Origin of the sequence: Streptomyces sp. NPDC002133, from assembly GCF_040296405.1 — a bacterium.
Classification (GTDB): Bacteria; Actinomycetota; Actinomycetes; order Streptomycetales; family Streptomycetaceae; genus Streptomyces.
This window is the reverse complement of record NZ_JBEOXF010000041.1, coordinates 1-57,671: the sequence shown is the minus strand read 5'-3', so window position 1 is coordinate 57,671 and position 57,671 is coordinate 1. Positions and strand designations below refer to the sequence as shown.

Annotated in this window: 45 protein-coding genes and 5 pseudogenes (1 of these 50 running past the window's edge); 37 read left to right on the top strand and 13 right to left on the bottom strand. The window is 71.1% G+C overall.

The annotated features are described in order from the left end of the window. Nucleotides 1–903, top strand: the 3' portion of a protein-coding gene (locus ABT078_RS29740) for a glycosyltransferase family 4 protein (RefSeq protein WP_351233055.1). It extends 189 nt beyond the left edge of the window; only the last 903 of its 1,092 coding nucleotides appear in the window; its start codon lies beyond the left edge, outside the window; its stop codon occupies nucleotides 901–903. Here ABT078_RS29740 and ABT078_RS29735 read toward each other — a convergent pair. From ABT078_RS29735 to ABT078_RS29725, 3 genes are all read right to left on the bottom strand, one after another. Further along, on the bottom strand, nucleotides 900–2,528 hold the full coding sequence (locus ABT078_RS29735) for a PucR family transcriptional regulator (protein WP_351233053.1): 1,629 nt from the start codon (nucleotides 2,526–2,528) through the stop codon (nucleotides 900–902). The genes ABT078_RS29740 and ABT078_RS29735 overlap by 4 nt on opposite strands. A 40-nt stretch (nucleotides 2,529–2,568) precedes the next feature. Next, the gene (locus tag ABT078_RS29730) at nucleotides 2,569–3,951 is read right to left on the bottom strand and encodes an FAD-binding oxidoreductase (protein WP_351233051.1); all 1,383 of its coding nucleotides are present in this window, start codon (nucleotides 3,949–3,951) and stop codon (nucleotides 2,569–2,571) included. 92 nt (nucleotides 3,952–4,043) lie between these two features. Next, nucleotides 4,044–5,846: a glycoside hydrolase family 15 protein gene (locus tag ABT078_RS29725; protein ID WP_351233093.1), complete on the bottom strand. Its 1,803-nt coding sequence runs from the start codon at nucleotides 5,844–5,846 to the stop codon at nucleotides 4,044–4,046. 444 nt (nucleotides 5,847–6,290) lie between these two features. On the opposite strand from ABT078_RS29725, the gene pyrG reads away from it, so the two are divergent. From pyrG to ABT078_RS29655, 14 genes and pseudogenes are all read left to right on the top strand, one after another. After that, nucleotides 6,291–7,940 carry a CTP synthase gene (gene pyrG / locus ABT078_RS29720; protein ID WP_351233050.1) on the top strand — a complete coding sequence of 550 codons (1,650 nt, stop codon included), beginning with the start codon at nucleotides 6,291–6,293 and terminating at the stop codon, nucleotides 7,938–7,940. Between the two features lie 87 nt (nucleotides 7,941–8,027). After that, nucleotides 8,028–8,654 carry an NUDIX domain-containing protein gene (locus ABT078_RS29715; protein WP_351233047.1) on the top strand — a complete coding sequence of 209 codons (627 nt, stop codon included), beginning with the start codon at nucleotides 8,028–8,030 and terminating at the stop codon, nucleotides 8,652–8,654. A 778-nt stretch (nucleotides 8,655–9,432) separates the two neighbouring features. Continuing rightward, nucleotides 9,433–11,539, top strand: a pseudogene (locus tag ABT078_RS29710) (tetratricopeptide repeat protein); the annotation flags it as partial. Between the two features lie 147 nt (nucleotides 11,540–11,686). Further along, nucleotides 11,687–12,802 (top strand): alanine dehydrogenase, encoded by a 1,116-nt coding sequence (gene ald / locus ABT078_RS29705; protein WP_351233091.1) that lies wholly within the window; start codon nucleotides 11,687–11,689, stop codon nucleotides 12,800–12,802. Between the two features lie 442 nt (nucleotides 12,803–13,244). Continuing rightward, nucleotides 13,245–14,369: a ParA family protein gene (locus ABT078_RS29700; RefSeq protein WP_351233089.1), complete on the top strand. Its 1,125-nt coding sequence runs from the start codon at nucleotides 13,245–13,247 to the stop codon at nucleotides 14,367–14,369. After that, nucleotides 14,354–14,929 (top strand): hypothetical protein, encoded by a 576-nt coding sequence (locus tag ABT078_RS29695; protein WP_351233045.1) that lies wholly within the window; start codon nucleotides 14,354–14,356, stop codon nucleotides 14,927–14,929. Before ABT078_RS29700 ends, ABT078_RS29695 begins: the two co-directional genes overlap by 16 nt. Nucleotides 14,930–15,119: 190 nt before the next feature. Beyond that, entirely contained in the window at nucleotides 15,120–16,838 is a 1,719-nt protein-coding gene (locus ABT078_RS29690) for a segregation and condensation protein A (protein ID WP_502981384.1), read from the top strand. 41 nt (nucleotides 16,839–16,879) lie between these two features. Continuing rightward, nucleotides 16,880–17,452, top strand: coding sequence for an SMC-Scp complex subunit ScpB (scpB, locus tag ABT078_RS29685; protein WP_351233085.1), 573 nt, complete (start codon nucleotides 16,880–16,882; stop codon nucleotides 17,450–17,452). Next, on the top strand, nucleotides 17,452–18,498 hold the full coding sequence (locus ABT078_RS29680) for a pseudouridine synthase (RefSeq protein WP_351233043.1): 1,047 nt from the start codon (nucleotides 17,452–17,454) through the stop codon (nucleotides 18,496–18,498). The genes scpB and ABT078_RS29680 overlap by 1 nt, the downstream gene beginning before the upstream one ends. Before the next feature lie 117 nt (nucleotides 18,499–18,615). Next, complete coding sequence (pnuC, locus tag ABT078_RS29675; RefSeq protein ID WP_351233041.1) at nucleotides 18,616–19,296, top strand: nicotinamide riboside transporter PnuC; 681 nt, start codon at nucleotides 18,616–18,618, stop codon at nucleotides 19,294–19,296. Beyond that, complete coding sequence (locus tag ABT078_RS29670; RefSeq protein WP_351233039.1) at nucleotides 19,293–20,372, top strand: AAA family ATPase; 1,080 nt, start codon at nucleotides 19,293–19,295, stop codon at nucleotides 20,370–20,372. Before pnuC ends, ABT078_RS29670 begins: the two co-directional genes overlap by 4 nt. 5 nt (nucleotides 20,373–20,377) lie before the next feature. Next, a complete protein-coding gene (locus tag ABT078_RS29665; RefSeq protein WP_502981386.1) occupies nucleotides 20,378–21,202 on the top strand; it encodes an NUDIX hydrolase in 825 nt (274 codons plus the stop codon). Nucleotides 21,203–21,213: 11 nt separating this feature from the next. After that, nucleotides 21,214–22,236 carry an ADP-ribosylglycohydrolase family protein gene (locus ABT078_RS29660; protein WP_351233083.1) on the top strand — a complete coding sequence of 341 codons (1,023 nt, stop codon included), beginning with the start codon at nucleotides 21,214–21,216 and terminating at the stop codon, nucleotides 22,234–22,236. 89 nt (nucleotides 22,237–22,325) lie between these two features. Next, nucleotides 22,326–23,084 (top strand): nucleotidyltransferase domain-containing protein, encoded by a 759-nt coding sequence (locus ABT078_RS29655; RefSeq protein ID WP_351233035.1) that lies wholly within the window; start codon nucleotides 22,326–22,328, stop codon nucleotides 23,082–23,084. 50 nt (nucleotides 23,085–23,134) lie between these two features. Here the strand turns inward: ABT078_RS29655 and ABT078_RS29650 are convergent, their stop codons facing one another. The 4 genes from ABT078_RS29650 to ABT078_RS29635 are packed head-to-tail and all read right to left on the bottom strand — an operon-like array spanning nucleotide 23,135 to nucleotide 25,662. Beyond that, entirely contained in the window at nucleotides 23,135–23,830 is a 696-nt protein-coding gene (locus ABT078_RS29650; protein WP_351233033.1) for a nucleotidyltransferase domain-containing protein, read from the bottom strand. Nucleotides 23,831–23,840: 10 nt separating this feature from the next. Then, nucleotides 23,841–24,302, bottom strand: coding sequence for a Rieske (2Fe-2S) protein (locus tag ABT078_RS29645; RefSeq protein ID WP_351233031.1), 462 nt, complete (start codon nucleotides 24,300–24,302; stop codon nucleotides 23,841–23,843). Beyond that, the gene (locus tag ABT078_RS29640; protein ID WP_351233029.1) at nucleotides 24,299–24,961 is read right to left on the bottom strand and encodes a DUF6529 family protein; all 663 of its coding nucleotides are present in this window, start codon (nucleotides 24,959–24,961) and stop codon (nucleotides 24,299–24,301) included. The genes ABT078_RS29645 and ABT078_RS29640 overlap by 4 nt, the downstream gene beginning before the upstream one ends. Nucleotides 24,962–24,978: 17 nt before the next feature. Beyond that, nucleotides 24,979–25,662 (bottom strand): hypothetical protein, encoded by a 684-nt coding sequence (locus ABT078_RS29635; protein ID WP_351233027.1) that lies wholly within the window; start codon nucleotides 25,660–25,662, stop codon nucleotides 24,979–24,981. A gap of 163 nt (nucleotides 25,663–25,825) precedes the next feature. Between ABT078_RS29635 and ABT078_RS29630 the strand changes: the two genes are divergently transcribed. The 6 genes from ABT078_RS29630 (at nucleotide 25,826) to der (ending at nucleotide 31,010) form a co-directional block, all read left to right on the top strand. Then, nucleotides 25,826–26,266, top strand: coding sequence for a YidB family protein (locus ABT078_RS29630; RefSeq protein ID WP_351233025.1), 441 nt, complete (start codon nucleotides 25,826–25,828; stop codon nucleotides 26,264–26,266). A gap of 129 nt (nucleotides 26,267–26,395) precedes the next feature. Continuing rightward, nucleotides 26,396–26,758, top strand: coding sequence for a chorismate mutase (aroH, locus tag ABT078_RS29625; RefSeq protein WP_351233023.1), 363 nt, complete (start codon nucleotides 26,396–26,398; stop codon nucleotides 26,756–26,758). Next, the gene (locus ABT078_RS29620; RefSeq protein ID WP_351233021.1) at nucleotides 26,755–27,840 is read left to right on the top strand and encodes a prephenate dehydrogenase; all 1,086 of its coding nucleotides are present in this window, start codon (nucleotides 26,755–26,757) and stop codon (nucleotides 27,838–27,840) included. The genes aroH and ABT078_RS29620 overlap by 4 nt, the downstream gene beginning before the upstream one ends. A 298-nt stretch (nucleotides 27,841–28,138) precedes the next feature. Next, nucleotides 28,139–28,819, top strand: a complete 681-nt coding sequence (cmk, locus tag ABT078_RS29615) for a (d)CMP kinase (RefSeq protein WP_351233019.1) — start codon at nucleotides 28,139–28,141, stop codon at nucleotides 28,817–28,819. 38 nt (nucleotides 28,820–28,857) lie between these two features. Beyond that, nucleotides 28,858–29,484, top strand: a complete 627-nt coding sequence (locus ABT078_RS29610) for a lysophospholipid acyltransferase family protein (protein WP_351233081.1) — start codon at nucleotides 28,858–28,860, stop codon at nucleotides 29,482–29,484. Between the two features lie 77 nt (nucleotides 29,485–29,561). Continuing rightward, the gene (der, locus tag ABT078_RS29605) at nucleotides 29,562–31,010 is read left to right on the top strand and encodes a ribosome biogenesis GTPase Der (protein WP_351233017.1); all 1,449 of its coding nucleotides are present in this window, start codon (nucleotides 29,562–29,564) and stop codon (nucleotides 31,008–31,010) included. A gap of 115 nt (nucleotides 31,011–31,125) precedes the next feature. Here the strand turns inward: der and ABT078_RS29600 are convergent, their stop codons facing one another. Together ABT078_RS29600 and ABT078_RS29595 are read right to left on the bottom strand one after the other, a co-directional pair. Next, a complete protein-coding gene (locus ABT078_RS29600; RefSeq protein ID WP_351233015.1) occupies nucleotides 31,126–31,398 on the bottom strand; it encodes a hypothetical protein in 273 nt (90 codons plus the stop codon). Between the two features lie 113 nt (nucleotides 31,399–31,511). Further along, nucleotides 31,512–32,330, bottom strand: coding sequence for a DUF8842 C-terminal domain-containing protein (locus ABT078_RS29595; protein WP_351233013.1), 819 nt, complete (start codon nucleotides 32,328–32,330; stop codon nucleotides 31,512–31,514). 304 nt (nucleotides 32,331–32,634) lie between these two features. On the opposite strand from ABT078_RS29595, the gene ABT078_RS29590 reads away from it, so the two are divergent. The 3 genes and pseudogenes from ABT078_RS29590 to ABT078_RS29580 form a co-directional block, all read left to right on the top strand. Further along, the gene (locus ABT078_RS29590; protein WP_351233011.1) at nucleotides 32,635–33,918 is read left to right on the top strand and encodes a glycosyltransferase family 4 protein; all 1,284 of its coding nucleotides are present in this window, start codon (nucleotides 32,635–32,637) and stop codon (nucleotides 33,916–33,918) included. Then, the gene (locus ABT078_RS29585; RefSeq protein WP_351233009.1) at nucleotides 33,915–34,694 is read left to right on the top strand and encodes a hypothetical protein; all 780 of its coding nucleotides are present in this window, start codon (nucleotides 33,915–33,917) and stop codon (nucleotides 34,692–34,694) included. The genes ABT078_RS29590 and ABT078_RS29585 overlap by 4 nt, the downstream gene beginning before the upstream one ends. Before the next feature lie 110 nt (nucleotides 34,695–34,804). After that, a pseudogene (locus tag ABT078_RS29580) lies at nucleotides 34,805–35,767 on the top strand (helix-turn-helix transcriptional regulator); the annotation flags it as partial. Here the strand turns inward: ABT078_RS29580 and ctaD are convergent. Beyond that, nucleotides 35,721–37,444, bottom strand: a pseudogene (ctaD, locus tag ABT078_RS29575) (aa3-type cytochrome oxidase subunit I). The pseudogenes ABT078_RS29580 and ctaD sit on opposite strands and share 47 nt — an antisense overlap. Before the next feature lie 456 nt (nucleotides 37,445–37,900). Between ctaD and ABT078_RS29570 the strand changes: the two are divergent. Next, nucleotides 37,901–38,116 (top strand): I78 family peptidase inhibitor, encoded by a 216-nt coding sequence (locus ABT078_RS29570; RefSeq protein ID WP_351233005.1) that lies wholly within the window; start codon nucleotides 37,901–37,903, stop codon nucleotides 38,114–38,116. 125 nt (nucleotides 38,117–38,241) lie between these two features. On the opposite strand, the gene ABT078_RS29565 is transcribed toward ABT078_RS29570, so the two are convergent. Next, entirely contained in the window at nucleotides 38,242–39,312 is a 1,071-nt protein-coding gene (locus ABT078_RS29565) for a phosphatase PAP2 family protein (RefSeq protein ID WP_351233003.1), read from the bottom strand. Nucleotides 39,313–39,738: 426 nt separating this feature from the next. On the opposite strand from ABT078_RS29565, the gene ABT078_RS29560 reads away from it, so the two are divergent. Next, entirely contained in the window at nucleotides 39,739–41,493 is a 1,755-nt protein-coding gene (locus ABT078_RS29560) for an MFS transporter (RefSeq protein WP_351233001.1), read from the top strand. A gap of 77 nt (nucleotides 41,494–41,570) precedes the next feature. Continuing rightward, the gene (locus tag ABT078_RS29555) at nucleotides 41,571–42,761 is read left to right on the top strand and encodes an acyl-CoA dehydrogenase family protein (protein ID WP_351232999.1); all 1,191 of its coding nucleotides are present in this window, start codon (nucleotides 41,571–41,573) and stop codon (nucleotides 42,759–42,761) included. A gap of 47 nt (nucleotides 42,762–42,808) precedes the next feature. On the opposite strand, the gene ABT078_RS29550 is transcribed toward ABT078_RS29555, so the two are convergent. Next, nucleotides 42,809–43,243, bottom strand: coding sequence for a cell division protein SepF (locus ABT078_RS29550; RefSeq protein WP_351232996.1), 435 nt, complete (start codon nucleotides 43,241–43,243; stop codon nucleotides 42,809–42,811). Between the two features lie 297 nt (nucleotides 43,244–43,540). Here ABT078_RS29550 and ABT078_RS29545 point away from each other — a divergent pair, with 297 nt between their 5' ends. The 5 genes and pseudogenes from ABT078_RS29545 to ABT078_RS29525 all read left to right on the top strand — a co-directional run bounded on the left by ABT078_RS29545 (nucleotide 43,541) and on the right by ABT078_RS29525 (nucleotide 47,831). Beyond that, on the top strand, nucleotides 43,541–44,767 hold the full coding sequence (locus ABT078_RS29545) for a DUF5685 family protein (protein WP_351232994.1): 1,227 nt from the start codon (nucleotides 43,541–43,543) through the stop codon (nucleotides 44,765–44,767). A 144-nt stretch (nucleotides 44,768–44,911) separates the two neighbouring features. Then, a pseudogene (locus tag ABT078_RS29540) lies at nucleotides 44,912–45,191 on the top strand (F420-dependent methylene-tetrahydromethanopterin reductase); the annotation flags it as partial. Between the two features lie 5 nt (nucleotides 45,192–45,196). Beyond that, nucleotides 45,197–46,007, top strand: a pseudogene (locus ABT078_RS29535) (DUF1684 domain-containing protein). Nucleotides 46,008–46,260: 253 nt separating this feature from the next. Beyond that, nucleotides 46,261–47,166, top strand: coding sequence for a S1 family peptidase (locus ABT078_RS29530; RefSeq protein ID WP_351232992.1), 906 nt, complete (start codon nucleotides 46,261–46,263; stop codon nucleotides 47,164–47,166). Nucleotides 47,167–47,351: 185 nt separating this feature from the next. Continuing rightward, nucleotides 47,352–47,831, top strand: a complete 480-nt coding sequence (locus ABT078_RS29525) for a hypothetical protein (RefSeq protein WP_351232990.1) — start codon at nucleotides 47,352–47,354, stop codon at nucleotides 47,829–47,831. Nucleotides 47,832–47,838: 7 nt separating this feature from the next. Here ABT078_RS29525 and ABT078_RS29520 read toward each other — a convergent pair whose 3' ends face one another. Beyond that, entirely contained in the window at nucleotides 47,839–48,741 is a 903-nt protein-coding gene (locus tag ABT078_RS29520) for a DUF4231 domain-containing protein (protein WP_351232988.1), read from the bottom strand. Between the two features lie 229 nt (nucleotides 48,742–48,970). On the opposite strand from ABT078_RS29520, the gene ABT078_RS29515 reads away from it, so the two are divergent. The 5 genes from ABT078_RS29515 to fxsT all read left to right on the top strand — a co-directional run bounded on the left by ABT078_RS29515 (nucleotide 48,971) and on the right by fxsT (nucleotide 57,542). Beyond that, nucleotides 48,971–49,135: an FxSxx-COOH-like cyclophane-containing RiPP peptide gene (locus ABT078_RS29515; protein ID WP_351232986.1), complete on the top strand. Its 165-nt coding sequence runs from the start codon at nucleotides 48,971–48,973 to the stop codon at nucleotides 49,133–49,135. A 40-nt stretch (nucleotides 49,136–49,175) separates the two neighbouring features. Next, nucleotides 49,176–51,401: a radical SAM/SPASM protein FxsBH, inactivated beta-hydroxylase extension form gene (fxsBH, locus tag ABT078_RS29510; protein WP_351232984.1), complete on the top strand. Its 2,226-nt coding sequence runs from the start codon at nucleotides 49,176–49,178 to the stop codon at nucleotides 51,399–51,401. Further along, entirely contained in the window at nucleotides 51,391–52,167 is a 777-nt protein-coding gene (locus ABT078_RS29505) for an AAC(3) family N-acetyltransferase (RefSeq protein WP_351232982.1), read from the top strand. The genes fxsBH and ABT078_RS29505 overlap by 11 nt, the downstream gene beginning before the upstream one ends. Nucleotides 52,168–52,240: 73 nt before the next feature. Beyond that, nucleotides 52,241–53,629: an FxsC protein gene (gene fsxC / locus ABT078_RS29500; RefSeq protein WP_502981382.1), complete on the top strand. Its 1,389-nt coding sequence runs from the start codon at nucleotides 52,241–52,243 to the stop codon at nucleotides 53,627–53,629. Next, the gene (gene fxsT, locus ABT078_RS29495; protein ID WP_351232978.1) at nucleotides 53,613–57,542 is read left to right on the top strand and encodes an FxSxx-COOH system tetratricopeptide repeat protein; all 3,930 of its coding nucleotides are present in this window, start codon (nucleotides 53,613–53,615) and stop codon (nucleotides 57,540–57,542) included. The genes fsxC and fxsT overlap by 17 nt, the downstream gene beginning before the upstream one ends. The last annotated feature ends 129 nt before the right edge of the window (nucleotides 57,543–57,671 follow it).

Genomic DNA, 57,671 nt, shown 5'->3' with positions numbered 1-57,671 from the left:
GACCCCGCTGCCCTCACGGTGCTGCGGGCGGTGTCCGCCGCGGCGGACGTCGTGCACGCGCACGGACTGCACGCCGCGGTCCGCACCGGGCTCGCCCTGGGCCGGCAGCGCCGGGTGCCGCTCGTCGTCACCTGGCACACCCGGGCACTCGCCGACGGCGCGCGGGGCCAGGTGCAGCGGCTGCTGGAGCGCAGGGCGGTGCGGACGGCGGCGGTGGTGCTCGGCACGTCGTCCGAGCTCGTCGACCGGGCCCGTGACCGGGGCGCACGGGACGCCCGGCTCTCGCCGGTGGCGGTGCCGGGGCCGCGGCGCGCGACGGGTTCGTACGAGAACAAGGCGCGGGCCGAACTGGGCGCCGTCGACCGGCCGTTGCTCATGGCGGTCGGACGCCTCGAACCCGACCGCGGGTACGCCACCCTCCTCGACGCGGCCCGCGACTGGCGCAGGCTCGACCCCGCGCCCCTGGTCGCGATCGCGGGGGAGGGACGCGAACGGGAGCCCTTGCAGCGGCGCATCGACACCGAGGGCCTCCCGGTGCGGCTGATCGGTCGCCGCGACGACGTCACGGACCTGCTCGCATCGGCGGACCTGGCGCTGCTCCCCAGCCGCTGGGAGGCCCGCTCCCTCCTCGCCCAGGAGGCACTGCGTCTGGGTGTCCCGCTCGTCGCGACCCGTGTCGGCGGCATCCCCGAACTCGTCGGGGACGCCGCGGAACTGGTGCCCTACGGCGACGCGGCCGCGCTCGCCAGGGCGGTCACCGGCCTGCTGGCCGACCCGGACCGCCGCATGCGCCTGTCCTCGGCCGGCCCCGCCCAGGCGGCCACATGGCCGACGGAGGACGAGACCATCGCGCAGGTGCTGTGCGTCTACGACGAACTCACCCAGGCCCGCACGGGCATCTAGGACGTGTGCCGCCGGGCCCGCAGGGCCAGGGACAGGGCCAGGACCGTCTGAGGGTCGTCCAGGTCCGTGCCCAGCAGCTCGGAGATGCGAGCCAGACGGTTGTAGAGGGTCTGGCGGTTGAGGTGGAGTTCACGGGCCGTTTCCGCCTTGCGGCCCGCGTGCGCCAGGTACGTCTCGAGCGTGGGAAGCAGGGACGGGCGGGAGGTGCGGTCGTGATCGCGCAGCGGACCGATCGCCCGGTCGACGAAGGCCGCCAGGTCCGGGTGGTCGCGCAGCCGCCACAGCAGCAGGTCGATGTCGAGGCGGCGCGCGTCGTACCAGGGGTGCTCGGCGAGGCCCTGCGCCGCCGTCGCCGTCTCGGCCGCGTGCCGCAGGCTTGCCGAGGCGGCGGCCCAGCCGCCCGCGACGCCGACCACGACCACCGGCGGGTGGGCTCCGGCCCGCTTGAGGCCCGCGCGCTCGAGACCGGCGCGCAGGGCGGCGGCAACCCGGTCCGCGACCGCCGTACGCTCCGACTCCGAGCGAAGGCCGAGCAGGAGCGGCACGCGGCCCTCCACGGGGCGTACGCCCAGCAGGACCGGGACGCCGACCGACGACAGCTCCTCGAGGACCGCGCGGGCCAGCAGCGACCAGTTGCCCGAAGGGGACAGCTCGGGAGCCAGCCGCATCACCACCGGCAGCAGCGGTCCGTCGCCCGGCCGGAAGCCGAGCACCCGGGCCTGCTCGGGTGCGTCCTCCGCCGTGATGCGGCCCTCGGCGAGGTCGGTCAGGAAGTCGCCGCGACCGCGCGCCGCCAACTCCTCCTCCTGGCGGGCCTGCATGAGGACCACCGCGAGGACCGCCGCCGCCCGCTCGGCCGCCATCCGGTGCACCGGGAGCAAGGGCGAGGACACGGCGAGAAGGACGAGGCGGGCCCGTACCGCAGCGGCCCCGTGCCCCCCGCCAGGCACGTCCACCAGCACTGCCCCCGTCGGCGGACCGGCCTCGCGCGCCGCACGCTGACCGCGCAGCCCTTCCCACACCTGCAGCGGGTCGGCGGCGGCAGGCCCCGACTCGGTGTCGGCGGCGTACAGCAGCTGGCCGTCGGCGGTCTCCAGGAACACCGGATTGGCCGTGAAGTCCGCGAGGATCCGCAGCACTTGAGGGATCCCGCCACCACCGAGCAGAGCCACCGTGCACCGGTGCGCCACCTCCTCGGCCCGCTGCAGCAGCGCGTAGTGGTGGTTGACGATCTCGGTGTGGATCTCCTCCGTCACCGAGACGAACGGCACCTCGCGGTGCAACTGGATCAGCGGCAGACCGGCCGACCTGGCCGCCTCGATGATGGTCGCGGGCAGCCGGGTGAACCGTGGGCCGAGTTCCACGACCAGTGCCGCGATACCGCGCTCAGCGAGCCGCCGTACGAAGGCGCGCTGCTCGGCGGGACGGGTGCCGAGGCCGAGGCCGGTGGTGAGGAGGAGCTCGCCGCCCTTCAGCAGCGACGCGATGTTCGGCACCTCGCCGGCGTGCACCCAGCGCACGGTGTGGTTCAGCCGGTCGGCACCCGCCACGACCTCCGGGAGCCCGCTGCGGAGTCCGGGCAGCTCGAGCGCCCGCTGCACGGTGATCCCGCCCTGTGTTTCCATTGCCGGGACGCTACCTGGGCGAAAGTTCGAAGGACAACTGTCAGCTGGGCTTGATGTTGTGGTTGAGCCTGAACACATTGTCGGGGTCGTACTGTGCCTTCACCGCGGCGAGGCGCCGGTAGTTCTCGGCTCCGAAACCGGCCACGACCCGCTGCTCGCCCTCATCGCCGATGAAGTTGAGGTACACCTGCCCGATGGACCACGGCATGACATCGGTCCGCGCGTCCCGCACCCACTGCCTGCCCTGCTCGTCGTCGGCCGGGTTCTCCCAGATGCCGAAGGGGTGGGACACCCACCGGGCGGTCCGCCAGGGTACCGGGTAGGCGGAGTCGCCGCGGGCCATCGCCCCGCCCATCGGGAAGAGGATGTGCTGAGAGTTCGACGGCACGATCATGCTGTCCGCGCGGGCGCAGAAGACGTCCACCGCCTCCGCCGGAAGGGCCCGGAGATACTCCGCCGACCAGTAGTTCCGCAGCCCCGGCGGGTCGTCGATCATGCACTGCAGCTCGGCGTACGGGAGCTCGGTGATGACCTCCGCCTCGTGTCCCTGTCCGAGCAGCGGCCCGGCCGTCCGGCGCAGTTCGGGCTCGGTGCCCGCGTACGTGATCAGCACCAGGCACACGGCCTTCCCCACCAGGTGCTCGGGCATGAAGTCCTCGGGCGGGCCGGTCAGATAGATGAAGCCTCCGCCGGCCTCGTCCGGTGCGGACTCCAAGACGTCGCGGTAGACCGGCAGCACGTCGCCTCCCCTGGCCGCCGGGAAGAACAGGAACGCGACGGACATGGCGGGCAGCGGATGCAGCCCCAGCGTCATCGACGTGGCCACCCCGAAGTTGCCGCCGCCGCCGTGCAGCGCCCAGAACAGCTCCGGGTTCTCGTCCTTGTCGGTGTGGACCTCGTTGCCGTCGGCCGTCACCAGATCGACGGAGACGAGACTGTCGCAGAGGAGTCCGAACTTCCGCTCCAGCCAGCCCGATCCGCCGCCCAGGGCGAAGCCGCCCACGCCGGTCGTCGAGGCACGGCCGCCGGTGACCGCCAGGGCGTACGGCTGTGTGGCCCGGTCGAGATGGCTCATCGTCGCCCCGCCGCCGACGCGCGCCGTGCGGGCGTCAGGTTCGACCGTGACCGCGTGCATCCGGCGCAGATCGACGACGAGTCCGCCGTCGGTGACCGAGAGCCCCGAGACACTGTGGCCGCCGCCGCGGACGGCCAGCTCCAGATCGTGCTCCCGGGCGAAGCCGATCGCCGCCGCCACATCCGCCGCCGACTCGCACTGGACGATCACGGACGGGTGCCGGTCGATCATCCCGTTGAAGATCGTGCGGGCCTCGTCGTACCCCGGGTCGCCCCGGGTGATGACATCGCCGGTGAGGGCTCCGCGCAGTCCTTTCAGGGCCGCTTCCACGAGGGGCCGGGGCGCCATGATGGCCCCCTTCCGGGGCGCGAGCAGGACCTTTTCATCGTAGGTACGAGCGGTCCTGCCCCGCACATCCGGGCAAGGGGCCGGGGCCCGGCTCAGCCGCCGTACGCGCCGGAGGCGGTGAGCCGCAGGGCCGTGTCGATCAGCGGAACATGGCTGAACGCCTGCGGGAAGTTCCCCACCTGACGCTGCAGCCGCGGGTCCCACTCCTCGGCGAGCAGCCCCAGGTCGTTGCGCAGCGACAGCAGCTTCTCGAAGAGCCGCCGCGCCTCGTCGACACGCCCGATCATCGCCAGATCGTCCGCGAGCCAGAACGAGCAGGCGAGGAACGCGCCCTCGTCGCCCTCCAGACCGTCCACGCCCGCCTCGTCACCGGCTGTCGGGTAGCGCAGCACGAAACCGTCCGGCGTGGACAGCTCCCGCTGGATGGCCTCGATCGTCCCGATGACGCGCTTGTCGTCCGGCGGCAGAAAGCCCATCTGCGGGATCAGCAGCAGGGAGGCGTCGAGCTCCTTCGAGCCGTACGACTGCGTGAAGGTGTTCCGCTCCTTGTCGTAGCCCTTCTCGCACACATCGCGGTGGATGTCGTCGCGCAGCTCGCGCCAGCGCTCCAGCGGCCCGTCGGCGTCGCCCGACTCGATCAGCTTGATCGTGCGGTCGACGGCGACCCAGGCCATGACCTTGGAGTGGACGAAGTGGCGGCGCGGTCCGCGGACCTCCCAGATGCCCTCGTCGGGCTGGTCCCAGTGGTCCTCCAGGTAACGGATCAGCTTGAGCTGGAGCAGCGAGGCGTAGTCGTTGCGCGACAGACCGGTCATGTGCGCGAGGTGCAGGGCCTCGGTGACCTCGCCGTAGACGTCGAGCTGGAGCTGGTTGGCGGCGCCGTTGCCGACCCGCACCGGGGCGGAGTTCTCGTACCCGGGCAGCCAGTCCAGCTCCGCCTCGCCGAGCTCGCGCTCGCCGGCGATGCCGTACATGATCTGCAGGTTCTCCGGGTCGCCCGCGACGGCGCGCAGCAGCCACTCACGCCAGGCCCTGGCCTCTTCCCGGTAGCCGGTGCGCAGCAGCGAGGAGAGGGTGATCGCCGCGTCGCGCAGCCAGGTGTAGCGGTAGTCCCAGTTCCGTACACCGCCGATCTCCTCCGGCAGGGAGGTGGTCGGCGCGGCGACGATCCCGCCGGTCGGGGCGTACGTGAGGGCCTTCAGCGTGATCAGCGAGCGGACCACCGACTCACGGTAGGGCCCGTGGTACGTGCAGTGCTCCACCCACTCGCGCCAGAAGTCCTCGGTCGCCTCCAGCGATCCCTCGGGGTCGGGCAGCGCGGGCGGCTCCCGGTGCGAGGGCTGCCAGCTGATGGTGAAGGCCAGCCGGTCGCCGGGGGAGACGGTGAAGTCGGAGTACGTCGTCAGGTCCTTGCCGTACGTCTCCGTCGGGGTGTCCAGCCACACCGAGTCGGGCCCGGCGACCGCGACCGTACGGTTCTCGAACTTGTGCACCCACGGCACCACGCGTCCGTAGCTGAACCGCATCCGCAGCGCGGACCGCATCGGCACACGGCCGCTCACGCCCTCCACGACCCGGATGAGCTGCGGTGCCCCGTCGCGAGGCGGCATGAAATCCGTCACACGGACCGTGCCGCGCGGCGTGTCCCACTCGGACTCCAGGATCAGCGAGTCCCCCCGGTACCTGCGGCGGTCCGCGGCGGGCGGCTCGGCATGGCCCGGATATGCGGGCCCGAGCCGCCAGAAACCGTGTTCTTCGGTGCCGAGCAGTCCGGCGAAGATCGCATGTGAGTCGAAGCGGGGCAGGCACAGCCAGTCGACCGTGCCGTCCCGGCAGACCAGGGCAGCGGTCTGCATGTCTCCGATGAGTGCGTAGTCCTCGATGCGCCCGGCCACGTGGATCTCCAGTCGAACGGCCACGTCCGCCCTGCGTGGCGCTTACTGCGGTCAAGGGTGTCAATCGGTCAATCGGTCATTGACGAGCTCTTGTTCCGGTTGAAGGGCGGGGGTGGTGCCGATCGCCGGCCTGGCTCGGCAGCGAGATCTCCGAATCAAGTGTCCGAGCAGGATACGACGCACCCGGGTGATCCGCGCGACGCTCCCGGCAATGCGGCGCCGCCGAACGGGTGAGCGGCGGGTGAACCCGTGGAAGCCCGTGACCATGATGCCCCGTGTGGCCGGAAGCAGTCTCCCTTCGGCGCTGATACCCTGGTAGCCCGTGGACCGGTGGGCGCAGACCCCCGAACCGCAGCGACGGCACCCCAGGAAATCTCCGGATCTCCGCCGCGGGATCGCCGGTACGCACGACCGCCTCGCGACCACGGGAGCCCCCTCTTGGCCATGCCGCCCAAATCCACGACGACCAAGCACATCTTCGTCACCGGGGGTGTCGCCTCCTCCCTCGGCAAGGGCCTGACCGCCTCCAGCCTGGGTGCGCTCCTCAAGGCGCGGGGTCTGCGGGTCACGATGCAGAAGCTCGACCCGTATCTGAACGTCGATCCGGGCACGATGAACCCGTTCCAGCACGGTGAGGTGTTCGTCACCAACGACGGCGCCGAGACCGACCTGGACATCGGCCACTACGAGCGGTTCCTCGACGTCGACCTCGACGGCTCCGCGAACGTCACCACCGGCCAGGTGTACTCGACCGTCATCGCCAAGGAGCGGCGCGGTGAGTACCTGGGCGACACGGTCCAGGTCATCCCGCACATCACCAACGAGATCAAGCACCGCATCCGCCGCATGGCCACGGACGACGTGGATGTCGTGATCACCGAGGTGGGCGGCACGGTCGGCGACATCGAGTCGCAGCCGTTCCTGGAGACCGTTCGCCAGGTCCGCCACGAGGTCGGCCGGGACAACGTCTTTGTGGTGCACATCTCACTGCTGCCGTACATCGGTCCGTCGGGCGAGCTGAAGACCAAGCCGACGCAGCACTCGGTCGCCGCGCTGCGCAGCATCGGTATCCAGCCGGACGCGATCGTGCTGCGCGCCGACCGTGACGTACCGACCGCGATCAAGCGCAAGATCTCGCTGATGTGCGACGTCGACGAGGCGGCCGTGGTCGCGGCGATCGACGCCAAGTCGATCTACGACATCCCGAAGGTGCTGCACACCGAGGGTCTGGACGCCTACGTCGTGCGCAAGCTGGACCTGCCCTTCCGCGACGTCGACTGGACGACGTGGGACGACCTGCTGGACCGCGTCCACAACCCCGACCACGAGGTCAGTGTCGCGCTCGTCGGCAAGTACATCGACCTGCCCGACGCCTACCTGTCGGTGACGGAGGCGCTGCGCGCCGGCGGCTTCGCGAACCGGGCGCGCGTCAAGATCAAGTGGGTCACGTCGGACGACTGCAAGACTCCGGCGGACGCGGCGAAGCAGCTCTCCGACGTGGACGCGATCTGCATCCCCGGCGGCTTCGGCGACCGCGGTGTGAGCGGCAAGGTCGGCGCGATCCAGTACGCCCGCGAGAACAAGGTGCCGCTGCTCGGCCTGTGCCTGGGTCTCCAGTGCATCGTGATCGAGGCCGCGCGCAACCTGGCCGAGATCCCCGAGGCGAACTCGACGGAGTTCGACTCCGCCACCGCCCACCCCGTCATCTCGACGATGGAGGAGCAGCTGGCGTACGTGGAGGGCGCGGGCGACCTGGGCGGAACGATGCGCCTCGGCCTCTACCCCGCGAAGCTCGCCGAGGGCTCGATCGTCCGCGAGGTCTACGACGACCAGCCGTACGTCGAGGAGCGCCACCGTCACCGCTACGAAGTGAACAACGCGTACCGCGCGGAGCTGGAGAAGAAGGCGGGCATCGTCTTCTCGGGCACCTCCCCCGACAACAGGCTCGTGGAGTACGTCGAGTACCCGCGCGAGGTGCACCCGTACCTGGTCGCGACCCAGGCCCACCCGGAGCTGCGCTCCCGTCCGACCCGCCCGCACCCGCTGTTCGCGGGCCTGGTGAAGGCGGCCGTCGAGCGCAAGACGGGCAACTGAGGCAAGGCACCACAAGGCGTTACGGTGGACCGGGGTACGGACTGGGAGAGATTCCGTTCCCCGGTTCCGGCGTTTGGGAGGACGTTCATGACCATCAAGGACACCCCTGAGGAGTGGCAGGTCACCGCGACCGCCACCCCCTTCAAGGGCAACAAGACGAGTGTCCGCACCGACGACGTGGTCATGCCCGACGGCACGGTCGCGCGCCGCGACTACCAGGTCCATCCGGGATCGGTCGCGGTCCTCGCCCTCGACGAGTCCGGACGCGTCCTCGTGCTCCGCCAGTACCGGCACCCCGTGCGCCAGAAGCTCTGGGAGATCCCGGCCGGCCTGCTCGATGTGCCCGGTGAGAACCCGCTGACGGCGGCTCAGCGCGAGCTGTACGAGGAGGCGCACGTCAAGGCGGTCGACTGGCGGGTGCTGGCGGACGTGTACACGACGCCGGGCGGTTGCGACGAGGCCGTACGGATCTTCCTGGCCCGCGACGTGTCCGAGGCGGAGGGCGAGCGCTTCCAGGTCGCCGATGAGGAGGCGGACATGGAGCTGGCCCGGGTGCCGCTGGACGAGCTGGTGCGGGGCGCACTGGCGGGGGAGCTGCACAACAACTGCCTGGTGGTGGGGGTGCTCTCGCTCACGGCAGCGCTGAAGGGCGACGGCGTGGAGTCCCTCCGCCCGGCCGAGGCGCCCTGGCCGGCCCGGCCGTTCGCAGCGTAGCCCTCGGGGCGCGGACGGGACGGGACCTGCCCCAGGCCCGCGGCGCGCCCGCGACCGATGGGGCGGCCCGTGTGCCCGTCGTCGAGCGAAGCCCCGGCGCCGGTGGGTGAGGCCCGCGTGTCCGTCCTCAAGCGCCGGACGGGCTCGGTGTGTGCCGGTGCCGGTGGGTGGGCTGGGGTGTGCGTCCTGGGTGGTCGGACGGGCTGGGTCTGTCTCCGGTATCGGGCGGTGGGTCTGCGTGTCCGTCCTCACTGTCGGGCGGGTCGGGTATGGGCCGGTACCGGTGGGCTGGGGTGTGCGTCCTGGGTGGTCGGACGGGCTGGGTATGTCCTGGGTGACGGTGGGTGGGCCGTGTGTCCGTCCTTGACTGTCGGGCGGGTCGGGTGTGTGCCTGGCGCCGGCAGTTGGGCCGGGCGTCCGTCCTACGTGCCGGGCAGGCTGAGAGTGCCTGGGTGTCTGTCCCCGTGTGCGGGGCGAGCTCCCGGAAGGAGCCCCGCCGCGGATCGAGGCAGGGCACCGTCCCCCACGCCCGCCAGGGTGCAGGGGCAGCGGGTCCGGGGCGGAGCCCTGAAGGGGGTCTGGGGCGAAGTCCCCGGTTCGGCCCGCAGGCACCCCCGCCCCCCGGTGGGACCATCGGCTGATCCGATCGGGGGAAACGGGCGCCGCGCGTCGTCGCGGTGTGTCGGGTTCGCCGAGATGACTGAATTACGCTGCGGAGCGCCCGCACGGAAACCCCGGTGGGTTCGGCTCGTTCGGCGGCGGACTGGGAGCGTGGCCCGTGAGGGAGCAGGCGGTGGAGTGGAACGGCCCCTCGCCCCAGGGCCGTCCGTCGCCGGCCGGGCCGGGGTCGGGGCCGGAGCCCGGCTCCGCGGAGCCGGCCGGACGTGGCACCGTAAGCAGTGTGGTTGGGCAATTCTTCGGGCGCCAGCGTGAATTGAAGGCGCTGCGGTCCGACATCGAGCGGGCCGGTCTGGACACCCTTGCCGGGCGCAAGGCGCCCCGCGCCAGAGTGCTCCTCGTCGCCGGGCGGCCCGGATCCGGGCGCAGCGCACTCGCCGGTGAGCTGGCGCGGCGGCTCGCCGACGAGTATCCCGACGGCGTGCTGCGGGCCCGGCTCACGGACCCGGGCGGCGCCCCCGTCCCCACCGATCGCACCGCGCGCGAGCTGCTCGACGTCCTCGGGATCGACGCCCCGGCCGGCGGCGGCGAGGACGAGCTCACCGAGATGGTCCGCGAGGCCCTCGCCGTACGCCGCTGTCTGCTCCTCCTCGACGACGCGGACGACGCCGAGCAGGTCGACCCGCTGCTCCCCGACAACCCCGACTGCCTGGTCGTCGCCGTCGCCAAGGGCCCGCTCACCGGTATCCCCGACGTCCGGCCGTGCACGCTCGGCGGCATGGACCCGAAGTCCGCCATCGAACTGCTGAGCCGATACGCGGGCGAGGTCCGGATCACGGTCGACCCGCAGGCCGCCGAGTCGCTCGTGGAGGAGTGCGGCGGCCAGCCCGCCGCGATGGTCCTGGCGGGTGGCTGGCTCGCGGCTCGCCCCAAGTCCTCGGTCGCCGACGCGGCCAAGCAGCTGCGCGCTATGCCGGACGACCCCGAGCAGCCCGCCGGCGCCCGGCCGCTGGCTCGCGCCTTCCGGCTCGCGTACGAGTCCCTGCCGCAGCCCGCCGCCCGGATACTGCGACTGCTCGCTCTCGCGCCCGCCGGGCTCGTCGACGCGCACACTGCGTCGGCGCTGGCCGGCTGCTCCGTCTCGGCGGCGCGGTCGACGCTGGAGGACTTCGTCGCCCTGGGCCTGCTGCGGGCGGGCGAGCCCGGTGAGACGTACGAGGTGCCCGGCTGCCTGGCCCCGTTCCTGTACGACCGGATGACGACGCACGACCGGCCCCCCGAGATCCAGCTCGCCCGCGCCCGGATGCTGGAGCGGACCGTACGGCTGCTGCATTCCTGCCGGGCCGTCACCGAGCCCGACGGCTCCCCGGCCCGCCGCAAGGTCGGCGGGCTGCCCAGGGCCCTGCGCTTCCCGAACCCGCAGGCCGCGCAGGCGTGGCTGCTGGATCGCCGCCCCGCGCTCCTCGCCGCGGCGCGCCTCGCGGTCGCCGACGGAGAGCTGGACACCCTGGCCCGTCGGCTGATCGCCGCACTCGTACGCGCCCTGGTCGCCCACCGTGGCACCGGGGCGGCCGCGCCCGATCTGTACGGGCTGCACCAGCTCGTCCTCGATGTGTCCGAGCGCCGCGAGCTCCACCGCGAGCAGGCCGCGGCACTGCTGAACCTCGCCGATCTGGATGCCGGGACCGGTCGCACCGAGGACGCACTGGTCCGATATCGGGCGGCACTGGATGCCGGACGCAGGGCACACGATCCGTACGCGACGGGTCGCGCGATGGAATCCGTAGGCGGTGCGTACCAGGAGCTGGGGGACTGGCAGCGGGCCGCGGACTGGTTCGGCCGCGCCCTGTCGCAGCGTCTCGCCCGCGGGGAGCGCGCCGACGAGGCGCGGCTCTACGGCCGCCTCGGCGCCGTGCACACGTATGACGGCCGTTACGGCGAGGCCCTGCGCAGCTGGCGGGCGGCCGCCGCCGCACACCGCAGGGCGGGCGATCTGGCCGGATACGCACGGGCGTTGAGCGAGGCGGCCCGGGTCCAGGAGTACGCCGGGCGCCCCCAGGAGTGCCTGCGCACGTGTGCGGACGCCGTGGCCTGGGCGCGGCAGGCCGGAGACGTGCGGCTGCAGGGGGCGCTGCAGCTCAGGCTGGCCGACACGCTGGACCGGCTCGGAGATCCGGCAGCGGCCCGGTTGCACCGTGCTGCTGCCGAGCAACTGCTTGGAGGCGCCGCATCCGGCCTGCGAAATCCGTAGTGCCTTCGTTGAGGAATTTTGCTTTGCAAGGCTAGACAGCGAGAAGTCCTTCATTAGACTGGCTCTGCCGGGTGTCGACCCGGTCTCTCCCGTTGCGCCTGGCGTATCCGGGTAACTATGGAAGTGCACCAGAAATCCCCCTGAGCCAAGGACCGTGATCGACGTGAAGGTCGGCATCCCCCGCGAGGTCAAGAACAACGAGTTCCGGGTGGCGATCACCCCTGCCGGAGTGCACGAGCTCGTGCGCAACGGTCACCAGGTCTTCATCGAGGCCAATGCCGGTGTCGGCTCCTCGATCACGGACGAGGAGTTCACCGCCGCCGGTGCGCAGATCCTGCCCACCGCCGACGAGGTCTGGGCCACCGCCGACCTGCTGCTGAAGGTCAAGGAGCCCATCGCCGAGGAGTACCACCGCCTCCGCAAGGACCAGACCCTCTTCACGTACCTGCACCTCGCCGCCTCCCGTGAGTGCACGGACGCCCTGCTCGATTCCGGCACCACCGCCATCGCGTACGAGACCGTGGAGCTCCCGAACCGCGCCCTGCCGCTGCTCGCTCCGATGTCCGAGGTCGCGGGCCGGCTGGCCCCGCAGGTCGGTGCGTACCACCTGATGCGCTCGGTCGGCGGCCGTGGCGTGCTGCCGGGCGGTGTCCCGGGCACCGCCGCCGGTGAGTGTGTCGTCATCGGTGGTGGCGTCTCCGGCTGGAACGCCACCCAGATCGCCGTCGGCCTGGGCTTCCACGTGACCCTGCTCGACCGTGACATCAACAAGCTCCGCGAGGCCGACAAGGTCTTCGGCACCAAGGTGAAGACCGTCGTCTCCAACGCCTACGAGCTGGAGAAGGCCGTCGTCGAGGCCGACCTCGTCATCGGCGCCGTCCTCATCCCGGGCGCCAAGGCCCCGAAGCTGGTCACCAACGAGCTCGTCGCCAAGATGAAGCCCGGAAGTGTCCTTGTCGACATTGCGATCGACCAGGGTGGCTGCTTCGAGGACTCCCGTCCGACCACCCACGCCGAGCCGACCTTCATGGTCCACAACTCGGTCTTCTACTGCGTCGCCAACATGCCGGGCGCGGTGCCCAACACCTCCACGTACGCGCTGACCAACGCCACGCTGCCGTACATCGTGTCGCTGGCCAACAACGGCTGGGTCGAGGCGCTGCGCCGTGACCCCGCGCTGGCCAAGGGGCTCAACACCCATGACGGCCAGGTCGTCTACAAGGAGGTCGCCGAGGCGCACGGCCTCGATTCGGTCGAGCTGAGCGCGCTGCTCGGCTGAGGCGACCCCGACTGACAAGCGACCGATCCGTCGAACACGGATCGTCAACAACACGCAACCGGCCGGGCCTTGTCGAGCAAGGTCCGGCCGGATGTGTGTCCGGACACTTCGTGGTACCGGCCCAACTCGCCTCGAACGTAGCCCTTTAACCCTTTCGCACACCCGTGAAACGCGCCGACCGGCTGCTGCGCACCCTTGACAGCGGGGTGTTCGGTTGCCGACACATCGGGCCGGGTCCGGTGGATTGTGTTGCTGCGGACCGGTGACACGCCATAGAGTCGCCAACCGTCGGCATGGTGCCACGCTGACCTATCGATAAATTTTCCTGGTCACGTCCAAGGAGGTAAGACGACTTGTGAATGAGTCGACATTTTCTCCCGGGGGTGGTCATGCGGGAACTCCCCCCCGACGCCCTGAGAGCGTGGGGGCGGTGCCCCCAGCGATGCGGGGGCAGGGTCCTGCGTCCGGGCTCGAAGCTGTCGGCTCCGTCGCTGTCCGAACCTTCGCGACCCACCAGCTCCTGCCGACGACAGCCCACACGATGAAGATGATGGACGGCCAACACGTGAACGCCATGGCCGGCAACGAGAGTGGCCGAGAGTCCACCCACTTCGCCGACTACGACGAAGTGCCCGAGGGGCACTTCTACGACCCAGACGCCGAGTACGAGCCGGACCCGGAGTACGCGGCCACGCTCGCGCCCGACGCGGCCCGCCAGCGCCGGGAGCGGATCGGCCCCACCGGACGGCCGCTGCCCTACTTCCCGATCCCCGGCCCGCTGACCTCCCACGGCCCCGCGAAGATCATCGCGATGTGCAACCAGAAGGGCGGCGTCGGCAAGACGACGTCGACCATCAATCTGGGCGCCGCGCTCGCGGAGTACGGACGACGCGTCCTGCTCGTCGACTTCGACCCCCAGGGGGCTCTGTCGGTGGGGCTGGGCGTGAACCCGATGGAGCTCGACCTGACGGTCTACAACCTGCTCATGGAGCGGGGCATGTCCGCCGACGAGGTCCTGCTGAAGACCGCCGTGCCCAACATGGACCTGCTGCCGAGCAACATCGACCTCTCGGCCGCGGAAGTGCAGTTGGTGAGCGAGGTCGCGCGCGAGTCGACCCTGCAGCGCGCGCTGAAGCCGCTGATGCAGGACTACGACTACATCGTGATCGACTGTCAGCCGTCGCTCGGTCTGCTGACGGTGAACGCGCTGACGGCGGCTCACAAGGTGATCGTGCCGCTGGAGTGCGAGTTCTTCGCGCTGCGTGGTGTCGCGCTGCTCACCGAGACGATCGAGAAGGTCCAGGAGCGGCTCAACCCCGAGCTGGAGCTCGACGGCATCCTCGCGACGATGTACGACTCGCGCACGGTGCACAGCCGCGAGGTGCTGGCACGGGTGGTCGAGGCGTTCGACGACCACGTGTACCACACGGTCATCGGGCGCACGGTGCGGTTCCCCGAGACGACGGTCGCGGGTGAGCCCATCACGACGTACGCGTCCAACTCCGTCGGTGCCGCGGCCTATCGTCAGCTCGCCAGGGAGGTGCTCGCCCGGTGTCACGCCGAGTGAGTCTGCCGGGGGCCGACGAGCTGTTCCGTACGACCGGGGGCACGGCCCTGCAGTCGTCGTCCCCGAGGCGGGGGACGAGCGGCGCCAACGGCGCGAACGGTGAGGCGCGCGTGCCGGCGCAGGCGGATGAGCCGTCACCGGAGGAGCACTCCCCGGCGGAGGAGGAGACGGGGACCGCCGAACCCCGGAGCCGGGGCGCATCCGCGGAGGGCGAGCCCGGCTCGGCCACGGCCGCCGCCACCGCTGCTGCCGCCGCCGCCGCGAAAGGGCGCTCCGCGGCCCCTGCCGCCTCCGCGGCGGGCGCGGCGCCACGGCGCCGGGGTGGACGGGGCGCCAACCGGCGGCCCAGCGGGCGTGAGCGCCACGACGAGAAGATCACGGTCTATGTCTCTGCCGAGGAACTGATGGACCTCGAGCACGCGCGTCTCGTGCTCCGTGGCGAGCACGGTCTCGCCGTCGACCGCGGGCGCATCGTCCGCGAGGCGGTCGCGGTCGTGCTCGCTGATCTGGAGTCGCGGGGCGACGCGAGCATCCTGGTGCGGCGGCTGCGCGGTCGCTGACGGGGTAGCCTGCGCGCGCCCCTTCTTTTCCGCTTCCTGGACCACGATGCCCCCGACCGACGACGCCCCCACCCCAGCCCCGCGCGGCTCTCGCCGCGCCCTGGGCCGCGGCCCGGGCACGTCCGGGTCCCGCCCGTGGACCCCTTCCGCGGCATTTCCCCCGGCGCCGGCCGAGCCGTCGGCCGGGCCCGTGGAAGACCTGTCGGCGGAGCCTGCGGAAGACCCGTCGGCCACCTCTTGTCCGTCGATCGATTCCTCGACCGAGGCCGATCCCTCGACCGAGGCCGACCTCTCGACCGAGGCCGATCCCTCGACCGAGGCCGACCTCTCGACCGAGGCCGATCCGTCGACCGAGGCGGCGCCGGGTCCGGTGGTCGCCGAGGAGCCCACTGGCGATGCCGCCGGGTTCCCGTTGAGTCCCGAGGGTGCGAGGGCTGTCCCGGACGTGCCCGAAGCCGTGGAGTTCCCCCCGGAGCCTGCCGGGCCGACCGTCGCCGACCTGCCGGCCGAGGCGCGCCCCGGTCCGGTGGGCCCTGGAACGGACCTCATCGCCCCATCGGCTCCCGCCGGCTCGTCGGCCGAGCCCTGGCCCTCTTCGGCGGCGGACCTCGCGGTACCCATGCCTGCAGGCTCTGCCGACTCGGTGGCACAGGGCTTTGAGTCCGATATGCCGGGAGCCGAGGGAATCGACTCCCGCTCGTCGGCCGAGCCCGTGCAGGTCCCGTCGGCCCTGGCAGGCCGGTCGGCCGAGGTGGCTGCCGGTCTGACGGCCCCAGGAACGGACCCTGTGGAGCCCGGGCACGGGGCTGACGGCCCGCGGACCGTGGACGAGCCGGTCGTCGGCTCCGTCGACGGCCCGGGCGACACCGCGCGGCCGGTGGAGCAGAGCACCGGCCCCGACGGACCCGGGGGCGGCGACCCCGGCAACCCCGGCACCGCCCTTGGGCCGGCCGCCCACAAGGCGAAGGCCGAGGGGGACGGCCTCGCCGACGCGGTCCCCGGCGACACGGAGCCCGCGACCGGGAGCCTTCCCCGTCAGGGAGCCGAGGGAGTCGCCCCGGACGAGTCCGGTCCCGCCGAGGACGGGCGGTTCACCGTCCGGCTGGCAAACTTCGAGGGGCCCTTCGATCTGCTCCTGCAGCTGATCTCGAAGCACAAGCTGGACGTCACCGAGGTCGCGCTGTCCAAGGTCACCGACGAGTTCATGACGTACATCCATGCCATGGGGCCCGACTGGGACCTCGACCAGACCACGGAGTTCCTCGTCGTGGCCGCGACCCTGCTCGACCTGAAGGCCGCCCGGCTGCTGCCCGCCGCCGAGGTGGAGGACGAGGCGGACCTCGCGCTGCTCGAGGCGCGGGACCTGCTCTTCGCGCGGTTGCTGCAGTACCGGGCCTACAAGCAGATCGCGGAGATCTTCAACGCCAGGCTGGAGGAGGAGGCCCGGCGCTACCCCCGTACCGTCGGCCTCGAGGACCACCACGCCGAACTCCTCCCCGAGGTCGTCATCAGCATCGGCGCCGAGGGCTTCGCCAAACTCGCCGTCAAGGCCATGCAGCCCAAGCCGAAGCCCCAGGTGTACGTGGACCACATCCACGCGCCCCTCGTGAGCGTGCGCGAGCAGGCGGAGGTGGTCGTGGGCATGCTGCGCGAGCGCGGGAGGGTCAGCTTCCGTGAGCTGACCGAAGGCGTCGGTGACACCCTCACCGTCGTCGCCCGCTTCCTCGCCCTCCTCGAGCTCTACCGCGAGAAGGCGATCGTGCTGGACCAGGAGGAGGCCCTCGGGGAGCTCGTCGTCACCTGGGCCGCAGGCGAGTCCGCCGCGCCGCACGTCACCGATGAATTCGACCGCCCCGCAGAGAGCCCAGAGAGCTCAAAGAGCCCCCAGAACCGGGAGGAGAAGGCGTGAGCACCGTGAGCACCCTCAAGCCCGCCCTCGAAGCCGTCCTCATGGTCGTCGACGAGCCGGCCACCGAGGAGCATCTGGCCAAGGTGCTGGAGCAGCCCCGTCGCGCGGTCGCCGACGCGCTGCGCGAGCTCGCCGACGAGTACACGGTCCAGGGCCGCGGCTTCGAGCTGCGCCTCGTCGCCGGCGGCTGGCGTTTCTACACCCGCCCCGAGCACGCCGCCGCCGTCGAACGCTTCGTCCTCGACGGGCAGCAGGCCCGCCTCACCCAGGCGGCGCTGGAGACCCTGGCCGTGGTCGCGTACCGCCAGCCGGTGAGCCGCTCGCGGGTCTCCGCGGTGCGCGGAGTGAACTGCGACGGCGTCATGCGCACCCTCCTCCAGCGGGGTCTCGTCGAGGAGGCGGGCGCGGAACCCGAAACAGGTGCGATCCTGTACAGGACGACGAACTACTTTCTGGAGCGGATGGGCCTGCGCGGCCTGGACGAGCTCCCGGAGCTCGCTCCCTTCCTCCCGGAAGCGGACGCGATCGAGGCCGAGACGCAGGAAGGGGTTCCGTCGTTCGATCCGGACGCTCCGGACACAGACGACGACGACAAGACGACGACGGAACTTTGATGCGAAGCAGCGGCAGGAACAGCAGCGGACGCGGCAACTACCGGGGTGCCGGGAACGCGCGCGACGACAAGCAGAAGCGCGCGGGCAAGCCCCGTCCCGAGGAGCGCCGCTACGACGTGGGAGGTTCCTCGGAAGCGCCGAAGAAGGGCCGCGGTGCGGCCGCCCGAGGCGGTGCCAAGGGCGCTCCGAAGCAGTCCCCGCAGCGCGGCGGCGGCCGCACCGTCCCGGCCCGCTCGCGTGAGTTCGACGCCCGCGCCGAGGAGCGCAACCGCGAGCGGTACGCGAACAAGCCGCAGATCAAGACCCCGAAGACCTTCGGTGACCAGGAAGGCGAGCGGCTCCAGAAGGTCCTGGCCCGCGCCGGCATGGGCTCGCGGCGTGCCTGCGAGGAGCTGATCGACGCCGGCCGCGTCGAGGTCAACGGCAGCATCGTCGTCGAGCAGGGCACCCGCGTGGACCCGGAGAAGGACGAGATCAAGGTCGACGGTCTGACCGTCGCGACCCAGTCCTACCTGTTCTTCGCGCTGAACAAGCCCGCCGGTGTCGTCTCCACGATGGAGGACCCGGACGGCCGCCAGTGCCTCGGCGACTACGTCACCAACCGCGAGACCCGCCTCTTCCATGTCGGCAGGCTCGACACCGAGACCGAGGGCATCATCCTGCTCACCAACCACGGCGAGCTGGCCCACCGCCTCACCCACCCGAAGTACGGCGTCCAGAAGACCTACCTCGCCGCCATCCAGGGCCCCCTCCCGCGCGAGGTCGGCAAGCTCCTCAAGGACGGCATCCAGCTCGAGGACGGGTACGCCCGCGCCGACCACTTCCGGGTCGTCGAGCAGACCGGCAAGAACTACCTCGTCGAGGTCACCCTCCACGAGGGCCGCAAGCACATCGTGCGCCGGATGCTCGCCGAGGCGGGCTTCCCCGTCGACAAGCTCGTCCGCACGTCCTTCGGCCCCATCGCGCTCGGGGACCAGAAGTCGGGCTGGCTGCGCCGCCTGACCAACACCGAGGTCGGCATGCTGATGAAGGAAGTCGGCCTCTAGCCGGACCCTCTGGAAGAGCCCGCGGCCGTCGTTTTCGACGGCCGCGGGCTCTTTCGTGCTTGTCGGGCCGCCCTCCCCGCTTTATAGTCAGAATGACTCTTAAGGAGGGGGGCGGGCGTGAGCCTCGCGGACGTACTCGGACCTCTGCAGCAACCGCTGGTCACGCTGCTCGGCACGCCGTTCAGCTGGACCGACGCCTTGTCGGGCCTCGGTTTCGGCAGCGGCGCACTCTGCGTCTGGCTCGTCGCCCGCCAGCACATCGCCAACTGGCCCGTCGGCATCGCCAACAACGTCCTCTTCGTCCTCCTGTTCACCCAGGCCGGCCTGTACGCCGACGCGGGCCTGCAGGTCGTCTTCATCGCCCTCGCCGCCTACGGCTGGTGGACCTGGACCCACGGGGGTGGACCAGGCTCCTCCTCGGACGCCCTCCCGGTGCGCCGTACCACGCGCACCGAGTGGACGTGGCTGCTCGTGGCGGGGGCGGTGGGGACCATCGGCCTGACGCTGCTCCTGGACCGCGCCACCGACTCGACCGTCCCCTTCTGGGACGCGCTGACCACCGCGCTCTCCCTGATGGCGACGTACGGACAGTGCCGGAAGCGGCTGGAGTCCTGGCGGCTCTGGATCGCGGCCGACATCGTCTACGCACCGCTGTACGCGTACAAGGAGCTCTATCTCACCTCGCTGCTGTACGTCGGGTTCACGGCCCTCTGCGTGCATGGGCTGCGCAACTGGACGCGCGACCTCTCCGTGCAGCGGCGGCAGTCGGCGGAGGAACCCGCGGAGGCGACAGCATGAAGCGCTACCGGCACGGTCTCGTACTCGGCAAGTTCTATCCGCCGCACGCCGGCCACCACCATCTCGTACGCACCGCGGCCGACCGCTGCGACCGGCTCACCGTGCTCGTCTGCGCCGCGTCGGTGGAGTCGGTCCCGCTCGACGAGCGGATGGCGTGGATGAGTGAAGTCCACCCGGGCGTCCGGGTGGTGGGCGCCATCGACGACATTCCGGTCGACCTGACCGACCAGGCCGTCTGGGACGCGCACATGGCCGTGTTCCGTGCCGCCGTCCCCGGGCGGGTCGACGCCGTCTTCACCTCGGAGCCGTACGGGGACGAACTCGCCCGTCGCTTCCGCGCCGAGTCGGTCTGCGTCGACCCCGGCCGTACGGTCTTCCCGGTCTCCGGCACGGCGGTGCGCAAGGATCCGGTCGGCTGCTGGGACTTCCTCGAGCCGCCCGTACGCGCCGCGCTCGCCCGCCGCGTCGTCGTGCTCGGCGCCGAGTCGACCGGCACCACCACGCTGGCCACGGCGCTCGCCGAGCACTTCCGGCGGCGTGGCGGGGTCTGGACGCGGACCGGCTGTGTACCCGAGTACGGCAGGGAGTTCAGCGAGCGGAAACTCGCCGAGCTGCGCGCCGAGCGGCCCGGAGCCACCTGGTCCGACGTCCGTTTCGCCTCCGACGACTTCTCGCTGATCGCCCGGCGCCAGACCGAGCTGGAGGATGCCGCAGCCCGCACCGGATCTCCCGTGCTCGTCTGTGACACCGACGCCTTCGCCACGACCATCTGGCACGAGCGGTACATGGGTGGGCCGAACGAGGAGGTCGCGGAGATCGCGGCACGCGGCCGCGGTGACCTGTGGCTGCTCACCGACCACCGCGGAGTGCCGTTCGAGGACGACGGACTGCGCGACGGCGAGGAACTGCGGCCCTGGATGACCGCGCGCTTCGCGGCCCGGCTCGCCCGCACCGGGCGGAGGTTCGCCACCCTGAGCGGTCCGCACGAGCAGCGGCTGGCCAAGGCCGTGGCAGCCGTCGACGCACTGCTCGCCGAGGGCCGGCACTTCGCCGACCCCCTGCCGGAGAGGCGGTGAGCGACATGACGGAGGGACCCGATCCCGGTGCCCTCGATCCCGGTGCCCTCGATCCGGGCGCCTACGACGCCGGCGCCTACGACCCTCGCGCCTTCCCGCCTTTCGCGGTCACCGTCGACCTCGCCGTCTTCACGGTCCGCGACGGCGAGCTGCACGTACTGCTCATCGAGCGAGGACAGGAACCGTACAAGGGTGCCTGGGCGCTGCCCGGCGGATTCGTGCTGCCGCACGAGTCCGCGGGCCAGGCCGCCCGCCGTGAACTCGCCGAGGAGACCGGCCTCTCGGCAAGCACCGCCGCCGCGCTCCACCTGGAGCAGCTGCGCACGTACAGCGACCCGGACCGCGACCCCCGGATGCGGGTCGTGTCCGTCGCGTACACCGCACTCGTACCGGATCTGCCAGAGCCGCGGGGCGGCGGCGACGCCGCGCACGCCCGGTGGGTGCCCCACGGCAGCCACGGGCATCCCCCAGCCTTCGGCCGGGGGGACCCCCATCCCGCTTCGCTCGCCTTCGACCACGACCGCATCCTCGCCGACGCGCACGAGCGCATCGGCGCCAAGCTCGAGTACACGTGCCTCGCCACCGCCTTCTGCCCGCCCGAGTTCACGCTCGGCGAGCTGCGGCAGGTGTACGAGACCGTCTGGGGCGTCGAGCTCGATCGTCCCAACTTCCGGCGCAAGGTCCTCACCACGCCCGGCTTCGTCGAGGTGGTGGAGGGGGGCGCGCGCCTGACCGGCGGCCGGGGGAAACCGGCCGCGCTCTACCGGGCGGGGCCGGCGAACGCCCTGCATCCTCCCCTGCTGCGACCGGAAGGGCGGCACACGACATGACCGCGTCCGACATGACCCCGACCAGGACAGTCACCAAGCAGGCTGCCACCGGCGCCCTGACCGGACTGGCGCTCGGCGACGCCCTGGGCTTCCCCACCGAGTTCAACGATGTGCCGGCGATCCTCGCCAAGTGCGGGCCCTGGCGGGAGATGTCCCTGCCGAAGCCTGCGATCGTCACCGACGACACCCAGATGACCCTCGCCCTCGCACGCGGCATACGCACCGCGATGGGCCGCGGTCTCCTCACCCCGCTGCGCCTGACCCGGCCGGTGCGGGAGGAGTTCGTGAACTGGTACCACTCCCCGGAGAACAACCGCGCCCCGGGCCGGACATGCCTGGTCGCCTGCCACAAACTCGACAGCGACATGCCCTGGCAGGAGGCCAGCCAGATCGCCTCCAAGGGCTGCGGCGCCAACATGCGTGTGGCGCCGGTCGGACTCGTGCCCGGGCTGAGCGAGGGCCAGCGCGCGGGCGCGGCCCAGCTCCAGGCGGCGCTCACCCACGGCCACCCGACGGCCCTGGCCGCGTCCGACCTCACGGCCCGCGCCGTGTTCCTGCTCGCCCAGGGCACGGAACCGCTCGGTCTCGTCGGCCGGCTGCGTTCGTACGCGTACGAGAACCGCTCCCGCTACCACCACCGCTGGCTCGGCGACCTGTGGACGTACGCGCACGACGCGACGCCCGAGTCCTTCATCGAGCGCGGCTGGGACGAGTGCCTGGCGGTCCTGGAGCGCCTCACCTCCGCGCTGCGCGACGCGAACCCCGAGAACGACCCGTGCCTGGCGACGGGCGACGGCTGGATCGCGGAGGAGGCCCTGGCCACGGCCCTGCTGTGCTTCCTGCACTTCCCCGAGCAGCCTCTCCTGGCCCTCCGGCGTGCCGCCTGCACGAAGGGCGATTCGGACTCGATCGCATGCCTGGCAGGGGCGTTCGCGGGGGCGCACCTGGGTGCGGGGGCGTGGCCGAAGGAGTGGGCGGAGCGGATCGAGTACCGGAGCGAGCTGCTGACGCTGGGGGCGCTCTGGGACGCCTGATCGTTCCGGGACCTGATCGCTCGGAGGAGCCTGATCGTCCTGCGATGCCTGATGGTTCTGGGATCCGATCACTCTGGGATGCTCGGCGCATGACACTGTCCCTCTTCCCCGCAGACCTCGCTCCCGTCGCCGCGGAGCAGCCCGATCAGCTGCTCTTCGCCACGGTCTCCGGCGCCCACCTGTACGGATTCCCGTCGCGTGACTCCGACGTGGACCTGCGCGGCGCCCATCTGCTGCCGGTGGAGCAGCTCGTCGGGCTGCGCGAGCCGGAGGAGACCCGGTCCCGGATGTGGGACAGGGACGGCGTCGAGATGGACCTGGTCACGCACGACCTGCGGAAGTTCGTGCGGCTGATGCTGCGGCGCAACGGCTATGTGCTGGAGCAGCTGCTGTCGCCGCTGGTCGTGCACACGACCGACGGGCACGCGGAACTGGTCTCGCTGGCCCCGGGCGTGCTCACCAGCCATCACGCGCACCACTACCGCGGATTCGCGAACACGCAGTGGCGGCTCCACGAGAAGACCGGCGAGCTGAAACCGCTCCTGTACGCCTTCCGCGCTCTGCTCACCGGTGTCCACCTGATGCGCGCGGGCGAGGTGCAGGCCCATCTGCCCACCCTGCTGGGCGAGGTGCAGGACGCACCGGGCTTTCTGCCCGAACTGATCGAGGCGAAGGCTGCCGCCGAGCACGGCCCGGCGGTGGGCCTGTCCGCGGACGCCGAGGTCGTCCGCGCCGACCTCGAAAGGCTCCACAACGTGCTGGACACCGCGCAGTCGGCCTCGGCCCTTCCGCCGGAACCGAGCGCCTACGACGCCCTGCACGACTTCGTCGTACGAGCGCCCCGGTAGCCGCCGGACCGTGCCCGCGCCGAGCGTGTCCGCACTCGGCGTGCCGGTGCTCAGCGTGTCTGCGCTCGGCGTGCCGACGCGCGCCGGGTGCGGACGAGGAAGTCCTCGACGCGTGCCCGGTCCGGGCTCTCGGGCAGGGGCGTCCGCGTCGCCGCGGCGTCCGCCTCGTCAGCCAGCCGCGTCATCCAGGACTCGACCTGCGCCCACCGGACCTCGCCGCGCTTGACGGCGAGGAGGCGCTCGCGGTCGTCGCCGACGTCGATGACCAGCCTCCCGGTGCGGAGCAGGTCCCGGCAGGTCGCCAGGAGCCGCAGCAGATGCATCACGTGCTTCCAGCGGGGAGCCCCGTGCTGCCGCATGTCCGCATCGAGCTTGCGGCGCTGTCCCGCGGCGTAGCGGACGAAGGTCTCGTGGGCCTGCCGGGACAGAAACGCATCGCGCAGAGTGAGGAGTTCACGGCCGGTGTCGTCGATGTGCTCGACCAGCGGGGAGTGCAGGCACTCCAGGATGTTCGGGTTGGCGCGCAGCGCGAGCCCGCAGAAGCGTTCCAGCTCCCAGGAGAACTGCTCGTCGGCCGGGCCCTCCACATGCGTCGGGGGCTTCTCGAAGTGCCAGTACAGCGGGGTGGGTGCGAGGAAGACACCGCGCAGGTCGGTGTCGCTGCCGTCCGTCGCCAGCCCGAAGGCGCGCGAGCCCATCACGCAGGAGTAGATCGTGTGGTCACGGACGAGCGCCTCGGGAGTCATGCGCGCCACGCTACGTGAGCCGGATCCGGTCCCCGGTGACGGTGATCTGCTTCGCCTCCAGCGGCCGCTCGGCGGGCCCGCGCGCGACGGAGCCGTCGGTGATCCGGAACTTGCTCCCGTGGCAGGGGCAGTCGATCGTGCCGTTCTCGACCTTGTCGACGATGCAGCCCTGGTGGGTGCAGATCGCCGTGAACGCCTTGAAGTCGCCCTGCGTGGGCTGGGTCACCACCACCTTCTGCTCCTTGAAGACCTTCCCGCCGCCGTCCGGGACCTCGGCGGTGGTACCCAGCACCTCGCCCGCGGGCGGCTGAGCGCTGCCGGGCCCCGTCGGTGAGGCGGGTGCCGGGCGCAGCGTCACCTCGTCGCTGCTCTCGTCCCCGTACTTGGTGCAGGCCGGTACCACCAGGAGGGCGGCACCGGTCACCAGAACCGTACGGCGGGTGGTTCCCTCACTGCTCTCGCGGTCACTCATGTCGTCACTCCGAACGTGCGGAAGAACCAGAGGGCCGAGGTCAGCCAGAGCATCGTGAGCGACGCGAAAACCAGCCCGCCGACGACCGGCAGCAGCCACCCCGGCAGTCGCTCCATGCGCAACAGCAGCATCTTTGCGCTGAATGCCCCGAAAAAGAAGCAGCCGAGGAACGAGTGCCAGGCCGCCCGTGCCGTGGCCGTCTGATAGCCGAGCGCATACAGGCAGTGCACGGCCACGGGCACGGCCAGCAGGAACGCCACCCGGCCCGACCAGCGGTGCAGCGTGGGCGTCCAGGGCGCGGCCCGTACGCCCGGCATCTGCCCGTACATCGAGAGCGCGGTGACGAGCTGCACCACCGCGAAGGCCAGCGACACCGTCGCCAGCCAGGACTTCACCGCACTCGGGCTGGTGAAACCGGCCAGGTTGAAGGCCGTGGCGGCCGGGGCGTGCAGCTTGCCGTACGCCCCGAGGGCGACCGCGACGGCCATCGCGACCAGGGCCGGGACGAGGTAACGCATCGCCTCGGAGCCGGTGAGCCCGGGCGAGGGCTCGGGCCCGGACGGGGGCGGGGGCGAGGCCTGGGGCCCGGACGGGGGCGGTGGCGGGGGAGGCGGTGGCGGCGGGAAGTCTCCGCTCCGCGCAGGCGGGTCCACGCTCATGAAGCACCTCGGGACGCTCAGGGGACGACGGGGCGGGCGGTCAGCTGGGTGCCGTCGACGGTGACGGCGCCGGTTTCCGGGTCGATCGGGGGAGCGGCGGCGGGCTTGCCGTCGCGGCTGACGATGCCGACCTGACGGCCGTCCTGCAGGATGATCCAGCCACCCCGCAGCTCGGCGCCGCGCACTTGGGCGGTGGCCCGGTACAGCCCGGACGGCTTGACCGCCTTGTCGGCGGTGAACGGCCAGTTCTGTTCGCCGATCTCGACGGTTCCGGTGACCTTGCCGCCGGTCATGACGGCGTCCAGCTTCGCGCCGCTCTCGCTGCTGGTCAGATGCATGTCTCCGTCCTCCTCCACGGGGCCACGCATCCAGGCCTCACGGGTACGGCCGTCGCAGAAGTACGCGATGGCCTTGTCGCCGCGGACGGAGATGGCCACCGAGGCGGTGTCGTCGTTCGTGCGTCCTGCGAACTCGACCTGCGCCTGCGCCTGGGTCGGCGCCGTCGGGGACGCGGCCGGAGGCGGCGTCGGCGACGGCGAGGGGGGCGCGGGCGGGCTCGGGCTGGGGCTCGGACTGACGGCCGGGCGGTCCCGGTCGCGCGATGAAGGCACGGGCTCACCGGTCGTGGCGTTCAGCGACAGCATGAACAGGCCGAGTACGAGTCCGGCGAACAGCGTGATCAGTGGTCCCGGGTGCTTCATCGGCGCCTTCCGCGGGGACGGCGGGCAAAGGGAACTCCATGCAAACCGACGTCACGTGCCGTGTCCACCGGTCGACGTTCCGTAGTGGTCCAGGTGGCGGCAGCGTCGAGGGTGGGTGACATTGTCCGTAAACCCAACCTTTTCCTACCTGAGAGGCAGGACCATGGCGGGAAGTGATCTCGGCGGTCTTCTGGGCAGTCTGCTCGGCGGCGGCCAGAGCGGTGGCCAGGGCGGCGCCGGAAACATCCTCGGAGCGCTGCTCGGCGCCCTCTCCGGTGGAGGCGGCGCTGGTGGCGGCGCGAGTGCGGCAGGCGGGAGCGACCCGCTCGGCGGACTCCTCGACATGCTCACCAAGTCCGGCCTCGCCGACCAGGCGCAGTCGTGGATCGGCACCGGCCAGAACCAGCCGGTCAGCGGGGGGCAGATCGCCGAGGCGCTGCCGTCCGAGACGCTGGACGAGGTCGCCCAGCAGACGGGCGTGACGCCGCAGCAGGCCGCGGACGAGATCGCGCAGTCCCTGCCCCAGGCCGTCGACAAGCTGACCCCGAACGGGCAGCTGCCCTCCGGCTCGCTGGAGGACATCATCCGGCAGCAGGGGATGTGATCGGCCACCCACAGCCGAACCGCGGCGGCCGCACTTCCTGTCTCGGAGGACGGTCGCCGCGATCGTGTGCCCGGGCATCTGACTACGCTGATCGGAGCACGCGCGGTAACGACAGGTAAGGAGCACGACGTGGCGGTACGAGCCGTCCGGGGAGCCGTCCAGCTGGAACGGGACGATGCCGGGCACATGGACGAGCAGGTCAGCGAGCTGCTCACCGCCATCCTGGAGCGGAACGGGCTCACCGCGGACGATCTGATCAGCGTCTGGTTCACGGCCACGCCGGACCTCCACAGCGACTTCCCGGCCGCGGCGGCGCGAGGCCTCGGGATCGTCGACGTACCGCTGATCTGCGCCCAGGAACTGGACATCACGGGGGCGATGCCGCGAGTGGTGCGGATCCTCGCGCACGTCGAGTCCGACAAGCCCAGGTCCGAGATCGCGCACGTGTACCTCGGCGCCGCGGCCGCCCTCCGCAAGGACATCGCCCAGTGAGAACGGCTCTCGTCGTCGGGACCGGGCTGATCGGCACGTCCGCCGCGCTGGCGCTGGCCGGCCGGGGTGTCACGGTCCACCTCCGGGATTACGACCCGGCGCAGGCCAGGACCGCGGCGGCACTGGGCGCCGGGACCGACGAGGCGCCCGAGGGGCCCATCGACCTCGTGATCGTGGCCGTGCCGCCGGCATTCGTGTCCGCCACGCTCGCGGAGGCGATGCGCGCCGGGACCGCGCGCGCGTACCTCGACGTGGCCAGCGTGAAGGGCGGCCCACGGCGCGAGCTGGAGGCGCTCGGGGTCGACATGTCGGCGTACATCGGTACGCACCCCATGTCCGGCAAGGAGCGCTCGGGCCCGCTGGCCGCGACCGCCGACCTCTTCGAGGGCCGGCCGTGGGTGCTGACACCGACCCGGGACACCGACACGGAGGTGCTCAACCTGGCGCTCGAGCTGGTCGCGCTGTGCCGCGCGGTGCCGGTGGTCATGGACGCCGACGCGCACGACCGTGCGGTCGCGCTCGTCTCCCACACCCCGCAGCTGATCTCGTCCATGGTCGCGGCGCGGCTGGCCGACGCGGACGAGACGGCGGTGCGGCTGTGCGGGCAGGGCATCCGCGACGTCACCCGCATCGCCGCCTCCGATCCCCGGATGTGGGTCGACATCCTCTCCGCCAACCCGGGCCCGGTCGCCGACGTCCTCGCGGGCGTCGCGGCCGACCTCGACGAGACGGTCCGCTCCCTTCGGGCCCTCCAGTCCTCCGACGAGGAAAAGCGCCGCGAGGGCACCGACGGCGTGCAGGACGTCCTCCGCCGCGGCAACGCCGGCCGCGAACGAGTCCCCGGCAAGCACGGTGCCGCCCCGACGACGTACGAGACGGTCGCCGTCCTCATCAGCGACCAGCCCGGCGAGCTCGCCCGGATCTTCGCGGACGCGGGCCGGGCAGGTGTGAACATCGAGGACGTACGCATCGAGCACGCGACGGGCCAGCAGGCGGGCCTGGTCCAGCTCATGGTCGAGCCCGCGGCGGCGGCGGTGCTCTCGGCGTCGCTGCGGGAGCGGGGCTGGGCGCTGCGGCAGTAGCGCGACGCACGTCGATCGCGGTGCCTGCGGATTACGGGCCCGTCCGGCGACTGAGGACGGACGGGCCCGGGTCCACCCTCGGCACCGGCCGTGGCCCGGGGCCCGGAGCACGCGGTCGGGGAGGGCCGGGCGGGGCCGTGCCGACGTGCGGCTCCGTCGCGTGGGCCCCGCGCAGCGGTCCCCGGGGCCGGGATCTGCGAACGGGTGCAAGGGCAACGTTCCGCACTCGGTAACCTTGTGCGGGGCACCTTGGCATTCGGCCTGCCCGTAGACGCGTATCAGGAAGGTCTCCGACACCGTGGAATCCGTGATCGTCGCCATCGACGGCCCCTCCGGCACGGGCAAGTCGAGCACCTCCAAGGCGGTCGCCGCAGAGCTGGGGCTGAGTTACCTCGACACCGGCGCGCAGTACCGGGCGATCACCTGGTGGATGATCAGCAACGGCGTCGACGTCGCCGACCCGCTCGCGATCGCGAGCGCCGCCGCGAAGCCGGTGATCGTGTCCGGCACGGACCCCTCCGCGCCGACGATCACCGTCGACGGGCTGGACGCGTCCGGGCCGATCCGTACGCAGGAGGTGACCTCCAAGGTCAGCGCCGTCAGCGCGGTCCCCGAGGTGCGCGCCCGGATCACCGAGCTGCAGCGCTCCATCGCCGCGGCCGCCGAGAAGGGCATCGTTGTCGAGGGCAGGGACATCGGCACGACCGTTCTCCCCGACGCCGACCTGAAGTTCTTCCTGACGGCTTCCCCGGAGGCCCGCGCCGCCCGCCGCAGCGGCGAGCTGAAGGGCAAGGACGCGGCCGACGTCGCCGCCACCCGTGAAGCGCTCGTCAAGCGGGACCACGCCGACTCCAACCGCAAGACCTCTCCCCTCGCCAAGGCGGCCGACGCCGTCGAGGTCGACACCACCGACCTCACGCTCGCGCAGGTCATCGAGTGCGTCGTCGCTCTGGTTGAGGAGAAGCGGGTCGCGACGTGACCGCACCGTCCGCGAAGGGCGCCGCCGTCGGCCGGCGGATGGGCATCGGCATCATGCACTCGCTGTGGCGGCCGCGGGTCCTGGGCGCCTGGCGGGTTCCGGCCGCCGGTCCGGTGATCCTCGCCGTCAACCACGCGCACAACATCGACGGGCCGATGGTCATGGGCACCGCCCCCAGGCCGGTGCACTTCCTGATCAAGCAGGAGGCCTTCGTCGGTCCGCTCGACCCGTTCCTCACCGGAATCGGGCAGCTGAAGGTGGACCGTGCGAGCGCCGACCGAACCGCTGTCACGAACGCTCTCGCGGTGCTCGAGAACAGCGGCGTTCTCGGCATCTTCCCCGAGGGCACCCGGGGCGAGGGCGACTTCTCCTCGATCCGCGGCGGCCTCGCCTACTTCGCCCTCCGTTCCGGTGCCCCGATCGTTCCGGTCGCGGTGCTGGGAACCGCGGACAGGGACGGGCGGGAAGATGGGGCGAAGGGCGGACGCTTGATACGGGCGCTGCCGCCGCTGCGCAGCCGCGTCGACGTCGCCTTCGGCGACGCCTTCACCGTGGGCGACGGCAGTGGCCGGCGCACGCGCCAGGCGCTCGACGACGCGACCGTACGCATCCAGGAGCGGCTCACCGCCCACCTGGAAAACGCCAAGCGCCTCACCGGGCGCTGAGCGAGACTTCAGTAGTGAGCCCCGGGCCCACGGCCCGTCCCGGCTCACCGACCACGAATGAACGAGGAACGGACTTCATGAACGACCAGCACGACCACGGGGCACTCGGCGACACCGAGTACGCGGAGTTCATGGAGCTCGCCGCGGAGGAGGGCTTCGACCTCGAGGACGTCGAAGGTGCGATCGAGGAGGCCGGTCACGGCCCCCTGCCCGTCCTCGCCGTCGTCGGCCGCCCGAACGTCGGCAAGTCGACCCTGGTGAACCGCTTCATCGGCCGCCGCGAGGCCGTCGTGGAGGACAAGCCCGGCGTCACCCGCGACCGCGTCACGTACGAGGCCGAGTGGGCCGGCCGCCGCTTCAAGGTCGTCGACACCGGCGGCTGGGAGCAGGACGTCCTCGGCATCGACGCCTCCGTCGCCGCCCAGGCCGAATTCGCGATCGATGCCGCCGACGCGGTCGTCTTCGTCGTGGACGCAACCGTCGGCGCCACCGACACCGACGAGGCCGTCGTCAAGCTGCTCCGCCGCGCCGGCAAGCCCGTCGTCCTCGCCGCCAACAAGGTGGACGGCCCCTCGGCCGAGGCTGACGCCGCGATGCTCTGGTCGCTCGGGCTCGGTCAGCCGTACCCGGTCTCCGCGCTGCACGGCCGCGGCACCGGCGACCTCCTCGACGAGGTCCTCGAGGCCCTCCCCGACGCTCCCGCCCAGACGTTCGGCACAGCGGTCGGCGGCCCGCGTCGCATCGCCCTCATCGGCCGCCCGAACGTCGGCAAGTCGTCCCTGCTGAACAAGATCGCGGGCGAGGAGCGCGTCGTCGTCAACGAGATGGCGGGCACCACCCGGGACCCGGTCGACGAGCTCGTCGAACTCGGCGGCAAGACCTGGAAGTTCGTGGACACCGCGGGTATCCGCAAGAAGGTCCACCTCCAGGAGGGCGCCGACTACTACGCCTCGCTGCGCACCGCGGCCGCGGTCGAGAAGGCCGAGGTGGCCGTCGTCCTGATCGACACGAGCGACTCGATCTCCGTCCAGGACCAGCGGATCATCACGATGGCGGTCGAGGCGGGCCGTGCGCTCGTCGTCGCGTACAACAAGTGGGACACCCTCGACGAGGAGCGCCGCTACTACCTGGAGCGCGAGATCGAGACCGAGATGCAGCAGGTCGCCTGGGCGCCCCGGGTCAATGTCTCGGCCTCGACCGGCCGGCACATGGACAAGCTGGTCCCGGCGATCGAGACGGCGCTGGAGGGTTGGGAGACCCGCGTCCCGACCGGTCGCCTCAACGCCTTCCTCGGCGAGCTGGTCGCCTCGCACCCGCACCCGATCCGCGGTGGCAAGCAGCCGCGCATCCTGTTCGGTACGCAGGCGGGCACGAAGCCCCCGCGTTTCGTCCTCTTCGCGTCCGGCTTCCTGGAGCACGGCTACCGCCGCTTCGTCGAGCGTCGGCTGCGCGAGGAGTTCGGCTTCGAAGGCACCCCGATCCACATCTCGGTGCGGGTCCGCGAGAAGCGCGGCAAGAAGAAGTAGTCCAGGAGACGACGACTCAGTAGCGCATACGCCGAAGTGGCGCATACGACGAAGTGGCCGGGGCGGCTGCCGCCCCGGCCACTTCGTGGTTCATGTGAAGGGATGCCCGCGTGCCTCACTGCCCGCTGCGGGGCGCCGGTGGCAATGCGAGATGCCCGCCGAATGCCGAGCTGAGTCCAGAGCTGAATCCCGTGTGCCCGCTGTAGCCGGAGCGGCCCCCGTGCAGGCGGAGCCCGAATCCCTTGAAGCCGAGATCCTCCTCGCCGCTCCGGTCGCCGGGGAGCGTCCGGAATGCCGTGCGGTACTCGGAGCACAGCGCGTCGTAGATGGGCGTGGCCGAGGGGATCCGGCTCGGGTACGGCTGGCGGGTGGGCTCGTATGTCTGCACGTATGAGCCAACGACCTTCAGGCTGGTCGGATGCGGGCCGCTCCGGGAATTCGCAGTTCGGCGGGGGTACGCGGGGGCGCACGGCGCCCGTCCGCGTACCCGGCGGGACGGGATCAGGTGCCGGCCAGCGGCATGGCCGCGGCCACCAGCCGCCCGTTGGCCGCAGCCTTCTCCAGCGCGTCGCGCAGCAGGTCCTCGCGGGGCTGCTGGCCGATGGCGCCGGCCGGGGCGGCGAAGACCAGGACCCGGTGGGACTTGTTGGCCGCGCTCCGCCAGCCCTCGGTGACCTGGAGCGGCTGGTGGGCCTGCCACCAGGCGACCGGGTTGCCGCCACCCGTGCCCGGCTGGAGCACGGCGTGCAGCTGGCCCATGGCGAGCAGGACGGACCAGCCCGGCAGCAGCCGGGGCATCTCGTTGACCACCGAAACGGGCAGGAAGCCCTGCTCGATGAGCAGCGGCAGGAAGTCGTCGCCGCCGCCGAACGAGCCGGGACGGGCGATGGGCGCGGTCGGCTCGACGACGAGCGCGGGGTGGAGTTCGTCGTCGATCAGGACGAGACCGCTGGTGACACCGAGCACGGCCTGCCCCGACGAGGTGTTCGCCGCGCTGGGGGCCGCCTGGGCGGCGGGGGCGGCCGGGGCGGCCGGGGCGGGAGCCTCGCCCGTGATCGACCGGACGGCGCCCTTGAGCTGCTCCTCGGCGACCTGGACGACCTGCGAGGGGATGCAGCTGGCGTGGGCGAACGCGAGGACTGCGGTCTCCTCGCCGACGAACAGCACGGTGCTGGTCCGTTCCTGCTCGGAGTCGCCCGGGGTGCGGCAGGAAGTGCAGTCGTAGCTGCCCGGGGCGTTCTCGCCGGCGAGCAGCCGGTCGGCTTCTTCGTCGCCGATCTCGGCGCGTACGTCCTCGCTGACGTCGAGCATGCGCGGCACGGGTGGCTCCTCGGACTCGGTGCTGGGTGGGCAGCCGGGGGTTCCCGGCTCACAAGGAGCACAACGGGCGATCCGTGGCCGGGGTCACGCGGGAAGCGGATGCTGAGAGACACATCGTCAAGTCGACAGGTCGATGTTCGATGTCCCCGTCCCCCGTCCCCCGTCCCCCGTCCCCCGTCCCCCGTCCCTCGCCCCCGGCGCCGCGCCACCGCGACGCACCAGGCGCGACCCAGGGGCATAACTGCCCAACCGGCAAGTACAGTCCACCACTGACCAACATGAAGACCGGGGGACGCGGCAGCGCATGCATATCTCTTTCCTGCTCCATAACGCGTACGGAATCGGAGGGACGATCCGCACGACGTTCAACCTCGCCCAGACGCTGGCCGAGCGGCACGACGTGGAGATCGTCTCGGTCTTCCGGCATCGCGACGAACCGATGCTGGACGCCCCCGCCGACGTCCTCTTGAGGCATCTCGTGGACCTGCGCAAGGGCAGCCCCGGCTACGACGGCGGGCACCCGGACCACACCAGGCCCGCGAAGGTGTTCCCGCGCGGTGACGGCCGCTGGAAGCAGTACAGCCGCCTCACCGACGCGCGTATCGCCGGCCATCTGAAGTCCCTCGAGGCCGATGTCGTCGTCGGTACCCGCCCCGGGCTGAACGTCCACATCGCCCGTCAGGCCCGCCGCGGCCCCGTCCGCGTCGGCCAGGAGCACCTCACCCTGGAGAGCCACGGATACCGGCTGCGGCGCGAGATCGGCCACCGGTACGCCCTGCTGGACGCGGTCACGACGGTCACCGAGGCCGACGCCGGGTCCTACCGCTCGCGTCTGAGGCTGCCCGGCGTACGGATCGAGTCCGTGCCGAACTGCGTGCCCGCGCCGACCGTCGCCTCTGCCGACAGCGGCAGCAAGTGGGTCGTCGCGGCCGGCCGACTCACCAAGATCAAGCGGTACGACCTGCTGGTCAAGGCATTCTCGAAGGTCGTCGCCGCCCGCCCCGACTGGCGGCTGCGGATCTACGGCAGCGGCGACGCGACCGGCAACGAGCGGAACGCGTTGCGGGCCCTGATCCAGCAGCGGGAGCTGCACAACCACGTCTTCCTGATGGGCCCCGCCAACCCGCTGGAGGCGGAGTGGGTCAAGGGCTCGATCGCCGCGGTCACATCGAGCGTCGAGTCCTTCGGGATGACGATCGTCGAGGCGATGCGTTGCGGCCTCCCGGTCGTCTCCACCGACTGCCCGCACGGGCCCGGCGAGATCATCGCTGACGGTGTCGACGGCCGGCTCGTGCCGGTCGGCGACGAGGACGCCGTCGCCGACGCACTGCTGTCCCTGATCAACGACGACGAGTTGCGCAGACGCACCGGAGAGGCGGCGCTCAAGGCCTCCGAGCGCTTCGACCCTGCCCGGATCGCGGAACGCCATGAGACGCTCTTCACCGAACTGGTCGCCCGGGGCGGGGGCGGCGGCTCGCGCGGCGCCCTGCGCGACGCCGTGCACCGCACGCGCGGTGCCCTGCTCGACGGGGCCTACGCCCTGCGCTACCAGGCCGCCGACGTGATCCGGAAGGGAAAGACGGGATGACCACGTCCACCGGGCGGCGGACGCCACGTGCCGACTGCATCGCCGACGCAGCGGGGGGCGTCACGTTCGACATAGCGGGGGTCAACGCTCCGGACGCCGCGCTCGTGCTGCGCCGGCGTGGTGGCACGGCCGCCGCCGACACCGTGCGGCTGCCGCTCACCCCGGTCGGCGGGGACCGCTCGCGGGCCGTGCTCCCCAGCACCGTCGACCTGGCCGAGGGCCACTGGGACGCGTACACGGACGACGACGTGGCCATCGAGCCCGGTATCCGCGATGTCCGGGCGCTCGTCGACCGGGTACCGGAGGCCGGGCGGGTCGTCGTGCGCGTACCCCTTCCGACGGCGGACGGGCGGCTCGCTGTCCGCTGCTGGATGCGCGAACCGCACGCCGAGGCCGGGGACATCGGCTTCGAGCAGGGATCCTGCATGATCGAGGGAATGCTGTACGGGGCCGAGTTCGGCCCAGGAGCGGTCGCCGAAGCGCGGCTCGGCGGCAAGGTCCACCAGCTGCCCGTGACGGGCGAGGGAGGCGGGAGCTTCCGCTTCACGCTCCCGTACGCCACCCTCGTCGAGGCCCCTGTCGAGAAGCAGCAGATGTGGACGCTGTGGCTGCGGCCCGCCGAGGGCGCGAAGCCCGTGCGGATCTCGCGCATCCTCGACGACGTGTGGGACCGCAAGAGCATCTTCGTCTACCCCGTGCACGAGGCCGACGACTTCCGGGCAACGCCCTGCTACACGAACGACAACGACCTGTGCGTCCGGCTGACCTCGAAGTGACCTGACGAACGGCTCGAGGAGCCCCGGTGGCCCGAGGAAGACCGGTGGCCCGAGGAGGCCCGCGAGCTTGAGGACAGCCGCTGTCCTCAAGCCCTGACAGACTCGCTTCCATGCTGGAAACCTCGGCACGACTGCTGCGCCTGCTCTCCCTGCTGCAGGCCCACCGTGAATGGTCGGGCGCCGAGCTCGCCGAACGGCTCGGCGTCACCCCGCGCACGGTGCGCCGGGACGTCGACCGGCTCCGTGAGCTCGGATATCCCGTGAACGCCAGCCCCGGTACCGGTGGCGGCTATCAGCTCGGCGCGGGGGCCGAGCTGCCGCCGCTGCTGCTCGACGACGACGAGGCCGTGGCGGTCGCGGTCGGTCTGCGCACCGCCGCCGGCAACGGCATCGAGGGCATCGGCGAGTCCTCCGTACGCGCCCTCGCGAAGCTGGAGCAGGTGCTGCCCAACCGGCTGCGCCGCCGGGTCGGTGCCCTGAACGCCTTCACCGTCCCGCTGCTGCGCCCGCCCCAGGCCCAGGTCGACCCGTCCGTCCTGACCGAGCTGGCCCATGCCTGCCGGGACAGTGAGCGGCTGCGCTTCGCCTACGAGGACCACAACGGCTCGGCGACCCGGCGCACCGTGGAACCGCACCGGCTGGTGTGCACCGAGCGCCGCTGGTACCTCGTCGCCTGGGACCTGGACCGCTCGGACTGGCGTACGTTCCGGGTCGACCGGATCACCCCGAAGCCGCCGCACGGCCCGCGCTTCGCCCCGCGCACGCCGCCCGCAGAGGATCTCGCCGCCTATGTCTCCAAGGGCGTGTCGACGGCCGCGTACGCGGTGAGTGCGGTGATCAGGCTGCGGGTGCCGGTCGAGCGAGCCGCCGCGGCCGTGTCACCGTCGGCCGGCGTGCTGGAGGCCGAGGGGCCGGAGAGCTGTCTGCTGCACACGGGTGCGGGAAGCCTCGACGTGATGGTCGTTCATGTGGTCCTGATGGGCTTCGACTTCGAGGTCGTCGAGCCGAAGGAACTGACCGAGCACGTCAGGACGGTCCGGGACCGGCTGTCCCGGTCCCTGGGATCTCCCGGCTGACGTCGTCGTGCGGAGCCTCGGGGACGGCCGGCCGCGTGGCGGCCCACTCCGGGTGGTGCAGATCGAACGCGGGGGACTCGGACCGGATCCGGGGGAGGGCGGCGAAGTTGTGGCGGGGCGGCGGACAGGAGGTCGCCCACTCCAGCGACCGGCCGAACCCCCACGGATCGTCGACCTCCACCTTCTTCGCGTACTTGGCCGTCTTCCAGACGTTGTAGAGGAACGGCAGCGTGGACATGCCGAGCAGGAAGGCGCCGATGGTGGAGACCGTGTTGAGCACCGTGAAGCCGTCGGCGGCCAGATAGTCCGCGTAGCGCCGCGGCATGCCCTCCGCGCCCAGCCAGTGCTGCACGAGGAAGGTGACCTGGAAGCCGATGAAGAGCGTCCAGAAATGGATCCTGCCGAGCCGCTCGTCGAGCATCCTCCCGGTGAACTTGGGCCACCAGAAGTAGAAGCCCGCGAACATCGCGAAGACGACCGTGCCGAAGACCGTGTAGTGGAAGTGGGCGACGACGAAGTACGAGTCGGTCACCTGGAAGTCCATCGGTGGCGAGGCGAGGATGACGCCGGTCAGGCCGCCGAGCAGGAACGACACCAGGAAGCCGACCGACCACAGCATCGGGGTCTCGAAGGACAGCGATCCCCTCAGCATCGTGCCGGTCCAGTTGAAGAACTTCACGCCGGTCGGCACGGCGATCAGGAAGGACAGCAGCGAGAAGAAGGGCAGCAGCACCGCTCCGGTGGCGAACATATGGTGCGCCCACACCACCACCGAGAGCCCGGTGATGGCCATGGTGGCGCCCACGAGCGTGGCGTAGCCGAAGATCGGCTTCCGCGCGAAGACCGGGATGATCTCCGTGATGATGCCGAAGAACGGCAGGGCGATGATGTAGACCTCGGGATGGCCGAAGAACCAGAAGAGGTGCTGCCACAGCAGCGCACCGCCGTTCTCCGCCTGGAAGACGACGGAGCCGAACCTGCGGTCGGACTCCAGCACCAGCAGTGCCGCCGCCAGCACGGGGAACGCCGCGAGCACCAGGATCGTGGTGAAGAGGACGTTCCAGGTGAAGATCGGCATCCGGAACATCGTCATGCCCGGCGCCCGCATGCCGATGATCGTCGCCAGGAAGTTCACGGACGTGAGGATCGTGCCGAATCCGGAGAACGCGAGCCCCATGATCCACAGGTCGATGCCGACCCCGGGGGAGCGCTCCAGGCTGTTGAGCGGAGCGTAGGCCGTCCAGCCGAAGGCCGCGGGACCGGTGGGCACCAGCAGCGAGCCCAGCACCATCAGCCCGCCGAAGAGGAACAGCCAGTACGAGAACATGTTCAGCCGCGGGAAGGCCACGTCGGGCGCCCCGATCTGCAGCGGCACGAGCTCGTTGGCGAAGCCGGCGAAGGTCGGCGTCGCGAACAGCAGCAGCATGATCGTGCCGTGCAGGGTGAAGGCCTGGTTGAAGACTGGTTCGTCATCAGCTGGAGCCCGGGGCGGGCCAGCTCGGCCCGCATGAGCATCGCCATCAGCCCGGCGGCCAGGAAGAAGACGAACGACGTGATCAGGTAGAGATGCCCGATCTTCTTGTGGTCGGTGGTCGTGAGCCAGTCCACCACCATCCGGCCCCGCCTTCGGAGGGGTGCCTCGGCGGCGGTCGCCGCAGCGGTCTCCGTCCCCATCGTTGCCCCCTCGCGGTCCGCGGTGCGGGCCTCGTCCGGTACTGGTTCGGTCTCGGGCTGGAGCCATGATGCTAGGCACCCGGCACCACCCGACAGGCCGCGGACACGGATCCGGACACCGCGCGATACGCATACGGGTGACCGCTGATTCGTCCCGAAGTAGGGATGGCCTAAGTAATGATGAATTCCCGAATGTCCATGGTGGGGAAAAGGGCATCGGCAGGGGAAAATCAGGAGTCTGGAATGAGGGCGTCCGGTGAAGTTCGGGCAGATCTGTGAATTTCCTGTGCGGGCGACTTCGTTTTTGCTCGTGAATGATCGTGCGCGCGCCAAACGCGTGTCGTGATGCTGTGACACAAGTGTGACCGCTGGGGTACGTGGGGATGCTGATTCGTGTACCCACTCCCGCCTCTGCGGACTTCCGTCACCGTCCGCTGCCACCTACGGTGAGGTCCCATGGCATCGATTCCGACACCTTCCGCAGAGCCCGACGACACCCCCGAAACGTATGTCGGCCTCGACGCCGACAGCGCGGAGCGCCGCGCCCGCAGCCGGGGGTGGAGCACCGTCAGATCGCTGCCGCCCGGCGCCATCATCACCATGGAGTACCTGGTGGGCCGGCTGAACTTCGAGGTCGACGGCGGCAGGGTCGTCCGCTGCTGGAAGGGCTGAGGCCGACGAACGGACTGACGCTGTCTCAGCGGGCGTCCACCACCCACACATGGTGATGGCCCCCGACCTCGGTCGGGGGCCATCACCATGTGTGGGACCGGCCGTTCGTGCCGCCCCCGCTCCCGTCAGCTGCCGCCCGACACCGGACGCGAACGCGGCGGACGGCGGCTGCCGGCCGGGGCGACCGGACTGTTGTGCGGGGTGTGCGCGGCGTGCGGCGTGTGCACGCCGTGCCCGGAGCGCACGACCGCGTGCGGACGCGACTGCGTGAGCTGGGCGGTCGCCGTGGCGGCAGCCGTGGTACCGGCCGGTGCGCCCGCACCCGTCCGGCCCCCTGCGCTGCCCGCGCCCATCGGCCTGCGCGCCGGCTCACCGTCCTCCGATGCCGCACGCTGCGGGTATATGGCGGGTCGCGGGCCGCCCGCGGCGACCGGAAGCGAAGGCACCGGCAGACGGCGCGTCCGCAGCTGGTCGCGCGCCTGGTCGCGCAGCGACAGGATGAAGGCCTCGGCGCGACCGATCACCTGCTCGCACCACGGCAGCGCCAGCAGGATCAACAGGCCGGCCGCCCAGCCCAGCAGGACGTCGCTCAGCCAGTGCGTACCGAGGTAGACGGTGGTGAGTCCGACGCCCAGGGCGACCACGGCGGACAGCGCCGAAAGGTAGCGCCGGGCCCGCGGGGTGGTGGCGAGGTAGGCCAGGATTCCCCAGGTCACCACGGCATTGGCGGTGTGGCCCGAAGGAAATATATCCCCGCCGGCGAAGAGCTCGGGGGAGCCGATCCGGGTCGCGTAGTGGGGGCCGAGCCGCCCGAGGCCGAGCTTGACCGAGCCCACCGTCAGGTTCAGCAGCAGCAGGGAGGCGCCGAGCACCAGCAGCGGTCGCAGGGTGTGCTGCCGCCAGGAGCGCCAGCCCAGCCAGGCCGCCACCATCACCGCGGTGGGGCCGCGCTGTCCGAGCACCACGAAGTAGTCCAGAAACGCGTGCAGCTCCGGCCACTGCTGATACGGCCGGAAGAGCATGACCTTCCAGTCGAGGGTCACCAGCCAGGACGAGACGAGCACGGCGACGACGATGGCGAGATAGAACGCCAACGTCCCGCCGAAGAGGGCGAGACGAGTGCGGCTCATCCGCGGGATCTCTATCTTCGGCGGCTCCGGCTCCCGGTCCAGACGGGCAAAGATGTCGGTACGCACCCAATCGACGTTACAGCGAGTGAGTGTGAGCCCAGGCCGATCCCGGCTGTTCGTGATGACGATGTGATGTGGAGTATGTCTCAGCCGCACATTCATTCCCCGTAGAAGCCGGAAATGGAGGGGGCTTGCGCCCTATTGCGGAGCTGGTCTTCTCCGTAAGTGTGTTTGTACACGGAGAAAGCAGTTCACGCGATTGCCGCACGGAATTCCGGGGCCGTTCGGAGTGCGGCGGGTATCTCCGGCGTGGCGCGCCCGGCGTGGCGTACGCCACACCCCGTGGTTCGTCGAGGTGAGAGGTGCACCACACCCACCGGCGCCCCGGACTCGCGTACGCTGACTGATCACTCGCGCGCCGATGCCGGGCCACCCAGTGGGCCACGCCCCCGGCCGGCCCACCGACGCGAGAGACCCACGGGAGGTACGTGCATGTACGGGACGACCACGGCCGGAGCACGCGTGCGTGCCACCGGCGGCGGTGCCAACCGCTGGGTCGTCCTTCTCGCCCTCTGCGTCAGCCTGCTTCTGGTCGCGCTCGACGCGACTGTGCTCCATGTCGCCGTGCCGGCCGTCACCGAGGACCTCCGCCCGACCGGGGTGGAGCTCCTCTGGATCGTCGACGCGTACCCGCTGGTGTGCGCCTCGCTGCTGATCCTCTTCGGCACGCTCGGCGACCGCGTCGGCCGCCGCCGCATACTGCTGCTCGGGTACGCGCTCTTCGGCGTGGCCTCCGCCGTCGCCGCCCTCGCCACCAGCCCCGAGGTGCTCATCGCGGCCCGCGCGCTGCTCGGTGTCGGCGGCGCGATGATCATGCCCGCGACGCTGTCGATCCTCCGCGCGGTCTTCCCCGACCGGCGCGAGCGGGCCACCGCCATCGGCATCTGGACCGCGGTCGCCGCCGTCGGCGCCGCCACCGGACCGGTGCTCGGCGGCTTCCTCCTCCAGCACTACTGGTGGGGCTCGGTCTTTCTCGTCAACATCCCGCTGATGGCGATGATCCTGCCGGTCGGCCGCTGGCTGCTGCCCGAGTCCAGGGGCAGCGGCAACGGCCCCTGGGACGTCGTCGGCGCGCTGATGGCCGCGGCGGGTGTGCTCGCCGTGGTCCTCGGCGTGAAGCGCCTCGGTGTCGGCCACGGCCTGCTGGACCTCCGCACCGCGGGCCCGCTGCTCGCCGGAGCCCTGCTTCTCGTCCTCTTCGTGCGCCGCCAGCGGCGCCGCGTGCATCCCCTCATCGACATGCGGATGTTCCATCAGGCGACCTTCTCCACGGCGGTCGGCTGCATCGTGCTGGCCATGCTCGCCCTGGTCGGCCTGGAGCTGATCGCCGTTCAGTACCTCCAACTGGTCCTCGGGATGAGCCCGTTGGAGACCGGGCTGAGACTGCTGCCGCTCACCTTCGCCGCCATGGCGGCCGGCGCGACCGGCTCGTACACCCTGCGCCGCGTCGGCCCGCGCCGGATGGTCGGATGGGGCTTCGTGCTGACCGCGGGAGCCGTGCTGCTGCTGACACTGATGGGGCATCACGACCGGCCGCTGCTGCTCACCGCCGGGTTCGTGCTCCTCGGCTTCGGGCTGCAGACCACGCTCTTCGCGGCCTACGAGTCGATGCTCAGCGAGGCCCCCGCAGCGCAGGCGGGCGGCGCCGCGGCCATCGGCGAGACGTCCTACCAGCTCGGTGCCGGAATGGGCATCGCCCTCCTCGGCAGTGTCATGAACGCCGCGTACGCCCCCGGACTGACCGCTGCCTCCGAGGTGCCCGGCGCCGCCCGTACCGCCGCCGCCAACTCGCTCGGCGAGGCCTACCAGGTGGCGGCGGCGCTGGGCGGCCCGGCAGGGGACGCGCTGCGGATCGCCGCGCGGTCCTCGTTCGTCCACGGTCTGCACGTCACGCTGCTGGTGAGCGCCGGGCTGCTGCTGCTCGGGGCGGTCGCGGCGCTGCGGCTGCCCAAGGTGATGGAGTGCGCGGCCCCGTCGGCGAAGCTGCCCGAGCAGGTGCCGCACGATTCGCCCGCGGTGCCGGCGGGGCACGAGCTGCCGGAGCAGGCGCCTCGCGAGCCGTACGACTCGCGTGAGTCGTGCGAGCCGCATGAGCTCGTCGAGCGCCACGACCCGCTGGCGGTCCCGGCGCGCCGCGCACCCGCGGAGGCGGCGGGCGCGATCGGCCCTGGACGCACGGCACACTGAGCCGTAACGTCAGCGCCGAGCATTAACTATCACTGCTAGGTTCTGCCAGCGCCGTGCGAGCCGCCGGAGGCACCCTCATGTCCGCACCCTCGAAGCTGCCGCCCTTCGACCCCGCCGACCCGCTCGGCATCGACGATCTCCTGGAGCCGGAGGATCTCGCGATCCGCGACACCGTCCGCTCCTGGGCCGCCGACCGCGTGCTGCCCCACATCGCCGACTGGTACGAGCGCGGCGAACTCCCCGGGATCCGCGAACTCGCCCGCGAACTCGGCTCGATCGGCGCGCTCGGCATGTCGCTGACCGGTTACGGCTGCGCGGGGGCCACCGCCGTCCAGTACGGACTGGCCTGTCTCGAGCTGGAGGCCGCCGACTCCGGCATCCGCTCACTCGTCTCCGTGCAGGGCTCGCTCGCCATGTACGCGATCTGGAAGTACGGCTCCGAGGAGCAGAAGCAGCGCTGGCTGCCCTCCATGGCGGCGGGCGAGACCATCGGCTGCTTCGGGCTCACCGAGCCCGACCACGGCTCGGATCCGGCCGGAATGCGTACGTACGCCAAGCGCGACGGCGACGACTGGGTGCTGACGGGCCGCAAGATGTGGATCACCAATGGCTCGGTCGCCGGGGTGGCGGTCGTCTGGGCGCAGACCGACGACGGCATCCGCGGTTTCGTCGTGCCGACGGATGCGCCCGGCTTCTCGGCCCCCGAGATCATGCACAAATGGTCGCTGCGAGCGTCGGTGACCAGCGAACTCGTCCTCGACGAGGTGAGGTTGCCCGCCGGTGCCGTACTCCCGGAGGTCACCGGGCTGAAGGGCCCGCTCAGCTGTCTGTCGCACGCGCGCTACGGCATTGTCTGGGGCGCGATGGGCGCGGCACGGTCCAGCTTCGAGGCGGCGCTCGACTACGCGAAGACGCGCGAGCAGTTCGGCAAGCCCATCGGCGGCTTCCAGCTCACCCAGGCCAAGCTCGCCGACATGGCGCTCGAACTGCACAAGGGGATCCTGCTCGCCCACCACCTCGGGCGGCGGATGGACGCGGGAACGCTCCGCCCCGAGCAGGTCAGCTTCGGAAAGCTGAACAACGTACGGGAAGCGATCGAGATCTGCCGCACCTCGCGCACGATCCTCGGCGCGAACGGGATCTCGCTCGAGTACCCCGTGATGCGGCATGCGACCAACCTCGAGTCGGTGCTCACCTACGAGGGCACCGTCGAGATGCACCAGCTGGTGCTGGGCAAGGCGCTCACCGGGCTCGATGCCTTCCGGTAGACCGGGAGGCGCAAGAAGGTACCGGGAGGTACGGGCGAGCGCCCTGCTCAGCTCTGGTTGTAGAAGCCGTCGCCGGCCCGGCCCGACGACTCCCCACTGACGATCTCCGTGTCGGCGGGGGTCAGCAGGAAGACCCGCGTCGCCACGCGCTCGATCGAACCGCGCAGACCGAAGGTCAGGCCGGCCGCGAAGTCCACGACGCGCTTGGCGTCGGTGGGCTCCATCGACGTGAGGTTGACGATGACCGGGACACCGTCGCGGAAGAGCTCCCCGATGGGGCGTGCGTCACGGAAGCCGTCCGGCGTGACGGTCGCGATCCGGCGGCCCTGATCCTGCGCCGACTCGGAGGCCACCCGGACCCGCGGGTCGGTCACCCACTGGTCGGCGGCTTCCGCACCCTCGGTGTACTCGTCGTCGTAGTACCGCTCGTCGTTGTCCTCGACGAGTCCCAGCCATGCACTCGCCTTGCGCACCGATGCCATGGACGCCTCCTTTCACCGCGGTCATTTGTGGTTCCGCATCCCTATGGTCGTCCATGATGCGGATCGCGCGCCAAGTGGATAGTCGCCGCGCAGGGGATTCGTGACGTACCTGGTGCAGAAGATGTGGCGATTCGTCAAGATTCCTGCTGCGTACGGGGCCTGAGAGGGGCTCATAAGCCTCATATCTGAGCAAAATATAAATGTCGGGCCGGATGGGTGACGCCGGGGGCGTACGGGTGAACGCAGTGGCCGGTACGATGCGGCCCGCGCACTCGGACGACTCTCGGGGGGAATGTCGTGTTCGGAATCGTCAGGCCCTGCACCCATCGGCTCACCGACGACCTGAAGACGGAGTGGATGGCCCATCTCTGCGGGCTGTGTCTGGCACTTCGCGCGGACCACGGCCAGCTCGCCAGGGTCGTCACGAACTACGACGGGCTCATCGTCTCGGTTCTGACGGAGGCTCAGACCGTGCGCACCGCTGAGCTGCGTCGCACGGCGGGGCCCTGTCCGCTGCGTGCCATGCGCACCGCACCGGTCGCACGGGGCGAGGGTGCCAGGCTGGCTGCCGCGGTCTCGCTGGTGCTGGCGTCGGCGAAGGTACGGGACCACGTCGCCGACCGGGACGGGGTGTTGGCGCGCAGGCCGGTGGCCGCGGCAGCCCGCATGGTGGCGCTGAGCTGGGACCGCGCGGGCGCACGGACCGGGCGCGAGCTGGGTTTCGACACCGACGTGCTGGTCGACGCCGTGGACCGGCAGACCGGGATCGAGGCGCTGGCCGGCCCGGGAACGCCGCTGCTGGCAGTGACCGAGCCGACCGAGACGGCGACCGCGGCCGCGTTCGCCCACACCGCCGTGCTCGCCGGGCGGCCGCAGAACGTGGCGCCGCTGGCCGAGGCGGGTCGGCTGTTCGGCAGGCTCGCGCATCTGCTGGATGCCGTCGAGGACAGGGAAGCTGACGCCGCGTCGGGTGCCTGGAACCCGCTCACCGTGACCGGCACCTCGCTCGCCGAGGCGCGGCGGCTCGCGGACGACGCGCTGCACGGCATCAGGCTCGCCCTGCGCGACGCGGAGTTCGTCGACGACAAACTGCTGCATGTGCTGCTCGCGCACGAGCTGCGGCGGTCGGTCGACCGGGCCTTCGGCACGACGACCTGCTCCCACCAGGGAAACGGACAGCAGCCGCCGCAGGGAAACCCCTACGCAGGTGCCGGCACCCCGGGCGGCGGCCCGTACGGGTCGAACAATCCGTACGGCGGCGGCTCGGGCATTCCCGGCGGCGCCGGTGGTCCCGGCGGCCCCGGCGGGCTGCCGCCCCAGTTCGGCGCCGGTGATGCGCACCGTCCGAAGCCGCGCGGCTTCTGGGCGGGTTGCGGGGCCTTCATCGGCCTGTGCTGCACGTGCAAGATGTGCTGCGCGGAGGAGTACGAGGGTCCGTGGTCCCGCAAGAAGCGGGAGGGCTGCTGCCACAAGTGCGACTGTGACTGCAGCTGCGACTGCTGCTGCCCCTGCGACGGCTGCTAGCGGCTCGCGGCGGGCCTCGGCCACGCCGGACCTCCGTGGACGTGACCGGTACCGCCCGGTCGACCCAGGTGCCCGTCCTCACGTGCCGGGCGGGCTTGGTGCGGGGCCGGTACCGCGGAATGGGTCGGGACATCCGTGTCGGAGGCCGAGGGCCTGTCCATCCGGCAGACGGTCATCGAGACCACCGCGCGGCAGTCCTTCCATCGGTACGCCTGCGGGCGTCGCCGCGGCCCTCGACGAGTACGTACGGACGGAGGCGGCCGACGGCTTCATCCTCGTCCCGCACCTCACCCCCGGCGGCCTCGACGACTTCGTCGACCAGGTCGTGCCGCTCCTCCAGGAACGCGGAGCCTTCCGCACGCGCTGCACCGGTACGACCCTGCGGTCGCATCTGGGGCTCGCCGAGCCGGTGTGGAAGGGCTGACCGGCATGAGCGCCGATCCGCAGCAGGACCGGAAGCACTGGCACGAGGAGCGCGTCGCCACCATCTCGGGACCGTACGGACCGCTCTCCCCGCGCGGCACCCTCCCCCTGTCTTCGGCGTGAGGTGCCCCCAGGCTTTCCGACGTCCCGGAAGGTCGAATTCCGGCCGTCCCCGGAGAGCGGCGCGAGGACGGCGACGAGGTGGTGCCGACCGCCATCGGCGAGGACGGACAGCCCCTGACCGGCCAGGCCAGGCCAGGCCAGGCCCGGCGTGGACCATGCTCCGGTGCACGCGTCGCGAGTCGCGCACGGCAAGCGCCGACTGGTCGTCCTGCACGGCGAAGGGCTCTTCGCGGTAGGGGACTTCGACCCGGACTCTCCGGCGCGCAGGACGTTCCACGGCATCGAGACGTCGCCGTACCACCCGCGCTGGACGATGCCGGGCACCTTCCGTCCGTACGGTGAACAGCGCACCGTGCGGGTGGAGTTGGCCGACGGACGGCAGCGCGGGCCGGGCCTGTCCGGCGAGATCGTCTTCGAACTCGGCTGCGTGGCGCACAGCCTCCGGGCCGCCGTCGCGTCCGACGGCTCGCTGTGGGCCGTCTTCGCCGACGCCACCAGCGGGGCCAGCAGTTACCGCTTTCGCTTCCTGCGCCCCGAGGCGCCTGCCGACGACAGCTCGGTGACCGTCGATCTCAACCCGGCGACACTTCCGCCGTGCGCCCTCGCCGATTGCTTCACCTGTCCCTTCCCGCCCCCCGGCAACACACTTCCCGCGGAAGTCACCGCCGGCGACCGGAACCTGCTCGCCCGCTGATCCGTCTCAGGTGACAGCAGCACTCCCAGCCCCGGCCGGAGCACCCACGGCCCGGGGCATGTGGGCATGGAGCGGCGCAGGCGGCCGAAAGGCGCCCTTGCGCGGGTTGTTGACGCCCCGAATACTCCCGAGAAGCGCTTGTCAGGGCCACGGCGGATCCGGAATCCGGACATTCGCCGGCGTCTGCTGACTGCGCCTCACGGGCCCGTCACCCCACAGCCGGGCCCCCGATTCCCCTCGGGAGGAACGAGAAGTGAGGATCAAGCGCACCACCCCCCGTAGCGGCGTCGCGAGACGAACCCGTCTGCTCGCCGTCACCACCGGCCTCGTCGCCGCCGCAGCGCTGGCCGTCCCCACCGCCAGTGCCGACGAGGCTCCCCGCACCTTCAGCGCGACGCAGCTCTCCGCCGCGAGCGACGCCGTGCTCGACGCCGATGTGGCCGGTACCGCCTGGCACATCGACAAGGCGACCAACACGCTGGTCGTCACGGTGGACTCCACCGTCTCCAAGGCCGAGATCGCCGAGATCAAGCGGGAGGCGGGCACCAACGCCGCCGCGCTCCGCATCGAGCGCACCTCCGGCACGTTCTCCAAACTGATCTCCGGCGGTGACGCCATCTATGCGAGTAGCTGGCGCTGCTCCCTCGGCTTCAACGTCCGTGACAGCGCCGGTACGTCGTACTTCCTGACCGCCGGTCACTGCACCGACGGCGCGGGCACCTGGTACGCCAACTCCGCCCGCACCACCGTCCTCGGACCGACCGCGGGCTCCAGCTTCCCGGTCAACGACTACGGCATCGTCCGCTACACCAACACGTCGATCGCCAAGCCTGGCACCGTCGGCAGTGTCGACATCACCAGTGCGGCCAACGCCACCGTCGGTATGTCCGTGACCCGGCGCGGCTCCACGACGGGTACCCACAGCGGGACCGTCACCGGCCTCAACGCCACGGTCAACTACGGCGGCGGTGACATCGTCTACGGCATGATCCGGACCAACGTGTGCGCCGAGCCCGGTGACAGTGGCGGCCCGCTCTACTCCGGCAGCCGGGCCATCGGCCTGACCTCCGGCGGAAGCGGTAACTGCAGCTCCGGCGGCACGACCTTCTTCCAGCCGGTCACCGAGGCCCTCAGCGCCTACGGCGTCAGCGTCTACTGATCCGAGCGCCACTGATCCGAGCGCCCATCGATCCGAGCGCCCATCGATCCGAGCGCACGGTGATTCGAACGCACGGTGATCCGAACGCACAGAGCCCCCGCCCGGACCTTGGGCGGGGGCTCGAACGTATTGCACACTTTTGAGAGGATGGCAGAGCGGTCGGCCACAGAGGGATCGGGGGGCGGATGAAGCGCATCGGGGTGACCGGCCACAGGATCATTCCGCCCGAGGCCATGGCCCATGTCCTGGCCGTCATGAAAGCGACGCTGTGCGGCCACGAGGGCGCCATGGTCGCCCTCTCCAGCCTCGCCGAAGGCGCCGACCAGCTCTTCGCCGACATCGCTCTGGACTGTGGCGCCGAGCTGACCGTGGTGATCCCGAGCGGTGACTACGAGGAGGGGTTCGCCGAACCCGAGGCACTGGCCTGCTACCTCCGGCTCAAGGGCCGCGCCACCCAGGAGGTCCGGATGGCCTACTCGCACTCCACGGACGAGGCCTATTACGCGGCCGGTGCCTATATCGCCGACAACTGCGACCGGCTGCTCGCGGTCTGGGACGGCCGCCCCGCCCGCGGGCTCGGCGGTACCGGCGACATCGTCCGGTACGCGCGCGAGCGGGGCAAGCCTGTCACGGTGATCTGGCGGGACGGCGTCGAGCGCAGCTGAGACGACGTCAACTCCTGTGTCGCACCAGCCAGTCCGTGTGCTGCGGTGAGACGATCCGCTCGGTCTCGTAGACGGCCGACGGCCACTGCTGCTCGTTCACCGAGGTCTCCATGGCGATATGGATCGCGGCCAGGTCCTCCTCCACGAGTGAGTGGGCCGCGATCAGCGGCTGGTGCCGGCGGATCTCGCTCCACGCCAGACACGCCGCCGCGGCCGCCGACAGCAGCCCGAGCGGCTCGGTCGAGTCCGTCACGGTGAAGGTGCGCAGGATGCCGAAGAACAGGGCCAGCAGCGTGAGCAGGGCGATGGTGACCTGCCACAGCACGGTGGCGCGCCGGGAGACCTCCGCGCGCCGGTGGTACCAGTTTCGCTGCTCGATCAGCCGGTCGCGTACGTACGTCTCCTTGCGCACGGTGAAGGCCTTCTCCCGCAGCAGCCGCATCGGTGTGGTGATGAGCTCCGAACCCGCGGCGCTCTCCCCGTTCTCCCGCGGGTCCACCCAGCCCACCTTCCGCAGCTCCTGCAGGCCCTCCTCCAGCCGGGTGGTGAACAGCCGATCTGGTTCGGGGGAGTTGGTGTCGAAGGGTGCTCCGTGGACCGCGTACCGCCAGCACAGGGAGCGGATGAACTCCGCTGCGGAGCGGTTGAGTTGCCAATGCGACTTTGCTCGGTGCCGGGACGTGCGGAAGCCGACGACGAGGACGCCCGCATACGCCAACGCGCTGACTGCGCCCATGAGTTGGAAGGAGTCGCCGATCGCCCCCCGCCACGGCAGTGCTGCCAGCGCGGCACCGAGGACGAGGAGGAGCAGCTGCAGCCGGGTGCCGTTGACGGCCTCCCGTTGCCGTGTGATGGCCGTCTCGTCCGTGCGGTGGAAGAGAACCGGCAGATCAGCGTTTCGAAGGACCATGCTTTGCAGATGGCCATCTTTACCGGCCATGTGCACCCCCCTCGGCGGATTTGGCTTCACTCGATCGATGGAATGGCTTGTTCCGTACGGGGTGGGGAATACTCGCGCAACGCTTCTGTCTCAGCTCAACGTGCCGAGTTGCTGTGGGTGGCCATGAGAGTAAAGTCGTGCCGCCAGCACTGCAATGGTGCGGTTCCTTGTTCGCACAACATCACCTAGGACGGCCGTCGTGACCTTCCAGACCTCAGCCACCTTCGCCGCCGCGAAGAAGAATCGTGTGCCTGTCACCGAGATCGACGTGCGCGGCGCCGATGCCGCCAGGAAGCTGGGCCGCGTGCGTCCCGCTGCCGTCGACCGTTCCGCCCGGGTGTCGAGTTTCAACTCGGCCCTCTAGTCGGGCGTCAGGCCGTGCGGCCTGACCCTAGACTGGTGGAATGACAGGACCCCTGGTCCCATTCCGTGAGATCGTCCTGAAGGTGCACAGCAGGTGCGATCTCGCATGCGACCACTGCTATATCTACGAACACGCAGATCAGAGCTGGCGAACCCGCCCGAAAACTATCTCTGACGAAGCGATTCTCCAGACGGCCCGGCGACTGGCCGAGCACGCAAGGGACCATGCACTGCCCTCCGTGTCAGTGATCCTGCACGGAGGGGAGCCATTGCTGGCGGGCCCCGCCCGGTTACGACGGATCTGCGAGGAGCTCACGCAAGCCCTCGACGGCGTCGCCGCGCTCGACCTGCGGATCCACACGAACGGTCTGCAACTCAGCCCCCGCTATCTCGACCTCTTCGACGAGTTCGACGTCAAGGTGGGCATCTCCCTCGACGGTGACAAGGCGGCCAACGACCGCCACCGCCGCTTCGCGGACGGCCGCAGCAGCCACCCCCTCGTCATCCGGGCCGTGGAACTGCTCGCCCAGGACCGCTACCGCCATCTCAACCTCGGCCTCCTCTGCACGATCGACGTGGCGAACGACCCCGTCGCCATCCTCGACGCGCTGATGGAGCTCGACCCCCCGCGCATCGACTTCCTGTTGCCGCACGCCACCTGGGACGAACCGCCCCCGAGACCCGACGGCTCGCCCACGGCGTACGCCGCCTGGATCCTCACCGTCTTCGATCGCTGGGACCGGCAGGGCCGCCGCGTTCCGGTGCGGCTCTTCGAGTCGGTCCTGTCCACGCTCTCCGGCGGCCCCAGCCTCACCGAGTCGCTGGGCCTCGCCCCCACCGATCTCGTCGTCGTCGAGACCGACGGCACTCTCGAGCAGGTCGACTCCCTCAAGAGCGCCTACGAGGGCGCCGCGGCCACCGGCTTCGACGTCTTCACGCACTCCTTCGACGAGGTCGCGGCCCATCCCGGCGTGCGTGCCCGCCAACTGGGCCTCGCCGGCGTCAGCGAGACCTGCCGCAAGTGCCCTGTCGTACGTTCGTGCGGAGGTGGCCTCTACACCCACCGGTACCGCACCGGCACCGACTTCGACAACACCTCCGTGTACTGCACCGATCTGGAGGCCCTGGTCCGCGGCATCGAGCTGCGCACCTCCGCCGCCTCCGTGTCGGCCGCGGTGGCCGACGACGCGGCTCTCGGCACCGAACAGCACGAGCTGACCTGGCTGCTGCTCGCCGGCCTCAACAGCGAGCTCGCCGGGCGGGGCGGCGAGGACTGGGATCGCGCCTGGGAGCTCACGGCCGCCGTCGAGCGCGCCGACGGCGGCGGCCTCGACGACGTGATGGCCCATCCGTACACGCGCAGCTGGCTGCTCGACGCCCTGGACGCCCTGCAGGAGGAACGGCCGGGCGCCACCGCCGCTCCGGCCGCCCGGCTGTCCGCGTCCGTCGCCGTCGCCGTCGTACGGGGCGGGCCCGATCTGTCCGTGCACGTGCCGTACGAGAACGGTGCGCTGCTGCTGCCGGCCCTCGGCGAGCTGCGGTTCACCGACGTCGCGGAGCGCGGCACCGCCGAGGTGCGCCCCGTCGAGAAGGGCTTGCTGGTGCGGGCGGGTGGCGTCGAGCGGCGCATCGACCGGCTCGACGAACCCGCCGCCGACTGGCGGCCCGTGCGCCGGCTCGGCCGGGACGGGGCGCCGGATCTCGCGATCGACGACCTCGACCCGTACCGGAACTGCTTCGGCGTACCGGTCCTGCCACGGCTCGGCCTCGACGAGGCGGCCGACTGGACGCGACGGCTGGCCGACGCCTGGAGCCTGCTGCGGGAGCGGGTGCCGCAGCAGGCCGTGGCCGCCGCCGGATCACTGTCCACGCTGACCCCCCTGGCCCTCTCGGCCGGTGACGGGCCCGCGGTCGGCCGCCACGGGCTCGGCGCGCTCGGCCTGCCCCTGCACGGGGACGCGCGGGAGCTGGCGCTCGCACTGCTGCGCGGCCACCGGCGGGCGCGGCTGAGCGCCCTGCTGGACGTCACCGACCTCCATGCCGGGGACGGTTGGTGGACCCATCCCGCCCCGTGGCAGGAGGCGCCGGTCCCGGTTTCGGAGCTGCTGGCGGGAGCCTATGAGCGGGCGGGGCTCGCCGCCTTCGAGCCGGGCAGCGCCGAGGCGGCCCTGCGGGCCGTCGAGACCCTGGAGCACGCGCCGGAACTGACCCTCGACGGCAAGCGCCTGCTGGCACAGCTGGGGGAAGAGGCCGCCCGTGGCGCCTGAGGGGGACAAGCTCGCGCAAGAGCTCGTGGAACTCGGTCTGTCGGCGGGGGACGTGGTGCTCGTCCACGCCTCGCTCAGCGGTACCGGCCTCGACGCCGCGACGCTGCGCGACGCGCTGCTGGCGGCGGTGGGCGAGGACGGCACGCTGGTCGTGCCCGCCTTCACCACCGACAACTCGGACACGTCCAGCGTCCATCTGCAGCAGGTGGCCGGTATGACACCCACACAGGCGGCGGCCTTCCGGGCCACGATGCCGGCCTTCGACCCCGCCACGACGCCCTCCACGGGTATGGGCCGGTTGGCCGAGTCCGTACGGACCGCTCCGGGCGCCGTCCGCAGCACGCACCCGCAGGTCTCCTTCGCCGCGCTGGGCCGCCGGGCGGAGGAACTGCTCGCCGAACACCCCCTGAACTCGCATTACGGGGAGGATTCCCCGATGGGAGCCCTTTATCGGGCGGGAGCGCGGGTGCTGTTGATCAATGTGGGCTTCGCGGTCTGCACCGCCTTTCATCTCGCCGAATATCGCATCGGTGCACCGGCGCGGCGCTATCGCTGTGTGGTGCGTGGGGCGGACGGTCCGGAATGGACGGAATACGAGGACGTCACGCTGGACGACAGCGATTTCGGCGTCATCGGAGACGCCTTCGAGGCCATCGATGAGAATCGTGGTCAGAAGGGGCAACTGGGGAGAACGATCGCAAGGTTGTTCTCGATCAGGGATGCGGTGGACCATGCCGTGGCGTGGATGACCGAAAAGCGGCCCTGATTGACTGACCGATGGGGGGATGGAGCCGGTCTGCTCCGGAATGATTAATTCGCTCGTACTTCATCATCCGTGAGTGCGGGTGTTCACACAGGACCAGGACGGGGGTCGTGTGCAAGCGTCATCGCAACAACGGGCGGCGGACCATCGGCCGTACTTCTTCTTGAGCTATGCGCACACGCCGAGGTACGGAGCCGGAGGCCCCGACCCCGATATGTGGGTCGAGCGGCTGTTCCGCGATCTGTGCGGCCACGTGATGGCCATGACCGATCTGCCGGCCGGTGCTCCGGCCGGTTTCATGGACCGGGAGATACGCTCGGGCGAGGGCTGGTCGGAGCGGCTCGGCGAAGTGCTCGCCACCTGCCGCGTCTTCGTACCGCTGTTCTCGCCGCGCTACTTCGCCAGCGAGATGTGCGGGAAGGAGTGGTACGCGTTCGCCCAGCGGGCCATCTACCACCAGGCCAAGAACAACCGGCCGGCCGAGGCCATCGTGCCCGCCCTGTGGGTGCCGATGCCCCCCGAACAACTCCCGGGCCCTGCCGAGCGGTTGCAGTTCAACCACCGCGCCTTCGGGGACCGGTACGTCACCGACGGCCTCTACGGGCTCATCAAACTCCGCATATTCGCCGAGGAGTACGAGCGCGCGGTCTACGAACTCGCCAAGCGCATCGTCAGCGTCGCCGACACCGCCGGGGTCGGGCCCAGCAGGCCCCTCGACTACCGGCAGGCACCCAGCGCCTTCGGCACACCCGACCCGGCCGATTCCCGCAGCAGCGGCCCCCGGCCCATCCAGGTCACGGTCGCCGCTCCCACCCGGCACGAACTGCCCGAGGGCCGCGACCCCGCCTACTACGGCGACATGCCGCAGGACTGGAACCCGTACCACCCGGAAGCGGCCCGGCCCCTCGGCTACGTCGCACAGGACCTGGTCCGCTCCCTCAACTACCAGGCCACCGTGACCTCCTTCGACCTCGACGCCTCACCCGGCGACGCCAAGCAGCCGCCGGTGCAGCCCGAGTTGCTCCTCATCGACCGCTGGGCCCTGGAGGACGAGGAGAGAAGGACACGGCTCGCCGCCTTCGACGCCGAGCACCGCCCCTGGGTCAGTGTGGTCGTCCCCTGGAACCGCGACGACCACCAGAGCCGGGCCGCCGACAGCGAACTCACCGCCAAACTCGAGGCGACCCTGCCCACCAAACTGAGCCAGGGCCGGGCCGCCTGCCGGGCCGCAGCCCGCGGCGTACCCAGCATGGAGGCCTTCGGCCAGATCCTCCCCCAGGTGGTGGAGGCCGCCGCCCAGCAGTACCTGAGACACGCCCAGGTCTACCCACCCGCCGGCGGCAGCCACACCGAACGCCCCCGGCTGCGCGGCCCGATGGCCGCCGAGTACGCCACCACGCACTTCATCCACGACATGCTCGACCAGGCGCCCGATGCGGAGGACACGGATGACAGCCAGTCGTGACGGACGCATCGTCACCTTCTACAGCTACAAGGGAGGCACCGGCCGGACGATGGCCATGGCCAACACGGCCTGGATACTCGCCGCGAACGGCAGGCGGGTCCTCGCCGTCGACTGGGACCTCGAGGCCCCCGGTCTGCACCGCTTCTTCCACCCCTTCCTCGACCCCTCGACGCTCGGGGCCACCACCGGTGTGATCGACCTGATCACCGAATACGCCTGGGCCGCCACCAGTCCGGTGCAGCGCCCCGACGACTGGCACCGCGACTACGCGCGCATCCAGCCGCACGCCGTCTCCCTCACGCCCGAGGCCCTGGGCTGGGAGTTCCCCGAGGGCGGCACCCTCGACTTCGTCTCCGCGGGCAAGCAGAACCGCGAGTACTCGGCGACCGTCTCCACCTTCGACTGGGACAATTTCTACGACCGCCTCGGCGGCGGGCACTTCTTCGACGCGCTGCGCGACGACATGAAGGCCAACTACGACTACGTCCTCATCGACAGTCGCACCGGCCTCAGCGACATCGCCGACATCTGCACCGTCCATCTGCCCGACGTCCTTGTCGACTGCTTCACCCTCAGCGACCAGTCCATCGACGGCGCGGCGGCCGTCGCCCGCCAGATCGACGAGCGCTACAGCGGCCGCGGCATCCGGATCTTCCCCGTGCCGATGCGTATCGACGAGGGTGAGAAGGAGAAGGCCGACGCCGGACGGGCACTGGCCCGGCTGAAGTTCGACCGCTTCCCGACCGGCCTCGCCGGCGACGAACTCACCTCCTACTGGGGCGCGGTGGAGATCCCGTACCGCCCCTACTACGCATACGAGGAGACCCTGGCCACCTTCGGCGACGAGACCGGGCTCACCAACTCCCTGCTCTCCGCCTTCGAGCGGCTCACGACCGTCATCACCGACGGGGAGGTCACCTCCATGCCCGCGGTGGGCGAGGAGGTCAGGCTGCGGATCAGGGACGCCTTCACCCGCCGCCGGCCCGCCCTGCCTGCCGACCTCTTCCTCAGCTACGTGGCCGAGAACCGGATGTGGGCCGACTGGATCGAGTCCGTCCTCACCCGCGCCGGCTTCCGCGTCGTCCCGCGCGACGTCTCCGCCGAGCCGCCGCAGGAGGGCACGGCCGCGCACGCCGCCGAGACCGCCGCCCGCACCGTCGTGCTGCTCTCCAGCGCCTACCTCAAGTCCTCACGTGCCATGGAGGTGTGGGAGCGCGCCGCATCCGAGGACCCCGGCGGCGGCCGACGCCATCTGCTGCCGCTGCGCGTCGGCGACGTACGCCTCACCACCCCCTACATCGACCGCAACCCCGTCGACCTCTTCCGCCTCGACGAGGTGCACGCCACCACCGCTCTGCTGCGCGCCCTCGACCGGCCCGTGCAGCTCTCCGACGGCGTCCCGCCGGGACCCCGTTTCCCCGGCACCGTCCCCAAGATCTGGAACGCACCGCCCCGCAACCCCGGCTTCACCGGACGCTCCGTCGTCCTGGAGCGGATGCGCGACCAGCTCGGCGGCGGAATGGCGGTCGTCCTGCCGCAGCCCCAGACGCTGTACGGTCTCGGCGGTGTCGGAAAGACCCAGGTGGCGCTGGAGTACGTGCACCGCTTCATGGCCGACTACGACCTGGTGTGGTGGATCTCGTCCGAGCAGCCCGACGACGTCGTCGCCGGTCTCGCCGAACTCGCCACCCGGCTGGGCGCCCAGGGCGGCGAGGACATGGCAGCCGCCTCCCAGGAGGCCGTCGACCTGCTGCGGCGCGGCGTACCGACCTCGCGCTGGCTGCTGGTCTTCGACAACGCCGACGACCCCGAGCTGCTGAAGAAGTTCTTCCCGAGCGGCGGACACATCCTGGTCACCTCCAGGAACCAGACCTGGTCCCAGTACGGCGACGCGCTGCCCGTCGACGTCTTCCTGCGCGAGGAGTCCGTCGAGCACCTGCAGCGCCGCGCCCCCGGGCTGACGCTCGACGACGCCGATCAGGTCGCCGGCGCCGTCGGAGACCTGCCGCTCGCCGTCGAGCAGGCCGCCGCGTGGATCGCCGAGACCGCGACGCCCGTCGCCGCGTATCTGGAGCAGCTGGCCCAGCAGGCCCCGAGCGTCCTCGCGCTCAACCAGCCCGTGGGCTATCCCGAGCCGGTCGCCGCGACCTGGAACGTCTCCATCGAGCGGCTCAAGGAACGCTCACCCGCGGCCGTGCGGCTGCTCCAGCTCTGTGCGTTCTTCGCACCCGAGCCGATCTCCGCGAACCTCCTCTACAGCAAGGAGATGATCGAAGCCCTCAAGCCGTACGACTCCTCCCTCCAGGAGAAGCTCGTGCTGGGCCGGGTCATCCGGGAGATCGGCCGGTTCGCCCTCGCCAAGGTCGACCAGGTCTCCAACTCCATCCAGGTGCACCGGCTGGTCCAGGCCGTCATCCGGGCCCAGCTCAGCGAGGAGGAGCAGATGGACGCGCGGCACGCCGTCCACCGGGTCCTCGCCGGGGCACGCCCCGACGACGACGAGCCGATCGACAACCCCGAGACCTGGCCGCGGTTCAACACCATCTGGCCGCACCTCGGCCCCTCGGAGGCCCGCTTCTGCAAGGAGCCGGAGACCAGGCGGCTGCTCATCGACCGCGTGCGTTATCTGTGGAAGCGCGGCGACTGGCAGACCGCGGGGGTGCTCGCCGAGGAACTGCGCGACTCCTGGCGCGACATGCTCGGGAACGACGACCTGCAGTATCTGTACCTGCGCTTCCACCTCTCCAACATCCTGCGCTCCCAGGGGCGTTACGTGGAGGCGCGGGAGCTGGACGAGGTGACCCTGGAGCGGCAGCAGGCCGTCCTCGGCCCGTCCCATCCGCACACGTACATGACCACCAGTGGCCTCGCGATGGACCTCGGCACGCTCGGCCAGTACGGCAAGGCGATGGAACTGGCCACCGAGGCCCACGAGGGCTTCAGCCAGATCTTCCACGAGTCCCACCCGCGCACCCTGGCCGCCGCCAACAACCTCGCGCTGAACCTGCGCATGGTCGGCCAGTACGCGCGCGCCCGCGAGATCGACCAGGACGTCTTCGACCGGCGCACCGAGGTGCTCGGCCCCGAGCACCCGTACACCCTCTCCTCGGCCACCTCGCTCGCCCGCGACCTGCGGGAGGTCGGCCGGTACGAGGACTCGGTGGCGCTGCTCTCGCGTACCTACGACGTCTACAAGGAGACGCTCGGCCGGGCCTTCCCCGGCACGCTGGCGGCGGCGAAGAGCCTTGCCGTGTCACTGCGCAAGGCCGGCAGGGCGGAGGACGCACGCCGGCTCACCACCGCGACGCGCAACCGTTACCGCGCCAAGTACACCTACGCCCACCCGGACTCGCTGGCCTGCGATCTGAACCTGGCGGCCGACCTGTTCGCGGCCGGGGAGCCCGTCGCCGCGAGGGATCTGGCACAGGAGGTCGTCGACCAGTACATGGAGGTGCCGGGCGAGAAACACCCGTACACCCTCGCCGCGATCAACAACCTCGGCATCTACCACTGGGGCTGCGGTGCCCCCGATCTCGCGGAGGAGCTGCTGCAGCCCACCATCAGGAGGATGACGGACATCCTCGGCAGTGCCCATCCGCACACCCTGTTCTGCACGGTCAATCTCGCCAACGCCCGTGCGGACATGGGTGAACTGGAGGCGGCACTGGACACCGAGCGGCGCGCGGTCAGGAAACTCCGCGAGGTGCTGGGCGCCCATCACCCGGAGACCCTCGCCGTCGCCTCCAACATGTGCGTCACGCTCGGCGCGCTGGGCCGCAAGGACGAGGCGGCGGCGCTGCGCACGGAGACCGTCGAGGAGCTGGGGCGGCTGCTGGGCGACGACCATGTGATGACGAGGATCGCGCGGGACGAGCGCAGGATCCACCGGGACCTGGAGCCACTGGCGGTGTGAGGTGAGGCGGCGCCGGTTCTCCCCCCGCCGAAGGCAGGAGGGGTAAAGGCCCCCGCCCGCCCCGGCGGCACAGTTGCCGGGCAAGCAGGCCCCGACGGGTAACCGGGCCGGCCAGCGGCGGGCGGGGAT

Excerpts from the sequence above, each read along its gene's own strand:
- ABT078_RS29735 (WP_351233053.1), bottom strand. The coding sequence starts at position 2,528 with ATGGAAACACAGGGCGGGATCACCGTGCAGCGGGCGCTCGAGCTGCCC.
- ABT078_RS29730 (WP_351233051.1), bottom strand. The coding sequence starts at position 3,951 with ATGGCGCCCCGGCCCCTCGTGGAAGCGGCCCTGAAAGGACTGCGCGGA.
- pyrG (WP_351233050.1), top strand. The coding sequence starts at position 6,291 with ATGCCGCCCAAATCCACGACGACCAAGCACATCTTCGTCACCGGGGGT.
- ABT078_RS29715 (WP_351233047.1), top strand. The coding sequence starts at position 8,028 with ATGACCATCAAGGACACCCCTGAGGAGTGGCAGGTCACCGCGACCGCC.
- ABT078_RS29700 (WP_351233089.1), top strand. The coding sequence starts at position 13,245 with ATGCGGGGGCAGGGTCCTGCGTCCGGGCTCGAAGCTGTCGGCTCCGTC.
- scpB (WP_351233085.1), top strand. The coding sequence starts at position 16,880 with ATGGTCGTCGACGAGCCGGCCACCGAGGAGCATCTGGCCAAGGTGCTG.
- ABT078_RS29680 (WP_351233043.1), top strand. The coding sequence starts at position 17,452 with ATGCGAAGCAGCGGCAGGAACAGCAGCGGACGCGGCAACTACCGGGGT.
- ABT078_RS29670 (WP_351233039.1), top strand. The coding sequence starts at position 19,293 with ATGAAGCGCTACCGGCACGGTCTCGTACTCGGCAAGTTCTATCCGCCG.
- ABT078_RS29665 (WP_502981386.1), top strand. The coding sequence starts at position 20,378 with ATGACGGAGGGACCCGATCCCGGTGCCCTCGATCCCGGTGCCCTCGAT.
- ABT078_RS29660 (WP_351233083.1), top strand. The coding sequence starts at position 21,214 with ATGACCCCGACCAGGACAGTCACCAAGCAGGCTGCCACCGGCGCCCTG.
- ABT078_RS29655 (WP_351233035.1), top strand. The coding sequence starts at position 22,326 with ATGACACTGTCCCTCTTCCCCGCAGACCTCGCTCCCGTCGCCGCGGAG.
- ABT078_RS29650 (WP_351233033.1), bottom strand. The coding sequence starts at position 23,830 with ATGACTCCCGAGGCGCTCGTCCGTGACCACACGATCTACTCCTGCGTG.
- ABT078_RS29645 (WP_351233031.1), bottom strand. The coding sequence starts at position 24,302 with ATGAGTGACCGCGAGAGCAGTGAGGGAACCACCCGCCGTACGGTTCTG.
- ABT078_RS29640 (WP_351233029.1), bottom strand. The coding sequence starts at position 24,961 with ATGAGCGTGGACCCGCCTGCGCGGAGCGGAGACTTCCCGCCGCCACCG.
- ABT078_RS29635 (WP_351233027.1), bottom strand. The coding sequence starts at position 25,662 with ATGAAGCACCCGGGACCACTGATCACGCTGTTCGCCGGACTCGTACTC.
- ABT078_RS29630 (WP_351233025.1), top strand. The coding sequence starts at position 25,826 with ATGGCGGGAAGTGATCTCGGCGGTCTTCTGGGCAGTCTGCTCGGCGGC.
- ABT078_RS29610 (WP_351233081.1), top strand. The coding sequence starts at position 28,858 with ATGGGCATCGGCATCATGCACTCGCTGTGGCGGCCGCGGGTCCTGGGC.
- der (WP_351233017.1), top strand. The coding sequence starts at position 29,562 with ATGAACGACCAGCACGACCACGGGGCACTCGGCGACACCGAGTACGCG.
- ABT078_RS29590 (WP_351233011.1), top strand. The coding sequence starts at position 32,635 with ATGCATATCTCTTTCCTGCTCCATAACGCGTACGGAATCGGAGGGACG.
- ABT078_RS29585 (WP_351233009.1), top strand. The coding sequence starts at position 33,915 with ATGACCACGTCCACCGGGCGGCGGACGCCACGTGCCGACTGCATCGCC.
- ABT078_RS29570 (WP_351233005.1), top strand. The coding sequence starts at position 37,901 with ATGGCATCGATTCCGACACCTTCCGCAGAGCCCGACGACACCCCCGAA.
- ABT078_RS29560 (WP_351233001.1), top strand. The coding sequence starts at position 39,739 with ATGTACGGGACGACCACGGCCGGAGCACGCGTGCGTGCCACCGGCGGC.
- ABT078_RS29555 (WP_351232999.1), top strand. The coding sequence starts at position 41,571 with ATGTCCGCACCCTCGAAGCTGCCGCCCTTCGACCCCGCCGACCCGCTC.
- ABT078_RS29550 (WP_351232996.1), bottom strand. The coding sequence starts at position 43,243 with ATGGCATCGGTGCGCAAGGCGAGTGCATGGCTGGGACTCGTCGAGGAC.
- ABT078_RS29525 (WP_351232990.1), top strand. The coding sequence starts at position 47,352 with ATGAAGCGCATCGGGGTGACCGGCCACAGGATCATTCCGCCCGAGGCC.
- ABT078_RS29520 (WP_351232988.1), bottom strand. The coding sequence starts at position 48,741 with ATGGTCCTTCGAAACGCTGATCTGCCGGTTCTCTTCCACCGCACGGAC.
- fxsBH (WP_351232984.1), top strand. The coding sequence starts at position 49,176 with ATGACAGGACCCCTGGTCCCATTCCGTGAGATCGTCCTGAAGGTGCAC.
- fxsT (WP_351232978.1), top strand. The coding sequence starts at position 53,613 with ATGACAGCCAGTCGTGACGGACGCATCGTCACCTTCTACAGCTACAAG.